Below are 56,182 nucleotides of genomic sequence, written 5' to 3'. Positions count from 1 at the left end.
ACTCCTCCTAAGGTTGCCCTGACTCCACCCCCAACAGTTTTTAGTTTTCTCGGCGGCAGTGATAAGAAGCTCCGGGCAGAGTTGAGCCAATTACTCAATATTTTCCATAATCACGGAGAAGATTGGAGTGCTGAGTTACCACAGGTGGCCTGGCAGGATCCCCAAGTGGTTGGATTGGTGGGCTATTTACAAAACATTGACCAGAAAATTCAGGCTTTTTACCAGACCGTCACCGATTTAGAGGCCCAACGCCGCACCGAAGCTCAACAGCAAAAACAAGAACGCCTCCGAGTTCAAGAAGCTGTGATTAACCTCCTATTGGATATTGAGGGGGCCCAGCGGGGAGATTTAACTGTCCGGGCCAAGGTGGATGAAGGGGAAATGGGGTCTATTGCTGACGCGTTTAATGCCACCGTGCGGAGCTTGCGAGACATTGTGACCCAGGTGCAAGCGGCGGCAAACCAAGTCCAAGAGGCGGCTCGTTCCAGTGAAACATCCGTCCAACGGTTATCCAGGGAAGCCCGAACCCAGGCCGAGGTAATTGCCAACACCCTCGAGTCCGTTGCGAATATTGCCCAGTCCATTCAGACCGTTGCCGCCTCGGCCCAAGAAGCCGCCCAAATTGCCCGCCAGGCCCGGGAATCGGCCCAAGTTGGGGATCAGACCATGGATGCCACCGTGGACAGTATGGAAAATATCCGCACCAGTGTGGCCGAAACCTCAAAACGGATGAAACGCCTTGCGGAATCCTCCCAGGAGGTCTCGAAAATCGTTAACATCATCTCCGGGATTTCGGAAAAAACCAACCTTTTAGCTTTTAATGCCTCCATTGAAGCAGCGCGGGCGGGTGAAAATGGGCAGGGGTTCCGGGTCGTGGCAGATGAAGTCCGCCGACTGGCAGAACGGGTTACAGACTCGACCCACGAGATTGAACAGTTAGTCACTGGCATTCAACAGGAAACCGCAGACGTTTTAAGCCAAATGGAAGCCAGCACAACCCAGGTGGTGAAAGGGACACAACTGGTGGCCCAAACTAAAGATACCCTCCAAGGCCTGGCCAGTATCAGCCAAAAGATTGATGCGCTACTAGAAAGTATCTCTAAGTCCACCGTTTCCCAGACAGAAGCCTCTTTAGTGGTCAATGAAACCATCCAAGAAGTTGCGACCATTGCCCAAACCACCTCCTCAGAATCAGAAGGGGTGGCCAGTTCGATGCAGACATTAGTATCCGTGGCTGAAACACTACAAAGTACGGTCTCACGTTTCCAAGTTGACTAGCGGAAAATTGTCTTAGGTGGATGCCCTATGCCTCTGAATGCTGCTGACCTTGATGCCATTACCCGTGAAGCCCGCCTTTGCTTTCTCCAAGAGGATGCGCCGGAATATTTGGGGATGCTGGAACAGGGAGTCCAGGCCCTGACTCGTCAAGCTCAACCATCCCTCAGCGCCTATTCAGAATTGATGCGGGCAGCCCATACCCTCAAAGGGGGTGCAGGTATTGCCCAACTACCTGATTTACAACAGGTTGCCCATCGCCTAGAAGACTTGCTCGAAGCTTTACATCAGGGCCGGGCCCGCGATTACAGTACAGCCCATGAGTTGTTGGCCTTGGGGGTTGAAGAGATTCACGGGCTAGTGGTGGCCGCAACCGAGGCGCAATCCCCCCAACAAGACCCCAACCGCAATGCCCTGCTCCAGGCCCTAGATCAATACCTAAATGATCTCCCCAGGGAGTCCCCACCTCCAACAATCAGCCCCAGCCGGATTTCCCCAATTGTCCAAGCTGTCTTAACAACGGATTTGGAGGATAGCCTCAAGCAATTAGAAGCGGCCCAGGCCAAGCCAGAATTTGTTCTCAATGGGGCCCTCGATAGCTTTTTAGTAGAGACCAAACTCTTGGGGCAAACCCTGAACCTGGCCTGGCTGACAGAGGTTGTGGCACAAATTACCGCCCTTCGCAGTGAGGCCCCTCTCACAGAGTTAGTCCCGGCCATCATCAGTGAAATCCGGCTCCAACGGGCAGACTTTCTGGCCGGAAAACTTACGTCAACCCCTCAGAACCCAACTCCGACAACGCCAGAATCTTCTCCATCTTTAGAGCCAACTTCTCCGTCCCCCCAATCCCCCCAACCTCCTCAACTAGAACCAGCCCCAAAATCTGAAGTAGCATCCCTGAATTTGCGGATCCCACTCACTCGGATGGATCGGATGGGGAATACGGTCAGCGAGTTACTGATTAGTCAAGAACGCCTAAATCTCTACCAGGCCCAGTTTCAGCAAATTAGCCGCGAACTCAAACGCCGAATTAGCCAATTTGGGCCGATTCGAGAACAGGTGCAAACCCTCTATGACCGCCTGGCCACAACACCAAGCCTCAAAGCAAATGGGCATCATTTACCCCTAGGGGTCTCCCCTGATCCCGCTCCGGAATTTGACAGTCTCGAATTTGATCGCTACACAGAACTTCATTCCACTCTGCAAGACTTTCAGGAAATCATGGCCCGGATTCAGGAGACAGGGGCCGACATTGACCTTCTGAATCGGGAACTGCAAACAGCTTTGGATGATGGGCGGCAGTTTCTAGGCAGTTTACGGGCCGATCTAACCGATGCCCGGCTTGTCCCTTTTCGAGTCGTTGCAGAGCGATTTATCCCGGCCCTGAATAGCCTTAGTCAACGCTATCAAAAACCCCTCAGCGTGGAAATTCATGGGGAAAATACCTTACTAGATCAGGCCATTCTGGAGCAACTGAAAACCCCACTCACCCACCTTGTCCGGAATGCCTTTGATCATGGGGTTGAGCCTGCCGCAGTCCGTCAACGCAATGGTAAACATCCCACCGCAAAAATCATTCTCTCGGCTAAAGTGTCGGGGAATCAGGTTTTGATTAGTGTGATGGATGATGGGCAGGGGGTGAATCTGGAAAAAGTGACCCAAAAAGCTGTCCAAAAAGGGCTGTGTCCGGCTGAGGCGGTTTCCCTATTGACGGAAGAGCAGATTTTAGAGTTTTTATTTGCTCCCGGATTTTCTACAGCGGCGAAAGTAGGGGATTTATCGGGGCGGGGTGTCGGCCTGGATGTGGTGCGGCTGCAAGTGGAGCGATTGCGAGGGACGATTCGGATCAGCACCAAACCCAAACAGGGCACAACGTTCACTTTGGCCTTACCCCTAACTCTGAATATTCTGCCCTTATTGCTGTGTCAAACCCATGATTTTACCCTGGCAATTCCCTCTGTGAACATCTTGGAGGTGATTAAGCTGTCCGAGTTTATGGAGCCAGGCATCCCGACAACCAGAATTATCTGGAAAGATCAGACGATTCCCTATGCCCCGCTACAACAATTTTTACCCTATGCTCGCCCCACCAAAGCTGCTCCCCTCACACCTGTAATTGGGGTGGTGGTGGAGGTAAATGAGCGACCCATGGCTGTAGGGGTGGATGCTTTGCTAGAAGAGCGGGAGTTTGTCTTAAAACCCTTTGACATCACCATTAAAGTCCCTCCCTATGTGATGGGCTGTACAGTTTTGGGAACAGGTGCGGTTGTGCCCGTCCTTTCTCCGCCTCAGTTTGAACTTTTACTCCAAAGCCGTCCAGAATTACCAGCCACTCCCCCACTCACCCCTCCGGTGGCCCGGATTACGCCAGTAACCCTGATGATTGTAGATGACTCGGTGGCGGTGCGGCGGCTCTTAGAGCGGGTCTTAACCCAGGCCGGTTATGGGGTAATTTCCTGCCGAGATGGACAAGAGGCCTGGGAGCAATTAAATCGAATTGATGATCCGGTGCAGTTAATTATTTCAGATGTGGAAATGCCGCGCATGGATGGGTTTGCTCTGTTACAGGAAGTCCGCCATCATCCCCAATGGGAAGCTCTCCCGGTGGCAATGCTAACATCTCGCAGTGGTGATCAACACCGTTACAAGGCCCAGCAACTGGGAGCAAATGCCTATTTTGTCAAGCCGTTTCAACCTGTTGATTTAGTAAACCAAGTGGCCACGCTCATTCGAAAATCAGCCTATACTCCTGTTTGATCCACTCTGCCAAAGGTTTAACAGTCAAAGGTGTAACGTTAACCCCGTTTTTGCAATGCCATCGTCGCCGTGGGAATTGCCGCAACCGCAACCGCATTGATCCATCTTGGACCGGGGTTAAATGCCACAATTACAGCTGCAATGGCCGAGGAAATCCACAAGGTTTTTTGGATACTGCGGCGAGATGTACGGACTAATTGAGCCTGGTTTAAGGTAGCTTGATTCAGGTTTTGTTGTAATTCTTTGCCCCAGGCCTGGAGTTGATGGTTTTGAGCATCTAATTGTTGAATCTGTGAGTTTAAGGTGGCGATTTGCGTTTCTAGTTGGCGTTGAAGGGCTTGATATTGCTGAATGAGTTGTTGACGATCTTGGTTTAAGGCTGCGACTTGATTTTGACGTTGAATCTCGGCCTGGGTTAATTGCCGTTGTAATTGTTGCACTTGTTGCCGAAAGGGTTGTAGATTTTGAATTTGTTGTTGGAGATCAGCTAACTCCTGTTCTAACTCAACAAGATGCTGCTGTTGTTCTTGGAATTGGGCAAGTTCAGCGAAGAGATTCCTCTTTTCTGCCTGTAAAGACTTAATTTCATTCCCAGATACAGTTAATTCATTTTCTTTTTGAGCCAGATCAGCAAATAACTGATTGATTTCATCATTTTTTTGGTCAATCAACTGCTGATTTTCGTTCAGAATTGCCTCTAAGGTTTGCTGATCTTCAACATTATTTTGAATCGTATCAAGAGAAATTGAGTGGGTCAGAAAGTGAATTTCTTGATTGCGAATGTAAAGTTGTTGCCTTAAATTTTCAATTTCATTTACTAATGTTTGAAGCTCTGGAGCTTCAGCGACCTCGACATTAAATGTTAACCATTTCCTCAAGGTTGATCGAATCTCTGGCTCGACAATAAATTCTTGAATGAGTTTCTTTTGTTTAGGAGTAAATATTTTTTGTAATTCACCTCTGACTTGGCGGGCAGATAAATTATCATTGCAATCATCAATTGTAATGTAACCCGAATAATTGGGATGCTCAAAATATTCATCATGCTTATAGATTTTGTGATCCCCAGGAGTACGATCTAACCACCAGCCTTGAGACTCTGCAATAGATTTTAGTTCTCGTGCTGGACGATTTTTACTTTCTGATTTGATGGCATCAATGATTTCTTGATTGCTATTGATTAATTGCTTCAGCTTTTGATGCACAGACTCAGGAAACATTGACCACTCCAGAATTTTAGATTAGCTGGGTTGAAATTATTGTAATTGGCTTGTGGGTTAACCAATCTTGCCAGTATGATTCTCCCCACTCTTGAATACCTTCAGGAGAAACTTCAGGATCAATCCAGTCAATGGGCGCAAACCCGGCCTGGAGAAAAGTTTGCTCGTAAGTCCTTGGGCTGAGGTAAAAATCAATCACCTTAAACTCAGTCCCATCGGGCAAAATGAAACCAACTTCTAGGGGAGTTCCCTCTGTTAAAGGGAGTTGGGCGGTTTTAGTAAAGCCATAGGGAGCACAGATATTAAACGTTTCCGGGGCCTGGCCGAGGTTGTTGGTGATGTTGATGGTTCGACCTTGGGGGTGAAGATTTCTGGCAATGGCCTGGAGCATTTTCAGGAGGGTAGGTCGATCGGGCGCATGATTGACCAAATAGGAGGAAACCACTAAATCAAACTCACCAATCTTCCCTAGTTCAGTCACATCGGCCACTAAATATTCAACTCCGAAGGGATTTTGGATTTCAGCCGCCCTAGCTAAGGCAATCATTTCCGGAGAAATATCTACACCAACAACCTGAGCCGCCCCCTGTTGTTTGAAATAACGACTATAAACCCCTTCCCCACAGGCCAGGTCGAGGATTTTTAGCCCAGTGACATTCCCAATTAGGTTGAGATATGTATAGGCTTCACTGTGCCAACGAAAGGGTAAATTCCGCGAGGCCTGGAATAAATTGGCAATGGTGTCGTATTCAGCCATGATTTTTATGAGTTAGGGGTGACGAAAGAGGGTTTCAATGGCAAGATTTTGAGCCAAGAGACTATGGCCATAACTAAACACATAGGCAATATCTTCCGGGAGATTGGGCTTAATACTGTCTAAAACGTAGGGACTACCATAAATGACGATCCCAGCAAAATTGTCTGAGGCGATGAGTTGCTGAAGTTTGGCCTGGGCTTGCTGACTTAATCCGGCCAGGCCCCGAAATGGATTACCACGACTAAAAACTTGCACCAGTGTTGGTTGCTGCGCCCTTTGATTAAACTGTTCTAATCGAATATGACGATCAATTAATTCCAGTTCCCTAAAGCCAAACTCTACAGGTAATTTCACCGCCGGAGCATTCCGACTTAAATAATCTTGGTGGAGCCAGTCATCAACAATCAGACAATTAATTCCGTTGCCAATTTCTAAAGCTGAACAGGCCTGGTCGCTAACAATTTGCGATGCCCTTAGGATATCTTCACTGAGTTGCCAGTCTTCTACCTGAGAGAGTGAATCTAGTCCAAAATCTGACGGCTTAGAAAAAATTCTTGCTTTAGCGGCAAAGATTCGGGTGACTGATGCCTCGATCCGTTGACGGCTAATTTCTCCCGCTTCTACGGCCTCCACAACTGCTTGAATAGCTCCGGGTGGGTCAACGGGCATCAACAAAATATCAGCACCTGCTTTGACGGCCATGACTGGGGCCTGATTTGCACCATAACGATTGGCAATGGCTCCCATCACGAGGGCATCTGTGACAATTAACCCCTGAAATCCTAAGTTGAGACGTAATTCCTCAGTTAAGGCTTGATAAGACAAGGTGGCCGGCAAGATGGCATCTAAGGCGGGAATTAATAAATGCGCGCTCATGATTGTATCTACCCCGGCGGCAATTGCGGCGCGAAAAGGTGGCCATTCCAGGGTTTCTAGACGGTTACGGTCATGGGGTAGAACAGGCAAATCTAAATGGGAATCTGTGGCTGTATCACCGTGGCCGGGGAAATGCTTCGCTGTTGTCAAAACTGGATAGGTTCTGGCCCCCTGAATGAATGCGCTGGCTAACTGACTGACAATTGCGGGAGTTTCTCCAAAGGCCCGGACATTGATCACTGGATTGGCCGGATTATTGTTAACATCCACCACCGGAGCCAAGACCCAATTTAAGCCAATGTTCAGTGCTTCCCGCGCCGTACAGGCCCCCATTTGAGTGGCGTAGTTTTGGGCGAGTTCGGGTTGAGTTTTGGCAATTTCAGCTAAGGCCAATGGAGGTGGAAATTCTACGCCCCCTGAAAATCGTTGCCCAACCCCCTCTTCAATATCCGCCGCTAGTAGTAAAGGAACCGGGGCCTGGGATTGCAATCCTTGACAGCGATGGACCAGTTCCGCCGCACTGCCACCGAGGAAAATCACACCCCCAACTCCCAACTCCTTAACCCAGTGGTTGAGAATATCTACAGGTGGCTCCCAGGCCGGATACTGAATTTGTTGATCAAAAATATGACCACTGGCCCGCACCACGACCATCTGGGCTACTAATTGAGGCAAGGAAAGCTGTTCAAGCTCTAGCGATGGCATTTTAACCTCAACCACAGAGTAATTCCCAATTTATCATGCCCCTCCAGCGAAATAACGTCCACCGCACCCGTCTCCCCACTGCCCGGATCATCAGGTATTTCCAGTCTGTAATCCTACCGGCCAAACCTGTCCAACTGCTGATTCAAACCGGGCGACTTTGGAGTCAAAATCAGGGTAATCAGATGGCCGCAGCCCTGGCCTACTATGCTCTGTTATCACTCTTTCCGCTGCTGCTTGTGGCACTCAGTGGCCTGGGATATTTCCTGGGGCCGAGTAGCGCAGGCTTTCAAACCATCAAAGCCAGTATTGAACAATTCCTCCCCGAAACCGTTCATGATCTGGTTCAGGAGACAATGTACGCCCTTCATCAAAGTAGTACCGGAGCCGGCCTGGTGGGGTTTATTCTCCTCCTATTTTCAGCCAGTACAGTTTTTACTAGCTTAAGAGTTGCGATTAATCAGATTTGGCAGTCCTCATATTCCCGCCCCCAACGGCCATCCTTACAAGGGGCAGTGCTTTCAATACTGCTCAATAGACTGTTAGCTTTCTTATTAGTAATTGGTACAGCATTACTACTCTTTCTTTCACTAATCATTAATATCCTGGTCGAATTGATTTTAACGTTGATTGCGGCATTTCAAGATAGCTTCTCTCTGCTCCAACTTGATCATCTCAAACTAGCCCAGGCCTTGCAGGGTGTTTCATCCCTCTTTCTCCTCGGCCTCGCAACCAGTATTCTGTTTAAGATCTTGCCATCAACTCGAGTGCAGTGGCGTGATATTTGGCTGGGGGCACTCCTAACAACAGGACTCCTCAAAGGATTACAACAGCTAGTTAGCAATAGCATCATTACAATTGGCAGTCACTTTCTCTCCTATGGGATCATCGGCAATGTGATCATCTTACTGCTGTGGATCTATTTAACCTGTGCAATTTTTCTGCTGGGGTGCCAACTGTCCTATGTTTACGCGCATCTCCTCGGCAGTTACCGCCCTAGGGGCCTGGATTAAGAACAACCCCCATCGGCCTTACCGTCCTCGTACCGCTACCCGTGTCGCTTGGCCTGGCATTGTGACCCCTCTTGATCCGCGCCCAAAGATATGAATCGTTACAGCCCGTGAGTTTTCAATACAGGCATAAAAGCCATTTGTCCCAGTTTGAGTTCCCGAAGGACAAGTAAAACCTCCTGTAGGTGTTTGAACAGCATCCATCAATTCATTTGTCCCAGAACCACCCACCGAAGGTAATGTAGCAGGAGGATTAGGAGGGAACCAACTTTCATCGCTGTTTTTAGAAACTCTCATTATCATACCTGGCCTTAACCAAACAGCCTGACTAGCAGAACAAGTGCTTATATCGCGATAGTAATAAATTGTATGACGTACTTTAATTCCTCCTTCAGTTGGTGCATTGATATGATTATCACGAGTACGAATATGAAGAACTGGGGTATTAACATTACAAGTTGTATTTGGGACTGTATAGCCAGTAGGTACAGAGACAGAATAAGCTTCTCGAATATCCTTGGATATATAACTTAAAGCACGATCAATTTCGACTCTGCGCTCACCATCAGCTTGACTATTTTTATCAAACCCAAGAAGGCTCACTAATGCATATCCTAAACCAGCAACAATTATGCCAGCCATTAAAGCACCAATGAGTAGCTCAGTTAAAGTAAAACCCTTGTTAATAAGTTTAGATGAATTCATTATTGGATTTGAGTTGATGTGCAAGTACTACCAGAATATGTTCCGTTTCTCATAATGCCAATTCCTGATGAAACTACTAAGCATCTTTGTTGTGCACCACTATTGGGTATACTTAGAATAAATGTTGTTGAATTACCAAAGTCTGTTTGTCCATCATTTTTAAAAGCAAAATCAGGGCCTCCAGTAAACTGAACTTCAATGTTTGGACTCAAGAAAGAACCCAAGTCATTCTTAATTACCCGTGCCCCTGTAACCAAACATTTATTACTTGGATCTGTATCCGTTAACGTCGTCACACCACCCGAAGTGCTGACTGTAAAGCTACAGTTTTTACCATTGCGAATTGCCTCTCGTTGAGCTTCCTTAAATGTGCCTTCAACTTTTACTAGTGCATCTTTAATTCGTTGATTGTTTAGCCAGCGCAAAAAACTAGGGACGAATACGGCAGCAAGAATCCCGATAATGACCACTACTACTAACATTTCTGGTAAGGTAAATCCCTTGGAATTAGGGACATTTAATCGCCGCATCGGGAATCACCTCCGTATCAAGGGTTGCAATAGGTGTTGTTTCGCCTTCTGGAACGACTTTATAGGAAATTTGCAGGACATTAAAAGGAGCAGTAGATGAAATAGCTGGTGTTGTTCCCCCCCCGGCACTACCTCTAGTTAAGGTATAGTTTTTCCCGCCGATTGCTTTAGTTGTGGTTGCAACAGCAGGCAGATTTGTCCGAAGTGCAAAGGCAAACCCGTTAGCTTGAGTTGAGGCATTACACATATTGACGGCAGTGACATTGGCATTAGCAGATTGAACAGTGGTCATCCCCGAAGAGAGGGTTAGAGTAGTTCCCGAAATTCCGCTCACTGTGTAGTTATTGGGGTCAGAGCCGACACGAACAATATCCCCAGTGGCAAACCCCGTAGTCCAACCCACTGTTAATGTTGTTGCTCCCACCGTAGTCGCCGAGCTTAAAATTGTTGATTTATATGCCGCTGCTAAACTTTTGACTTGTTCTAAATCTTCTTGAATCCAATTTTTGGCCGTACTGGATCCCCGTCCTTGAGAGGCCAACACCAACGCATAAACCATGAGTTGTAATGAGGTTGTCACAAACAATAAAGCTATCAACATCCCGACAATCACCTCTACCAATGAGAAACCTTGATGATTGGGTTTTATAGGTAAAGAACTGCGGAATTGAAATGCTGGGAGAGTCAACAATTGCTTCATGGTACGTTCACCCGTTCCCACTTACTAAAAGTATCCATGCTCAGAGGCAGAACACTACCAGGGGGACTAATGGGCGGTAATGTTGGTTGCAATATTGTCCAGGCCACGCTTGCCGGTTCAACCGTAGTCGTTCCTTGAGATAAATCAATTGTTTTTGCCCAAATCATCCCCTTAAACCGAGTTGTGTAAAGATTTTGACCAAGGGTAACAGTTGCATTAGGAGCAATAATAACTGCCTCTGTTGTGGTTTGTAAGTTTGTTCCACCACCAACTGTATGACGACTAGCAAAAGAAATTTCATTAGTCGAAGATGTTCCAATAATCTTAAAGTTTTCTGGAACACAACCAGTTACGATTGTAGAACCATTGGACATTCCATCAGGGGGAGAGTCTGTATCGGTACAATCATGTCCAATCTTAATTCGAGTTGTTGAACCACCTCCTAAAGATAGTAAAGAACGCAAGTTTCCTGTTAAATAAAGTGTTACTTTTTGACCTGGAGTGACAATTAATCGTGATGATCCAGGATCAGTATAGTAATTGATAGAAGCTTGGTAAATATACTCGCCATTCGTACCATTCACTGTATCACCTGCCCTTGGTAATCGCGTAACTACCGCTGGTGAACCAGTTAAATTGCCTAAATCATATGCTCCAGGTGGTGTTGCCAATGGCGTAGGTAAGGTTTGGGTAGGATTTGAAACTACAGTTCCCGCTGCAATTCGATTACCTACACCAACTGAAGAACTAAGAGTTCCGCATTTCGCCTCAATAATTCGGTGGCCAGATGTTGATAAAACTTGCGTCCCTGAACCTGGGAAAGTATAGTTTTCAGCCCAGAGTTCTGGTGGACTACTGGCAGGAACCACACTCCTTGATACCGGAATACTAACCCGCAATTGGGTTTGGGATTTTACCTCACTGCCAACAGTCGTATCTCCCCGCAAGGCCAACGTCCCAGTTCCCGGCACAGAAGTCGGGGCAGTGTAACTCACTAATTGAAATTGCCCACCATCCACACCCACTATACTGTTCAAACTATTAGCTTCAGCATAGGCACTGTTAGAAGAATTACAACCCAATGCGTCCAACGGAAGACCTGTGGCCCCAGCCCAAGGAAAATTTTGCCGTAACAGCCCCCGATGGCGACTGAAAAAATCCTGCATCCGCGCCAGGCCAACTTCGGCAACCGCGATACTCCGTTCTGAGGCTTTTTGGGCTGAGGCCGTTGTGTTTTGAGTTTGCGAACGGAAGGTCATTGTCACCGCAACTAAGAGCATTAACAGACCCATGCCCATCACTAAAGGCAACACAAAGCCCCGTTGTCGGAACCGGAACCGCCGCAACCGCGACTTTGAGTATCTTCCCCGCCACATATAATCAACTCACCTAACTTCGGAACTTGAATCTAAGGAATCAGTCTTGAAATTCAACCCCAAACAATCACCTAGGTCATCTTGGCCGTATTAACCCATGCAATGATCAAAAGAGTTTGATAACTAGGAGCGTTTCTAATGAATCGAGCTACCTTAAATTGAGTCGCCAATCTATCAACACACAACTCAGTCGCAAGCATATCAAATCTCCCCTGGCCTGGCTGTTACCTCGACTACTTGCCTGACCATCAAGGATTAATATTTTTTAGGGTAACGATTAAAAATCACAATCCTGAAAATTACTTTTTAGGAGTGTCTCAGTCCCCCCATAAGCCAATCATGATACTAAAGAGGATCACCCATGACCCGCCAGCCCCATCTGATTGCCTCAACCTAGCGATGACCAATTCCCGGCCTCTCCGCTTACAATTTGAACGCCAGGTTAAACGCGTCCAGGCCGATGTTTTACGGATGGGGGCCCTCGTTGAAACATCCTGCTCCCTGGCCTTTCAAGCCATTTTTGAGCAGAACTTAACCGCCGCCACCGCCATTATTGCCCAAGAAATTGAGACAGACCGCCTTTACCATCACATCGAAGCCAACTGCATTGGGATTATTACCCTCCAGGCCCCGGTCGCTAACGATATGCGCTTACTGAGTGCCATGCTGCAACTGGTGCGAGACCTAGAGCGGATTGGCGACTATGCCCAAGAAATTGGTCAATTGGCAACAAAGCTCTTTACCCACCCCCCCGCCCCTTGTTTATCCCGCCTCCGCGGTATGTTTGAGCGCGTTCAGATGATGCTGTCCTTAAGCCTATTAGCAATTACAAACTTGGATGCAACGGTCGGCAATGACTTACGGGAACTCGATCAAGTCGTGAATAGTGACTATGAATCCTTATATCAAACCCTCGCGCAAGGACTAGAAATCCCCGCAACCGTAGAACCCAACTTAGTCCTGGTGTTGATCATTCGTAATTTGGAAAGAATGGCCGATCATGCCGCCAACATTGGTCAACGGATAGCCTTTATTACTCAGGGAGAACGCAACAGCCCTTAAGCTGATTCAGGGGTCGGAATAGAGGAAGGATGCAGTAGGAGTTCAGCCGTAGAGCGTTTCTCGACCATTTCTGGGGTAATTTGGCAACGGGTTAAATCTTTTCGGGATGGCAACTCGTACATCACATCCAACATAATTTCTTCCACAATCGCCCGTAAGGCTCTGGCTCCGGTTTTGCGCCGATGGGCTTCTTGGGCAATGGCCTGGATAGCGGCTGGATGAAACTCCAGTTGGACATTATCCATGTGTAAGAGTTTCTGATATTGCTTGAGAATGGCATTGCGGGGTTCAGTCAAAATCCGCACCAGGGCTGACTCATCCAGAGACTCCAGCACAGCCACAACAGGAATGCGACCAATAAATTCTGGAATCATCCCAAACTTCACTAAGTCCCCAGGTTCGAGATTTTTGAGAATATCGGCCGTCCGCTTTTCCTTGGCCTGGCTCTCTCCATCCCGGACAAACCCCATCGCTTTTTTACCCACCCGTTGCTCTACCACCTTTTCCAGGCCGACAAAAGCCCCACCACAGATAAAGAGGATATTGGTGGTATCAATTTGAATACAGTCTTGATAGGGATGCTTGCGGCCCCCTTGGGGGGGAACATTAGCTGTTGTGCCTTCCAACATTTTCAACAGAGCTTGCTGAACCCCTTCGCCAGAAACATCTCGGGTAATGGAGGGGTTTTCGCTTTTGCGGGCGATTTTATCAATCTCATCAATATAGATAATCCCCCGTTGGGCTTCTTCTACATCTAAATTAGCCGTTTGCAAAAGCCGCAGGAGAATATTCTCAACATCCTCCCCCACATAACCCGCTTCCGTTAGGGTAGTCGCATCGGCCACCGCAAAGGGGACATCCAGCATCTTGGCCAAGGTTTGGGCCAGGAGGGTTTTCCCGGAGCCGGTGGGGCCAATTAAAAGAATATTCGATTTTTGTAACTCGACATGATCCTCAGTTCCCTTGGAGGGATGTTCTAAGAGGCTGAGGCGCTTGTAATGGTTATAAACAGCCACTGACAGGACTTTTTTAGCTTCATCCTGCCCCACCACATGATCATCAAGATAGTGTTTAATTTCCCGCGGCTTGGGAATTTGGTTAAAAGCAGGCAGGGTCGAGCGGGGCTTGCGGGGGCGTTCTGGTTGGGGATCCCGGCGGGGAGCTACCCCCAGGGACGAGAGTTCCTCATCCAAAATTTCATTACAGAGTTCGACACACTCATCGCAAATATAAACTCCAGGCCCGGCAATTAGCTTCCTGACCTGCTCTTGAGACTTGCCACAGAAGGAGCATTTGAGATGGGCATCGTATTTGGGCATGAGGAACCTCAATGAGCAACCTAGAGGCAATTTAAGGCCTAGGCGGGAACTGCTTCAACATGGCTGGGTAAGGTTTGGCGAGTAACCACCTGATCAATCAAACCATAGGCCTGGGCTTCTTCCGCTGACATGAAGAAATCCCGTTCCGTATCCGCTTCAATCCGCTCAATCGGTTGGCTGGTATGGCTGGCTAAGAGTTCGTTGAGCTTTTTCTTGTGATACAAGATTTCTCGGGCCTGGATTTCAATATCCACCGCCTGTCCCTGTGCGCCCCCTAAGGGCTGGTGAATCATGATCCGGGAGTGGGGCAAGGCCATCCGTTTACCCGGAGTTCCGCCAGAGAGCAAGAAGGCCCCCATACTGGCAGCCAGGCCAAAGCAAAGGGTACAGACATCCGGGCGGACGTGTTTCATCGTGTCATAGATCGCCATCCCCGCCGTCACAGACCCCCCAGGGGAGTTGATGTAGAGGTAAATATCCCGCTCTGGATCTTCGGCATCCAAAAACAGGAGTTGAGCCACGATTGAATCGGCAACCGTATCATCAATGCCCCGCCCTTGACCACCGCTGCCACCGAGGAAAATAATCCGTTCCCGTAACAGACGTGAGTAAATATCAAAGGCCCGCTCCCCCCGTCCAGACTGTTCCACCACCATCGGCACAATATTGGCTTGGGGAGCAATCACCTGGGGATAGGGGGCCTGGGCATCAAAGGGTGCTGCCATTGAAGTGGGGCTGAGATAGTTGGAGCGAGAATGCAGCATAGAATTCACTAAAACCTTAAAACTGCGCTGATTTCTAACCCTGAATCAGGGAGTCTTAGGCAGAACCTCCACCCTGGCCCGAGTTAGCTACTCCCATTATGCCTAACTATCCGCGGCTGGTGACGGATTTGGCTTTTTGCGTTTACGACTGCCTTCTTTGGGGGCTGGGCTAGATTCTGAGTCGGCCTCATTCCCCGACTGGGACTCAACTGGAGTGGCTGAGACTTCAACCGTAGCTGTGGCCGCAGAGGTTTCTTCTGGGGTAGCTTCGCTGGCTGGCTGGGGTGCAGCAATTTTGAGTTCCGATTTTTCCAAGAGCCAATTAACGGTTAACTCCTCGAGAATTTCGCTTTCAACAACCTCCTTGAGACGGTTTTGGTCAAGCCGACGATCCTGCATCGAGGCATTCAGTTCTGCAATTCGCTGTTGAATCGCCTCTGGATCGGGGCTAATTTTTTCCTGTTTGGCTACATAACCTAAAGCGAGGGTGCGCTTCAGTTGGGCGATGGCTTCTGGGCGGGCCTGTTGCCGAAGACTGTCCAGTATTTCCTCAGGAATGTTGTTGCCCACATCCAGGCCTTGGCTCTTGAGGCGGGAGAGAGTCCGACTGAGAATATAATTCACCTCCTGCTGAACCATTACTTCTGGGAGTTCCACCGTTAAATTTTCAACTAGCTGATTTAGAAGGGCCGCTTCTTGATTTGTCCGGGTCGTTTTTTCAACATTTTCGGCTTGACGACTATTTAAAAATGCTTCCAACTCGGCCAGGGTCTTAAACTCACTAATCTCCTGGGCAAAGTCATCATCCAAAGGCGGGAGTTCTTTTTCCTTCAACTCATGGAGTGTGACCGAAAAGACTGCGGCTTGATTCACCAAGTCTTGATCAAAATAGTCGGCCGGGAAGGTGAGGTTAATTTCTTTGGTTTGGCCAACTTCCATCCCCACAATGCCCTCAATCAGTTCTGGGAGAAACTGCCCTTGGCTTAATTCCAGTTGAAAGTCCTCGGCCTGGGCATTTTCAATCGGCTCCTGGGTATCGGCAAAAACCGCACGAAAGTCAACGACCGCCACATCCCCGGCCTGGGCTGGACGATCTTCAACGGGGAGTAGGGTGGCCCGCTCATTTTGGTGATGGGCTAGAGTTTTGCTGACATAATCGGGGTCGGGCTGGGCCGGTTCATACTCGACAACCAGGCCGGTATAGCTAGACAAGGTCACATCTGGGTTGACATCGACACTGGCGGAAATAACGAGGGGTTGGCCGGGTTCAAAGGTGGCAATCAGGTCTTCAAACTGAGAGCGTAGTTGCAAATTACCCAAAGCCGGAATCTCTTCTTGGCGAATTGCAGCTTTAATGCTGGTATCGACTAATTCTTCAAGAGCAGCAATTTTGAGATTAGCAATCCCGACCCGTTGGAGCAAAATGTGGCGAGGGACTTTACCTTTCCGAAACCCTGGCACAGCGGTGGAACGCAAAACTTTGGCAACCACCTTGTCATAGACTTCCTGGCAGGTGGCTCCGGGGATTTCAATTTCCAGGCCAACTTGGCTGGCGGGTAACTTTTCTTGAGTAACTTTCAGGGGAGTCTGTGTCGAAGTCAAAATAATGCCTCTTGCCAATGTCTAAACTAAAACGCCAAAGGGTTAGGGCCTGGGACGGTGCCTAGAAAGATGCCAAAATTCAGGCCGAGATCTGATCCTAGCGGATTTAGTCAGGGTTAAGGTCTTGGTTGCCGAGAATCTTCACAGGAAATTCGTGGAGAGGGGACTCTTTTCCCGGCCAACTGTTAAAAATTATCAATTCCCAGGCCGGTCAGCGAGAAACCCCCAGTCAGGGTAGAGCCTCTGGGCTAGGATCAAGAAATACAGGGATCAAACTGGTTGAGACTAAGCAGATGAACAACAGCGATCTAGGTGGGGTCTTACCTTGGTCAAAAGCGGCGGAAATGAAACTCCAAAATATTCCCTACTTTGTCCGCACCCAGGCCCGGCAACGGATTGAAGAACTCGCCCGCCAGCAGGCCCTAGATGAAGTCACCCCAGAATTAGTCGAACAGGCCCGCTCGGAATTTGGGCAATAGAGCGAAATATCTAGAACCAGGTCTGGTGATTGAATTATATAGATCAGCATAATCAGGGAATTAAATCCGCATGGCCCGCTATTTACCCCACAGCCTCGTGTTACAAGTCAGCCAGATGTTTGCCCAAGGCCAGTCTTTCTTTGCCCAGGCCAAGGTAGAGGATTGGTTAAAACTGCGCCAAGAAAACCCACAGGATTATGAGATTCAATTTCAACAAAGTCCGGCTCCCCCTGGCTCAGGTCTGGTGGTTCAAGTCAACGTCATTCTCAAACGCCGTGATGGGAGTCCTGTAGATCCGTGGCTGTTGGAGCAATTGGCGGCTGAATCCAAAAATATAGCGTGATGTTATCCTAATTTCTTGTGAGTACATAGAAATATCAGAAGGCTAGGACATTCTATTTAGTTATATTTTAAGAGTATGTACACGACAGAGCAAGCCCGCAAATGCCTCCAACTTTGCTGTGATCTCACTAGTCGCTATTGCTCTATTGATCTGGTAGCTTTCGCTAAAAGAACTGGGAATGTAATTATCTTAGCCAAAGAAGAAATCAGTATTGAAATTAGACCCAATGGAACATGGATGTTTGTATAAGCATGAGACCCGATTTTACCAAGCTAACAAAATCAGAACTACGGGTTTACGTCTTCTCCCATCGTCATGATGAAGAAGCGTTACAAGCCTATTTAGACAAGTTGAATGCTGAAAATCTAAACAGACGAATTTATCAACCTCAAGAGGATGTTTCCGAGGCAATTAGAGAGTACTTAAGCAAGAGGGTGATCAAATAAGTGACCTTAAGAACTCGTTCAATATTCTCAGTTAAAGCCTGACTGAAACTCTACATTAGTAGGCTTCTTGTAATTCGTAAAAGTCAGGCGTAATATAGTCTTTCCGCAGTGGATAGCCAACCCAATCTTCGGGCATCAGCAACCGTTTTAAGTGGGGATGGCCTTCATAGATAATGCCGTACATATCATAGGTTTCCCGTTCTTGCCAATCGGCGGTTTTCCAAATCCAATAGACAGAGGGCATCCGGGCATCATCGCGGGGCAAAAAGACTTTTAGGCGTAGTTCTTCCGGTTGGACAGCATCATCGGTTAATTTGACTAAATGATAGAAACTGACGAGTTCTTGACCAGGCCCTAAATCATAACCACCTTGGCATTGGAGATAGTTAAATCCGGCCGCCACAAGGGCCTGGGAAACAGCAATTAAATTTTCCCGCTCAACTTTGATCATTTGTACCCCAGAGCTGTCCAGGCCCAAGTATTCATGAGACAAGCCCGCTTGGGTTAGTAATCGCGAGGTTGGACTTGTTTCAATAATGGCTGTTTCAGGGGTAGATTCTGCGGTTGGTTCGGTCATTTCACAATTACCCAGGTAAAAGTTACAGGTTCAAGTTAAGGAATGGGGTAGTCTTAGGCAACCTAGAGCTAAGTTTAAGACCACTCTAAAGCACCCTTACGCCAGGCATAGACCAGGCCGATGACAAGGATGGCAATAAAAATCAAGGCCTCAATAAACGCTAAGACGCCAAGTTGATTAAAGGCCACCGCCCAAGGGTAAAGAAATACGGTCTCCACATCAAAAATGACAAAGACCAGGGCGAACATATAGTAGCGAATATTGAACTGAATCCAGGCCCCGCCAATGGGTTCCATCCCTGACTCATAGGTGGTAATCCGGGCCAGGGTTTGGGATTTGGGCCGGAGCAGCTTAGAAGCCACCAGGGCAATAACCGGGACGAGGCCACAGATCAGTAAGAAGCCGAGAAAATATTCATAACCACTGAGGACAAACACAAGCCGACCTTGGGGTAACGTCACTTGCTGATTATAGGGGGATTTCAGTGGCTCGGCCTATGATTCATTCGCCCTGTTTGATTAGGATTTTCTAAGGATCGTCATTAGCTATGATCATGGCAGTTGGATCCCCCTTGAGGTAAACATGGCCCTGGCCTGGCAAGCAGTCAATTCTTACGAAGATATTCTTTATCACAAAGCCAATGGCATTGCCAAAATCACCATTAACCGTCCCCATAAGCGCAATGCCTTTCGTCCCCAGACTGTTTCGGAATTAATCGCAGCGTTTACGGATGCTCGGGAGGACACCGCAATTGGTGTTGTGCTTCTCACAGGTGCAGGGCCCCATACGGATGGGAAATATGCCTTTTGTGCTGGGGGTGATCAAAGTATTCGGGGCCTGGCGGGCTATGTGGATGGGGCCGGGATACCCCGTCTCAATGTTTTAGATCTGCAACGGCTGATTCGGACAATGCCCAAGGTGGTGATTGCCTTAGTGGCTGGTTATGCCATTGGCGGGGGTCATGTTTTGCATTTAGTTTGTGATTTAACGATTGCGGCGGATAATGCGATTTTTGGCCAGACGGGGCCGCAGGTGGGCAGTTTTGACGGCGGGTTTGGAGCCAGTTATTTAGCCAGAGTTGTCGGTCAGAAAAAAGCACGGGAAATTTGGTTTCTCTGTCGTCAATATCATGCCCAGGAGGCTTTAGAGATGGGCCTGGTGAATGTGGTGGTGCCGGTGGAGCAATTAGAAGCTGAGGGGGTGCGCTGGGCCGAAGAAATTCTCACTAAAAGTCCCCTGGCGATTCGCTGTTTGAAATCTGCCTTTAATGCCGACTGTGATGGCCAGGCCGGGTTACAGGAACTTGCCGGAAATGCCACATTACTTTACTACCTGACTGAAGAAGCCCAAGAAGGAAAAAACGCCTTCCTTGAAAAACGCCCCCCCAATTTCCAAGACTATCCCTGGCTGCCTTAAACGACTAACTCTCCTTGCCAAATCAACAGGGCCTGGCCCCCCAAAACCACTCGCTCTCCCTCACCGCGAACCTTGACCCAACCGCCCCGCCCCGAGGCCTGGAATCCCGTGAGTTGTTTCTTGTCTAGTTTTTCTGACCAGTAGGGATATAAGCTGCAATGGGCCGAACCCGTGACCGGATCCTCAGCAATGCCAGCGGCCGGAGCAAAAAAGCGGGAAATAAAGTCTGCCTCTGGGACATCGGCTTTAGCGGTGACAATTACGCCCCGGCCTGGAACCTGGGCCAAGGTTGGAAAATTGGGTTGCAAGCCCCGTAAGGTCTCAGCGTCTAATTCAATAAAGTAGTCTGCGGGGGTCTTTCCCAAAAACTTGAGCTTAGCACCGGTAATCCCCAGACCAGCAATCAGTAACTCTGGTAATTCCGTGGGGACAATCGGTTGAATAGGAAAGTCCAACTCTAAATAATTCCCAACTTGACGCGCAATTAAGGGGCCACTGCGGGTGTGAAACGTCATCGGCTGATCGGCGGGAACAAGGTTTTGATTCAAGAGAACATGGGCAGCAGCGAGGGTGGCATGGCCGCATAGATCTACTTCTAGGGTCGGAGTAAACCAGCGCAGTTGAAAATCTTGGCCTTGGGGTAGCAAAAAAGCTGTTTCCGACAAATTCATCTCGGCCGCGACCCCTTGCAACCAGGCCGGCTCTCGATCCTCATGTAACAAGCACACCGCGGCGGGGTTCCCTGAAAAAGGGCGATCCGTAAAGGCATTGACTTGGAACAGGGGAATTTTTGCAGACATGGTCAACAGCCTAAAACTAGAATTTCTCACCTCAAAGCAGGGATGCTAGACCACCAATAGTTTTCTACGTTGCCAGTTCAACCCCAAAAACCTCTCCAAACACTTGGGCGACCCGATCCCCAGAATCAATCGAGGCTAGGGGGTCTTTGCGGAGGCGATGGCGGAGGCAGAGAACAATGACCCGGCGAATATCATCCACGGTTACATCTTGATGGGCTTCTAAAGCAGCAATGGCCTTGGCGGCCCGATTGGTGACAATATCCCCCCGCAGGCCATCCACATCTAAGAGGGAACAGACCTGGGAAATCTGCACCCGCAATTCATGGTCGAGGCTGACATGGGGCAGGCGGGCCTGGGCGGCAATAATCTGGGCCTGGAGTTGTTCTTGCTCGGTGCGATGTTGACTTAAAAACCCTTCTGGGTCTTGATCAAACTGGGTGCGTTGTTCGACAATTTCGACCCGCAAACTGGGATCCTTAACGGTGCGAATTTCGGCGTGCATTCCAAACCGATCCAACAACTGGGGCCGAAGTTCTCCTTCCTCTGGATTCCCCGATCCCACCAAAACAAACCGGGCTGGATGGCGAATCGAAATGCCTTCCCGTTCCACCGTATTCCAACCAGAGGCGGCTGAATCCAGCAAAACATCGACCAGGTGATCATCCAGCAGGTTCACCTCATCCACATAGAGAATCCCCCGATTGGCTTTGGCCAGCAGGCCCGGTTCAAAGGCCTTAATCCCTTCCCCCAAAGCCTTCTCAATGTCAATCGTGCCGCACACCCGGTCTTCAGTCGCGCCCAGGGGTAAGTCCACCATCGTCACCTTTTGGCTAATAATTGGTAACTCTTGACCGGCGGCAATGGCTAACTTGACCTCATCGCTCATCAAGTCTGCATCGGTGGGGCTGCTATTAAAGGGATCATTGGCGACCACTTCAATGGCCGGGAGGAGATCAGCGAGGGCGCGAATGGTTGTGGATTTGCCCGTGCCCCGATCGCCCATAATCATCACCCCGCCAATTTTGGGATCAATGACATTCAGGAGCAGGGAGAGTTTCATTTCCTCTTGGCCTACGATTGCTGTGAAGGGAAATACAGGACGGCGGGTTAAGGCAGTGGCAGTCACAGGCTTAGGTGTCAATACAGCTTTTCTATTCTGCCATAGTCTCTCACCCGGCCCCGCAACAGTTTTTAATGGGGGCAGTGGGGTTGTATTCCCCTTTGAGGAAGGTGCCATGACAAGTAGCCAAGTAATCTGGATAGCCGGCCTGGGTTTAATCAGTTATCTCTTGGGTTCAATTCCCACAGGATATTTACTCGGAAAATGGCTCAAAGGGATTGATATTCGCGACTGTGGATCGGGTTCAACTGGGGCCACGAATGTTTTACGGAATTTGGGTTGGCCGGCGGGGTTAACGGTGCTGATTGTGGATATTGGCAAGGGGGCCGTCGCGATTAGTCTTGGTCGCTGGGGCCTGGCTGGGTGGAGCAATGACTTGGGTGGGTTAGCCCAGGCCGGGGTGTTGATCCTTTTGGGGTTACTGGCAGTGATTGGCCATAGTCAGCCGATTTGGTTGCGCTTTAAGGGCGGAAAATCCGTTGCCACCAGTTTAGGGGTATTACTCGCTCTGAATTGGCCAACAGGGTTAGCAACTTTGGGGGTATTTTTAGTTGTCTTGGGCCTGAGTCGGATTGTCTCCCTTGGTTCAATTATTGCCGCAATGTCATTGCCGATTTGGTTTTGGGTCTTTGGGCAGCCAGTTCCCTACATTGGCCTGGGGGTCTGCATGGGCTTGTTTGTCATTTGGCGGCATCAGAGTAATATTCAACGCCTCTGGCAAGGAACGGAGCCAAAACTAGGACAACCCGTTTCATCCACCCAAACAGATTTAGAGCAAACCGCCCGTTAAATTAGAGATCATTAACTGGCCTGGGTGAACAAGATTAGGGGACAAACTGACTCCATCGGGCATAAATTTCGCCTTGGCGTAGATAGTTAAGCAGGACTTGTCCAGGCCCCAGTGCGGTTGAAAGAACGGGCTAGGATAGGAATGGAGCCTCTATTCACCTCAACGATTTATTCTCGGAAAGTAGCCATGGCCGATATCAACTCCGATGCCACTATTGGCCAGATATTAATGAACCGATATCGCCTCACAGAACTCATTGGCAAGGGGTCAATGGGGCGGGTATATTTGGCCGCCGATACCTTGTTGGGGGGGGTTCCGGTTGCCGTTAAGTTCCTTTCCCAATCCTTAATGAATGAGCGGATGAAGGTTAGGTTTGCCCAAGAGGCGCGGGCGGGGGCATTGCTCGGTCAAAAAACCATTCATGTTGTCCGGGTGATTGACTACGGGGTTAATGCCGATGAAGTCCCTTTCTATGTCATGGAATACCTGAAAGGGGAAAACCTCAGTGACATGATCATGATCGAACCCCTGCCAATCCCCAGATTCATCCGGCTGATGCGACATATTTGTTTGGGCTTACAGGTGGCCCATGAGGGGGTGATGCTGGAGGGAAAAAACTGTCCAATTATTCATCGGGATATTAAACCCAGTAATGCTTTAGTTGTGCCTGATGCCAGCATGGGGGAGTTAGCCAAGGTTTTAGATTTTGGCATTGCCAAGTTCCTGAGTGATAATCTCGGTAGCAGTCAAACCCAATCCTTTATGGGGACATTGGCCTATTGTTCGCCAGAGCAAATTGAAGGGCGGGAACTGGATGGTCGCTCGGACATTTACAGTTTGGGCATTACCATGTATGAAATGCTGACTGGTAGAATGCCCCTCCAGGCCGAGAGTCACTCCATTGGTAGTTGGTTTAAGGCCCATCACTTTCAACAACCCATTCCCCTAGCTATCGCCGCCCCGGACTTAGTGATCCCGAAAGAACTGAATGAACTGATTATGGCCTGTATGGCTAAGTCTCGGGAAGAACGCCCGCAGCGGGTGGCAGAGATGATCGCTGTTTTGGAGTTTCTCGAGGAACGCTATGGCTTCAATCGCACCTCGAACCCCGAAACTCTCTCTGTTCCCGCTCCCCTCCCCACTGCTCCATCCATGCCCCAAGCGGCCCTCCAGTCAGTGGAAGAAACTGCCTGGCAGGCCCAATGGCCTACTGATAAACCCCGCGCCGAAATTGTTTTTGCCAGTACCATCCATGCCCAACGGGAATCGGCCGCAACGGTATGGGTCATGCTACCCCGAAATGAAATTGACCGCCGGATGTTAAATACCCGCTACAATCAGTTTTTGTTTACCATGTCCCCCCATCCGATGATGCTCTGGATTACGGCCCTCTATGACCCGGAACAAGGGGCCCGCTGGTTACCCTGCTACTTAGACCTGAAGATTCCCCGCAATCAAGAAGTGGCTCTCCTCTTGGCATCCAACGGCTATTATCCGCTGCTATTTTTTGCCCTCGAAGATCCAGAGCACTGCACCAACGTCATTACCCTAACCATTGCCACCTTTCAACGTCAACTCTTGCGCGACTGGGTTCAAACCAGTAAATCCCTCTCCTCTGCTGCGCCCCCCAGTGTCAGCCGCAACCTCCTGAAAACGGAATTAGAAAAGTGCAAGCCACAAATCCTGGAGAAGCTCCAACAGACCCGCCGAAATGTCTTTGGCTAAGTCGTCAAAATAGGTTTATCTCCAGGCCTGTCCGGCCAAAATCATCGAAAATTCCTGGGTCTGTAGAGCTTGCTCGTTTGAAAAACCCTGTCCTACTATACACGCAAGCTATAGGGCGGTGGAGTATGTCAACAGTAATCCCAGCCGGCCAGCTAAAGGGTATTCAAATAACTGAGCAGATCTGCCATTTCTTGAGGTGTGGCCTGAAATTTGGGCATGGGCGGGGTGCGACCACTGGTAATTTGATGAATAATCCCGGCCTGGGAACGGCGACTGGCCACATTTATTAAACTTGGCCCCACCTGCCCAACCCCCGCCACCCCATGACAACTGGCACAATTAAGCAGGAATATTTGTTCTCCCTGGTAAATATTTCCCGACAAAACCATGACCGAGCGGACATAGGGTTCAGCCATCGGTAATTGCCACAGCGTCAGACTAATTCCCAGTGCCAAGAATAAGGTCAGCCCGCCCCAAAAAAGCCATGGCTGCCAAATTGGTTTAACCAGTAGAGAAAAATTACTCAAAGGGAGATTGCCTAATATTTTTTAAACAACGAGCAGAATTAACTTATTACTTCATAACATATCTTCAAAATCCTGTTACCCCTTTACCGACCGATAAATATCTGGACTCACCACCCCGAGATTCCCAGGCCACCTTTGAACGGGCCAATAATCTCCTTTGTAATCCAGCCGCCATAGAACTGGCCAGGTTGGGGAGTAACTAATTCGCCGTCCACATAGCAGCCATCCATCGGCCCTGCATAAAAGGCTAAATAATTTTGAATGGCAGCAAAATCAGGAGTAGGTAGGCCATAGAACCAACCGGCCTGGGGGGCGGACTTTTCACCCACAACAACGTCATAGTAACTCCCCCAGCCTTTCCACTCACAATAGGTCTGCTTAGCCACAGGCCGGAGATACGCCCCTTGAACATCTTGAGGTGGAAAATAATAAACAGGCGGGTGACTGGTTTCTAAGACCCGATAGCCGGCCTGGGTTTCGGCAATTGTTTCCCCATTAAAAATCACTCGCAAATGTTTATCAACCGCCTCCAAGCGCGGTGGGCGAGGGTAATCCCAAACCGACTCTTGACTAGGCCCTGGGGGGATACGCGGCGACCTTGGCAATTCAGCCATCACACTGTCACTCCATTGATTGAGTGGGGAAATTCAGTTTGGCTCAGGCCAGCAACGGTAATTGCAGCGCCCTCAAGAGTCGCTCAGTTTGGAAATGTTTCGCCATCAGTTGATAGACACAATCGACTTTTACCGCTTCATGGAGTCGTACTTGCCCAAAGGCCCGATCCACAATTTCAACGGCGGTCAAGGTATCCAAATCAACTGAGAGGATGGGAATTTCCAGTTCTTCAGCCCGGGCCATTAAGGCAGGTGTGGGGGGCAAGTGACCCGTCAAAATCAAACAGTGGGTCGAGGTTTCCAAGGCCGCCCATTGAATATCTGTCCGGTCGCCTCCCGTAATCACTGCCATGTTGTTGCCCTTGCGAAAATATTTAAGTGCCGCGCTGACATTCATGGCCCCAATGCTTAATTCTTCTACTAGTAAATCTAGGCGATCTCCCCGACACAAAACCTCAGCCCCAAGTTGTCGCACCAATTCTTGCACACTGACACTGCGGAGGAGTTGATTGCGCGGCAGTAACCCTAAAACTGGCATTCCCTGGGCTTCGAGAAATTCCTTGGCAAGGGTGGCAGATTCCCAATAATTCGGGGCAATGTCGTTGATCAAGATACCCAGCAAATACTCGCCCAATTCCGACTGGGCTAGGAGCAGGGATTCAACAACTTGGGGGGAAAGATAGCGGGCAATCAGGAGAATTTTAGCTGGAAGAGCCATGGCCATCTCGCGCAGAGATAAGCCAAAAAGCCGGCCTTCTTCGAGGGTGCTGGGGCCTTCTAAAAGGACTAATTCATCGAGGTTACCCAGTTCTTGATAGGCAGAGAGCTTATCGGCATAGTGATGAATATCCAGGCCCTGTAAGCGTTGAATCATTAAATCAGGGGTCAAGGTCAAAATTGTCGGGCGAATTTTCTTCTCATTTAGGCCCAGGGTCGCTTGAATAAAAGCCACATCAGCGTCTAGCCCCGTCTCCCCTAACCCTGTCCCGATGGGTTTACCAAAGGCAATCGCAAGTTTCCGTTTTTGGAGTTGGTGGGCCAGGCCCAGGACTGTTGCTGATTTACCGCTATAGGGAGTGATGGAACCAATAATCAAATGATGAGGCACAGCGACAAGACTCCTAGCGAAACTATAGCGATCTCTCCAATGACAGGGGGGAGAGAGGGAAAATCAGGAATATGAACAAAAGCTCCAGCCCGAAAGTTCTCCTACTCTAATCGTAATAGCTTCCGATAAAACGTTTTAGAAAAATCTGCCACCCGGGCCCGCCGATAACTGACGAGGACATCAATTAAATGATCCACCAACTCAAAGGTTGTCATCGTAATTTCGTAGGTTAATTCTGGGTTGCCATCAAACACCACATTACACCGCGCTAAATCGGCCGGCAGGTTTGAAATATTCCAACTCGCGACAAACTCGATATTGTCTCCCCCCTCAATTCCCCGTTGTCCTTCCAAGGTTCCCCGCTGATAGAGAGCAATCCCTAAGGGTAAAAAGGTCCGCTTTCCACTGGGAATGTAGGGTGTAAAAATGTTGACATCTTTGGGCGGGGCAGGTTTGAGTAGATCCAGATTCACAGCCATGAATCATTCCTCAGGCGGGCGAACAACATAATGGGTAATATCTCAAACAGGTCAAGCGAATCTTGGGAACTTATTTTTGCAGATAAAGAACTATCCTCAGTTATTTTAGCTGTATTCTTTCCCTAGATTTGGCTTAAACTATTGAGCAAGCATCGTCCTACAAAGGTCATTCCTTGAGTATTTTCTATCTTGATGCTGGGCTAAGGCCTATATTTATTGACTTGCCCAATTTGCCATTTACCCCGTCAGGACTATCATTATGGCCCCATTGGTTGCCAATTACTATCTCACCTACCGCTGTAATGCTCGCTGTCATTTTTGTGATATTTGGGCCTTAGAACCGGGTCAGGAGGCGGATTTTGCAGCCATTTGGAAAAACCTCCAGGATCTGCGGCGACTGGGGGTAAAGTATGTGGACTTTACGGGCGGTGAACCCCTGTTGCGGGCCGATGCCCCGGAAATTTATCGCACGGCCAAGGGTCTGGGCTTTGTTACCAGCATGACCACCAATACGATCCTCTATCCCAAGCGGGCAAAGGAGATTCATGGCCTGGTGGATTTTCTCAACTTTTCCTTGGATGGAGCCGATGCTGAAACCCATGATCACTCGCGGGGCGTGAAAATCTTTGAAACCCTAGTGGAGTCGGTCAAAATTGCTAAAGACCTCGGTGAATATCCCGTCCTCAACCATACTGTCACGGCCCAAAACTATGACCGAATTGGCGGAGTGGCAGAACTGGGGCAACGTTTAGGGGTGCGGGTCTGGTTAAATCCGGCCTTTACCGCCCATGAGCATTACAACAGCAAGAAAAACCCGACACCCGCCATTGCTGAGAGCATTGAACAGAATGCCAGGAAGTATAGTAACGTTGGTTACAATAAAGCAGCCCTAGCCTTAATTCGTGCTGGCGGAAACGACACCCAAAATCCCCGGTGTAAGGCCGTTGATGCGGTGATTGCAATTTCCCCTAATGACGAGTTATTGCTCCCCTGCTACCACTTTGCCCAAAAAGGTGTCCCCATCGAAGGGAAACTCTATGACCTCTATAAGCAGTCGGAAGTGGTGGAAGAGTATCGGCAATCTCAGGGGCGGTTGTCGGTGTGTGAAGGCTGTACGGTGTGGTGTTACCTCATCCCCAGTTTCTTCAAAGGTGTTGATAAGTACTGGTTCTTAAATCAAGTGTCCTATGCCGGAGAATTCCTGGCCCGAAAACGATTCCTCCAACGAGCTTGATCCGCTTGATGCCCTGTTGACCGATTGGGTGGATGAGACCGACCAGGCCGCGCTCACGCCCCAACCAATTTTAGATGGGCGGCGGATTAAGGCGGCGATGGTTTTGTCTGCAGTCTGGGCGGTGGTGATTGGGTTGCATCTCATGGCCCATGGGATTTGGTTGATCTGGGCTTTAACCACTGTGATGACGGTGCATGGAGTTCGGTTAGTGACAACGCGCCCAAAATCTGGGCTTGAATTACCGCTTGAGACGAAACCAGAATTAGCTGAGACGATTCAACTCCCGTCTGTTTCCTTAGTTGTTGCTGCCAAAAATGAAGCAGCGGTGATTGCCCGTTTGGTGAAGTCGCTCTGTGGGGTGGATTATCCAGCAGACTTACTGGATGTTTGGATTGTGGATGACAACAGTAGTGATGAGACCGGGGCAATTCTTCAGCAACTCAAAGCAGACTATCAGCAGCTCAATGTTTTACGGCGAGGGCTGGGAGCCACTGGCGGCAAATCGGGGGCATTGAATCAAGTTTTACCCCTGACCCAGGGTGAAATTATTGGTGTGTTTGATGCCGATGCGGTGATTGACCCAGGCCTGGTTAAAACCGTAATCACCCGTTTTCAAGCTCCGAGAGTTGGGGCTGTCCAAGTCCGTAAAGCCATTAGCAACAGTGATATTAATTTCTGGACTCAGGGGCAAACCGCCGAGATGGCCTTAGATGCCTATTTTCAACAACAACGAATTGCGGTCGGGGGCCTGGGGGAACTACGGGGGAATGGGCAGTTTGTCCGGCGGGCGGCCTTGGCGGATTGTGGCGGTTGGAATGAATCGACAATTACCGATGATTTGGACTTAAGTTTACAGCTCCACCTCCAGGCCTGGGATATTGATCTGCTCATGGATCCCGCTGTATCCGAAGAAGGAGTGACGACTGCAAAAGCACTTTGGCATCAACGGAATCGCTGGGCGGAAGGGGGCTATCAAAGCTATCTCGATTATTGGTCAGAGTTAGTTCGCAATCGCCTCGGCACCCGCAAAAGCCTAGATATGTTGTTCTGGCTGATGATCAAATATGGGATTCCCACGGCCACAATTCCCGACCTTTTAATGGCAGCCTTACGGGCCAAATCCCCCCTGTTAATCCCCTTGACCAGCCTGAGTTTGACGCTTTCTGTGATTGGGATGTTACGGGCGATTCCCCGCACCCAGGCCCTACCGATGCATTTGGTTAGCTTGGTATTTTCAGCGATTCGGGCCACGGTTTATATGCTCCATTGGTTGCCGGTGGTGGCCGGGGTGACGTTGCGGATGTCGGTGCGGGCTAAGCGGTTGAAGTGGGTGAAAACAGCCCACGAGGGTTCGGCGGCTTCCGGGGCTTAAGGCCTGATAATGTCACAAATCAAATATCAAGTAATTATTTACTGGAGTCAGGAAGATAATAATTTTATTGCTGAGGTTCCAGAATTACCCGGTTGGGCGGCGGCGGAAGGTTGGAACCCAGGCCAGTTTGATGCCACTAGGTTTTACAACACCGATCCGGCTGGCTTTTTTATGGGCGAGTTAGAGGGTGAACCCATTGCCTGTATTCCTGGGGTGTCCTATGGGGCAAGCGTCGAAATCCCCTAGATGATCTCTATGTTTGAAACCGGCCGGATGTACACCCCCCAGGCCCAGACGCTCAATCTCAAATGCTCTCTTCGACAATCTGTTGCCCTTTCTGCCAAGCCCAGATGCCCGCTACTGCCACGACAATCCCTAAACCCACTAATACTGCTTGCAAGCCCACTAAATCCGCAAGAATGCCAGCCAAAGCCAAGGGGACACTCAGAGCAATGTTGACAATATTGTTTTGAAAACCAAAGACTTTGCCGCGCATTTCGGGGGGAGTTTTAATTTGGATCAGGGTTTGCATCGGGACACCAATAAACGAGGCTCCAATGCCCAAAAACACACTTAAACCCAGACCCAGCCAGAGGCGATCCACAAAGGCAAAGACCAGCAGGACAAACGCCATACTTAAAAAGCCATAGAGGGGTAAGGGCCGATCTGACCAACGCTCTCCCCACTGCCCTAAAATGCCGGCCCCCAAGATCAACCCGGCCCCAGAGCCAGCCAAAAGAAAGCCAAACTGATTCGGTTTCAGGCCAATTTCCTGGGCCAGACCAACGGCTAAGACAGTTAAGGCCGCAAAGACGCAATATAAAACCGTGAGTTGGAGCATGGCCTGGCCGAGCAGCTTATTCTTCCGTAAGTAGCCAAAGCCATCTTTGAGATCCCCAATAAACTGCCATTTTTGCTCATGGGTGGTGACAGATTCCTCGACGCGAATCCAACTCAAGACCAAGCCGGCCGAGATATACAGTCCCCCAACAAAAAACTCCCGCCCAAGCTTGCCCCAACTTTGGGCCCAACTCAAGACCGGCTCCCCAATGGCAAACCCAATGACTAAAGACCCCATCATGGTGGTAATAAACAGGGCATTGGCGGAGAGGAGATTTTTTTCATCCACCAGCAAGGGAATCGCCGCTTGTTCCGCCGGGGCAAAAAACTGGGTCAAGATGGACTCTAAAAAAGCCACTAGCAACAGCAGCGCAAACTCATTGGGTAAAAAGGGAATTGTTAGCACCAATAGCCCCCGCAAAATATTCGTGACACTGAGAATGGTACGTTTCGGATAGCGATCGACAAAAATTCCGGCCGCCGACCCAAAAAAAACCGCAGGCAAGGTATTCGCCACCATCACCGCCGAAGCCATAGAGGTCGCTAAGTAGGCCGGGGCCTGATAGTTGACCACAAGGGTAATTAAAAGCACCAAGAAAATCTTGTCTCCCAATTGGGAAATGATCTGCCCGCTCCAGAGTTTGAGGAAGTTGCGGTTGTGGAGCAGGGAAAGAAATCCCCCCGAAGTGGGTTGTGGGCCTGGGCTGAGCATTTAGGCAGAACAGTGAAGGAAAGGAAAATTTGAAGTCAGGAACAAAAATTAACCTGCCTTAATTCTAAGGAACTTGGCCAGGCCCCGATCAATTCCGGCCCACATTGGCGCGGGTCAAAAAAATCTCACGAAAATATTCTTCATACTCAGAAACCCGCTACAGTAAAAAATAGCTCTAGGCCGTAACGCTCTCCCTTTTTCACCCCTAACCCCTATGCTCTTGCCGGAAATTTCCCTCGATGTGGTTCAAGACTTTGCTCGTGAGTATGGCTATTGGACAATCCTGGGGGGGATCATGTTGGAAAATATGGGGATTCCGCTCCCAGGAGAAACAATTGTCCTTGTGGGGGGATTTTTATCCGGTAGTGGCGAAATGCGCTTTGCCATTGTCTTGGGCTGTGCGATTCTCGGGGCCACCTTGGGGGATAACTTTGGCTACTGGTTGGGGCGACTGGGAGGCTGGCCGTTGTTGCTCAAGATTGGGGAATTTTTCAAACTGGATGTGACCCAACTGGAGGATTTGCGGAATCGGTTTAGTTGTAATGCACCCCGGGCGGTTTTCCTGGGGCGGTTTGTCGCCTTGTTACGGATTTTTGCTGGACCGTTGGCGGGAATTTCCCAGATGCCCTATGGTCAATTTTTGCTCTGTAATGTGGCGGGGGCGGCTTTGTGGGCAGGAGTGATGGTCTCCTTGGCCTATTTTGCTGGGCGATTAGTCTCCTTAGAAACCTTAGTTAGTTGGGTGGCCCAATTTAGTTTGTTGGCCTTGGCAGGCCTGGGGGCTTGGGTTGCTTTCTCGGCCTGGCGGCATCGCAGGGGGGTACAGCAAACAGTGGTTCCGTCCTCCGATAGCTCTAGCATTTAGTCTCGTTGCGGGTGAGTGTTAGAATCATTGAGAATTGTTAAAGCTGGCTTGATGGTTTTGCAAAAATTGGCTTGAGCCGTCACATCAGTTTCTGTCCAGTCATTTTTTCACTTTAGATTCTGACAAGAGGTCTTGAACACGTATGGCATTTCAGCAACCACCTCTACCCTTTGATTTTGGTGCCTTAGAACCCTATGGGATGTCGGGCCGGACATTTGAATTCCACTATGGCAAGCACCATAAAGCCTATGTGGATAATCTCAACAAACTCACCCAAGATACGGAATTAGCCGATAAGTCTTTAGAAGATGTGATTCGGATTAGTTTCAGTGATCCCAGTAAAGCCGGAATTTTCAACAATGCGGCTCAAGTCTGGAATCATACCTTTTTCTGGAATTCCCTCAAGCCTGCGGGTGGGGGTGTGCCAACGGGAGAGTTAGCGGCTCGGCTTGAGAGTGCCTTTGGCAGCTTTGATGAGTTTAAGAAACAATTTTCCACCGCCGCGGCAACCCAATTCGGCAGTGGCTGGGCCTGGTTGGTTTCCGAAGGTGGCACCCTCAAAGTGACCAAAACCCCTAATGCCGAAAATCCCCTCGTGCATGGGCAAGTGCCTTTGCTGACCTTGGATGTTTGGGAGCACGCCTACTACTTGGATTTCCAAAATGCCCGGCCTGGCTTTATTGAAAACTTCTTGAGTAAGTTGGTGAACTGGGACTTTGTGGCGCAAAATTTAGCGACAGTCTAAGCTCCTCTATTTCTCAATTGAACGAATCTGATTTTGCCCTCACGCGCCTGGCCTGGGGGTTTTTTACTAGGGCTTGGCATCTTTATTGGTATCTTTAACAGACAATCCCTTCCAGGCCCCGTAAAGCAACGTCTAAATCTTCGTTAATGATTTGATAGTCAAACTCATGGGCAGCCTCTAGTTCAATTTTGGCCCGTTCGAGGCGGCGGCTGATGGCAGGTTCTGAATCTTGGCCCCGCAGACGAATCCGGCGTTCGAGTTCAGCTAGAGATGGGGGGGCAATAAAGATTTGGCAGGCCTGGGGATAGGTGGTGCGGACTTGTCTAGCTCCGGCCAGTTCAATTTCTAAGATTACTAACCGGCTAGCGGCAACCTGAGTCACGACTGGATCTCGGGGGGTGCCATAAAAATTGCCAGCAAACTCGGCCCATTCCAAAAGTTCATTGGCTTGAATCATGGCCTGGAATTTCTCAGTTGAGACAAAATAGTAATCTTGGCCATCAATTTCCCCAGGCCGGGGGGCGCGAGTGGTAGCCGAGACAGAAAAATAGGTGTCTGGATATTTGGCTAAAAACTTGCGTAAAAGTGTCCCTTTACCAACCCCACTCGGGCCGGTGATCACCACTAATTTGCCAGATGTTGTGCTCATAAGACTCCTAAAATTGGCCCCAACTGCGATCAAGAACTGGACACCCTACCTTTCTATCAAAATGTGACTAATTTTCGACAGCGGGTTACGGATGCGTCCTCCGCACCAAAGATGCCCCAATAGCGGTAGTCTTGCTCATATAGCGTTACTCATTTAGGGTTACTCATTTAGGATCAGAGGGAGACCAGTCGAAAAATACTTTGTGGGTAGTTTTTTTGACAGTTCTATTCTCTCAGAACAGCCTATATAAACCTATGCCTCAGGTTGGGAGTTAAATCTATGGCGATTACGGTTGTCATTGGGATTGGGTTGTTATTTTTGCTCTCTTTAGCGGTTCTGGCTTTTTTTCTTAGCCTCAATCGCATCAATGCTGAACGTAACTCGGCCCTTGACTATGACGCTGATCCCGTCTCTCTGACAATGGGTGAGAAAATGATGATTAGGGATTTGGTGCAGCAGGGCCAGAAAATTGCAGCCATCAAACGGTATCGGCTGTTAACGGGCTGTGATTTGAAAACGGCCAAGGAGCAGGTGGAGCGGTTAGTGGGGCAGTTTTAATGAGTTGGTGTTAATATTGCTGCCCGGATTTGCGATGTTGAATTGCCGTTAAGCCATTATCCTCCAGTAAATGCCCGGCCTGGACAACGGCATAGACCAGCCAATGATCCCCACATTCTAAGCGAGATTCTACCTGACATTCCAAATAGGCTAAGGCATCCGTAATGACTGGACAGCCGTTACTAGCTGCTGTTAATCTCAACTCGGTCAAGGGTGTTGCACCGGGTTTGAGGGGTTGTTGAAAACTCCGGCGGATATTTAAGCCTTCCTTGAGAATATTCAAGACAAAAACATCTCCAATCTGGCAGGTGTTTTCCGCCCAATCCCGCCTCAGGGCCACGGTCAATCCGGGGGGATTAAAGGAGGCCTGGGAAACCCATGAGACTAAGACTGACTCGGCCTGGGTTAGATCCTCTAAATCACTACTGGGAGTCGTTAAGACACAAAGAGAACCAACTACACGCCCGACGGCCTGCTCTGTCCGATCCGCTTGCACATCCAATAACACAGGTTGGCGAACCGTGCGACTTTTGCGGGCTTTCTTCAGGGCCTGGGCAAATTCGGTTCCGGCGGCTTCACAGGCCAATAAATCTTGCTCAGTCGGCGTAAATTTCACCCGCAAAGTTTCAAATCCCAAGGCATACCCTGCGTCTTGGAGCTTACTTTCAATTTCATCCACCGCCTCGCCACTCCAGCCATAGGAACCAAAAACCCCGGCCAGTTTTGTTTTGGCCGCATGGGAGAGCACCAGACCCAGGGCTGTTTGGACTTGGGTGGGCATATGGCCGCCGAGAGTAGGAGAGCCAATCAAAAAGCCATCGGCTTCACTGACAATGGTTTGGATTTCGTTGGGTGGTGTGGCTTCACAGTTGATAGATTCGACTTTAATCCCAGCATCGGATAAGCCTTTCGCCAAGGCCTGGGCCATAATCGCCGTATTGCCATAGGCCGAAGCATAGAGGAGTGCAACGGTTGTATCTTGTTCCTTTTGCTCCTGGGACCATTGCCGATAATCATGATTTAAGCGACTGAGGCTGAACCGAACAAGGGGGCCGTGGGCCGGGGCATACATTTTCGGGGTGAGGGTGGCAATTTTATCGAGGGCTGTTTCGACTTGACGGGATTGGGCCGCATGGAGACAGTCAAAGTAATAGCGCCGGTCTTGATCCAGCTTTTTCCAGGCCTCGTCATAGACTGCATCCCCACAGACATGAGTCCCAAAAAATTTATCCGTATATAAAATTCGCGTCACCGGATCATAGGTTAACAATCCATCGGGCCAGCGGGGCGTGGGGGCAAAAATAAATTGGAGTTGATGATCCTGTCCCAAGTCTAAAACCGCATCATTGCGGGGAACCCAAACATTCACATCTGTCCCTAAGGCGGCTTTGAGAGTGATGGCTCCGGGTTTAGAACAGACAAAGATGGCCTGGGGCGCAAGGTGTTGCAGGGTTTTTAGGGTAGTCAGGCGGTTAGAGTTGAGATGCCCCAGAACAATATAGTTCAGTTTTTGGAGATAAATATGCTGTACTAGCTCGGCTAAATAAAGCTCCGTAAACGATTCTCCCGGCGGATCGATTAAGGCACTTTGCTCGGTCTGGATCAGATAGGAATTAGAGGTAGTTCCCTGTTGCCGTCCATATTCAATTTCAAACTTGAGCCGCTCCCAGGTGCGTGACCGTAAGACAATTGTATTCGTGCCAATTTCGGTAACTTGTACATCACGGGGCCGGGTTTGAGTCAGAGTCATAGAGATGTCCTGCAATGAGAAGAAATTTATGCATTTAGAATTGCTTCAGCCGTAACTTTTAATTCTGGAAATGTGGCAGAAACTAACTGCTCTTGATTACGAAAAACTTGTAAATTATAAACCTCACCTTTAAGGGTATGAATGGTAATTCTGGAATCATCACTGATAGCATCTACAACCCAATATTCAGGAATTCCCGTGGCCTGGTATTCATCACGTTTGGTTATGTAATCATCTTCAACCGAACTGGGACTGACGACTTCAACCGCAAGTAAGGGTGGGGTTTCAAAAACTCCTGATTTTTCATCAATTTCTCTTGCCTGTTCAATGGTTGTCAAGCAAAGATCAGGGCATCGGCAAGATCTCAATCCGGTTCTGACTCCGATATTAGTTAATGTCATCCTAGGCAATTTAAGACGATAGATTTCCTGCTCAAATGCAAGAGTTAAAGCTCGTACGATAAATTGATGCTTTGGTTTGGGGGGAGCCATTGGTAATAATTGCCCATTGACTAATTCATACCGTAGATTAGTGCCATCATCATAGGCTAGGTATTCCTCAAATGTCAGTTTTTGAGCGGCGGTTATCTGCATTTTATGACATCCTCTAGCTAGGCATTAAGAATTTGAGCAGCAGCAATTTTCAATTCAGGCAATGTCGGAGAAGTCAATAATTCAGCATCACGAAAAACCTGTAGTTCATAAACTTGATTATGCAAGGTGTGAATGGTAATTCTGGGATCATCGCTAATAGCATCTACAACCCAATATTCAGGAATTCCCGTGGCCTGGTACTCGTCTCGTTTGGTTATGTAATCATCTTGAATCAAACTGGGACTCACCACTTCAATAGCAAGTAAGACTGGGGATTCAGATACGGCTGAACGAGATTTCAATGCCTTTAACTGTTGCGTGGGAATTACAGCAAGATCAGGAATTCTGGAGGTACTAACGCCGGTTCGTTGGCCTGGTTCTACAAAAATCATCCAAGGTAAGTGCAAGCGTCTGATTTCTTGTAACAAAGTTTCAAAGATGAAATGAGTAATAAAATAATGCTGCCAGGTTGCTGGAGTCATTGAAACTAACTGACCCTCAACCAATTCATACCGTGTATCAGTACCATCATCATAGGTTAAGTACTCTTCAAACGTGAGCTTCTGAGTTGTTGTAATCATACTAGCCTCTTGATTTGTTGTAGGTTTCGCAATCAACATCCTTGGGCTGATGCAGCAAAAATTTGATTGGGTGTAACCTTTAACTCAGGAAAAACTTGGGATTGAATAGGCTGATTTTGCTCAAAAATAGTTAGTTGATAGTTATTATCTTGTCCTTTGTAAATGCTGACTTTATTTAACTCTAATGGGTTAACAATCCAATATTCTTGAACGTTAATAGATTGATAGTCCTGAAGCTTGGCCTGGTAATTCTCGTGGATCAAGCTTGGACTGATAGTTTCAACCACTAAAGGAACAGCAGACTGGATGACTGATGAGTTCATCTTAAGGTTTTCAACTGCACTTAAGGGCGCAACAACAACATCCGGTAACCGCACTGTGTTGGTTCCGATCCGTAGCCCAACTGTTTCTCGATACGTTACCCAAGAATAGCTATGGGTCATAATTTGTTGATCAAAGAGCCGCTCCAGGAACTTCGCAATCCAGGTGTGGAGAAACGTTGCAGGAGTCATGGGAACTAAGTTACCCTGAACAAGCTCATAGCAGGTATTGGATTTGGCTGCATTGTCTAAATACTCGGCAAATGTGACGATTGACTGGGTAGTAAGCATCTCAGACCTCGCAGCAATGAAGAGGGTAACTCAGGTATAAACCAGTTTTTTGCTTATGCTTAGTAATGATTCCCCACTTTGCGATGATGGACGGCAGTTAAGGCATCCGGTTTTGAGACTCGGCCAGTTTCAATCGTGCTATAGACCAACCAATGATCATGACAGTCCAAGCGATTGACAACAGTACATTCCACATAGGCGAGCGCATCGGCCAAAATCGGGCTGCCATTGTTTGCCGGATAGGTTTTGATTGTGGCAAAGCGGTCGGCCCCAGGGGGAAAGCGTTTGAGGAAGTGGCGCATCAGGGGTTGATAGTTGCCTTCTTCCAATACATTCAGGACAAAGGTATCGCCCACGTGCATAAAGGATTCAATCGCCCGATCTTTAGCCACCGCAATCGTCACGCCCAAGGGTTCAACACTGGCCTGGGCCACCCAAGAAGCCAACATGGCACTGTTAATATCCCCTTTTTGAGCCGTAATAATATACAGTCCACCACTCAACCGCCCTAAGGCTTTATCCAAATCCGTATCTAAGGATTTCATTTGCTTAACAGTGCGATCTCGGAGTAACCATTGCCCCATATCGGTTCCGGCTTCCTCGGCCTGTTGCAGGAGGGCTTCATGGGGAGCTTCAGCCACGCGAATCACCGGAAAAGAGGGCGTTAACCCCAAGTCGCGAAATTGATTAAAGAGGGGATAGGCAGCTTCACTCCCGACAACTCCGGTTTCAAAGACCCCAATGGCCTGCTTGTTATGGGCGGTGGCGAGGATAGTGCTGAGGCTGGTTTGGGCGGTACTGTCGGGCATACCGATAATGATTCCGGCGGCAATATCGACAATTTCCCGGACTTCTTGCTGATCTGTGGTGGTCAGGTCAACAGGTTCAACCACTACCCCAGTTTTACTCGCGCCTCGGTTAATCGCCTCTGCTAAAACATCACTGTAGCCATAGCCGGGTTGATAGAACAGCGCAATTGTTGCCGCTGCTTTGGCCTGGGCCTGGCTCCAGATCCGGTAGTTTTCTACCCAATCTGTTAAATGCTCTTTCAACAGGGGGCCGTGGCCGGTGGCAATTAGCTTAACTTCCGGTAAATCTCCCATGCGTTTGAGGGCAGACAACACGGAGCGAGCATTGGGGCCCATGAGGCAGTCGTAGTAAAACTTGAAGTCGGGGGCAATCACTTCCGGGTCGCTGTCGTAGGTGTCATCATTGCAGTAGTGCATCCCGAAAACATCACAGGTAAACAGGGTTTGCGTACCGTGGTCATAGGAGAGGATCGTGTCGGGCCAGTGAAGATTGGGGGCCATGACAAATTCGATGCTGTGACCATGACCCAAATCAATTTGATCGCCGTTTTTGATAATTTGCTGTTGAAACGGCTGATGGACAAACCCACTCAGGAATTGCAGCGCGACTTTTGAACCCACAACAACGACCTGCGGGGCTTTGGCTAGCACATCTTTCACCAGGCCACTGTGATCCGGTTCCGTATGGCTGATGATCAAATAATCCAATTCGGTCGGATCAATCAGTTCCCAAAGCTTTTCTAGGTAAATATCCCGAAACTTGGCATGGGAGGTATCTACTAGGGCCAGTTTTTCACCCCGAATGATAAAGGAATTATAGGTAGTGCCATTTTCCAGGCCAAACTCAATGTCAAACCGTTCTCGATCCCAATCCAAACATCTTAAGGCAGTCGTATCAGGGGCAATGGCCTGGGTTTCCAGGGTCAACCGGGCGGGGCGAGTGGCAGATGCAACGACCATAGATAACCTCCTGCGCTGAAATGAAAGATCTTCTGTCTTGTTCAGCCATCTTTCTTTACATGGTGACACAAGGCCTGGGGGATAGGGTATCGCAATTGGTTATTGAAGACTTAAGAGAACTAGATTATTTGCCATGGCCTGACCCATTTAGGGTTGGGTGGATGGCAGTCAAAACTGTTTCCCTGGCAAGATTGGTAAGACTTTCATAGGGCATTCGGGCAATCAATCGGCATTGAGTTCTGTACCAGTCTTTGCCTATTTTCAAGATCGCTTCTTCCCTTAAACTTTGGAAAATGCTCAAAACGTAGTTTACCTGAGATTCATCCTCAATTTAGGTAATCCCCTGACTATATGGCGAAGAATATTGTGGCTTGTTAATCTCTCTTGAAAATCTCAATGCAGATTTAATGGCTAATCTGATACCAACCTCTTTGAAACTACTGATAGAACCATTGACAAAAGATCGGCAAACTAACTCTGGAACTTGCGGAATCCGAGGGTTACATTATGGCCACCAAAGCCAAAAGAATTTGATAAAGCAATATCCACCTGACTTTCCCGACTCGTGTGGGGGACATAATCTAAATCACAGGCCGGGTCTGGAGTTTCCAGGTTAATAGTTGGCGGAATAATGTCGTGATGTACTGCCATAATTGCGGCAATCGCTTCAATCCCTCCCGATCCACCGAGTAAATGCCCAGTCATGGACTTGGTTGAACTGATGGCAATGTTGTAGGCATTATCACCCAGGGCGCGCTTAATGGCTGCGGTTTCGGTGCTGTCGTTGGCGGGGGTGCTGGTGCCGTGGGCGTTCACATAACTGACTTGATCCGGGGTAATTCCGGCATCTTTCAGGCAAAATTCAATCGCTCGGGCCGCGCCTTCACCACCGGGAGAGGGGGCCGTCATGTGGTAAGCATCACAGGTGAGACCATAGCCAACAATCTCCGCATAAATTCTTGCCCCTCGGGCCTGGGCCGCAGTGAGTTCTTCTAAAATGACAATCCCGGCACCTTCACCTAAGACAAACCCATCTCGATTGATATCAAAGGGGCGACTGGCATGGGCCGGGTCATCATTGCGGGTTGATAAGGCCCGGGCCGAGGCAAATCCAGCTACGGAAAGAGGAGTAATGGCCGCTTCAGCTCCGCCACAAATCATGGCCTGGGCATAACCATGTTGAATTAAACGAAAAGCATCTCCAATGGCATTGGAACCTGCGGCACAGGCCGTTACAGAACAGGAATTAGGCCCCTTGGCACCGGTATGAATGGCCGTTAACCCCGCCGCCATATTGGCAATCATCATCGGAATCATGAAGGGGCTACAGCGATCAGGGCCGCGAGTGAGATAGACCTCTTGCTGATCTTCCATCACCTTTAGTCCACCGACACCCGTACCAATAATGATCCCAACTTGGGGCGCGTTTTGGTCATCAATAATCAACCCAGCATCGGCCAGGGCTTGCTTACTGGCGGCCACCCCAAACTGGGCAAACCGATCCATCCGCTTGGCATCTTTGCGATCCATGAAGGCTTCTGGATCAAACCCCTTCACCTCCCCGGCAATTCGACAGGCATGACGTGATGGCTCAAATAGGGTAATCGGGCCAATCCCGTTTCTGCCAGCAATTAATCCTTGCCAGTAGTCTGTAAGGGTATTGCCAATGGGCGTAATTGCCCCCAGGCCAGTCACCACTACCCGTTTCACGTCACCCTGTGTCATAGTCCGAAAGCCTTAGGCTGCTACTTTACCGCTAATGAAGTCAACTGCATCTTGGACGGTCTTAATTTTCTCGGCAGATTCGTCTGGGATTTCTACACTAAACTCTTCTTCCAAAGCCATGACTAACTCAACCACATCCAGGGAGTCGGCACTGAGATCATTGGCAAAATCAGCTTCGGGAGTCACCTTCTCGGTATCGACACTCAGTTGATCCGCAACGATCTTCTTCACTTGCTCGAAAATTTCTGCCTCTGTCATACCTTACTACCATTACCGACTGTGGAACTGAACCAGGCTTATCAAAAGCCATTCCTCAAATCTAGGGCTTTTCGTGCACAGAAGCAACGCAACTCCCTTTATGATGATGGTGATTGAGTTTGTGCCAGTAGGTTAACGAGCCATTGTGGGACTTGATGGAGTGGCAATCGGTTGGGGTTAATCCTGGCGATCCGGTATCTTCCCAAGTTATCCCAGGCCCCGGAACGAGAATCCCTGCGTATCTTGGCCTGAGTCGCCAACCCCACAACCGGAATTGATGAGTGGTTCAATTTACCCTGGCCGGGTTCGATCCCCTGACAATCAATGACCTACCCTTTCTTTGACGAGACGACGCATGGAGCTTTCAATTGCCAGTTTGTTGGCCAACTTCAGTGATGATAAATTAGTCGCCCCTAAAGCCCTTGAAAAAAAACTCGGTTGCGAAGATGAGTACTCTCTCCAACGGTTGCAAATTGCCTTGGATGCCCTGGAAAAGATTGGCATCTTGGTCAAGGAGCGGGGTAAATATCGGCGGGTTGTCGAAACTGGGGTGATTGAAGGTCGCTTACGCTGCTCCAGTAAAGGCTTTTGCTTTGCGATTCAAGAGGATGGGGCGGGGGAAGATATTTTTGTCCGCGAACATCAACTCAGTACGGCTTGGAACGGGGATCGGGTGTTAGTCAAAGTAACGCGAGAGGGACGGCGGAAAAAATCACCGGAGGGGGAAGTTAAACTCATTCTGGAGCGGAATAATCCTTCGGTCATGGCCCGGATTCGACAAACGGAAGCTGGCCTGCGGGGGGTTCCCTTAGATGATCGGTTGCTCTTTGAAATCGAACTTATCCCCAGCGAGATGGCCCCGGACTTGAATGATCTCGTGGATCAACTGGTTCATGTGGAAATTATTCGCTATCCCTTGGGGGGCTATTTACCCTTGGGGCAAGTTGTCCGACTCCTCGGACCCGATGCTCAATCTGCCAATGTGGTGGATCTAGTCTGCTGTAAACATGATTTAACTCGCCCCTTTCCCCCGGCCCTCCAGGCCCCTTCTGAACTCCTCCTCGCCAGGCCTGATCCAGAACTAACCCGCCAAGATTTACGAGACTTAGAAACCATCGTTATCGCTGCCCCTCGCCAAGAACTGGAAGTAGCCTTTTCCTTGGTTCCTATCGGTAGCCAAACTTGGCAGCTAGGGGTGCATTTTGCCGATATTGCCAGTCAAGTTCCCTTAAATTCCCCCTTAGATCGGGAGGCGCAACGGCGGGGCCTGGCAGTCAGTGCAGTCGGGTTAACCATTCCCCTTTATCCGCCCCAGCTTGAGGTCTTACGGCTAACTCCAGGCGTAGATCGGCTGGCATTTTCTGTAATTTTGACCCTTGATGTCAGTGGCGATGTCCAGGCCTATGAGGTTCAACCCACCCTGATCCAGGTTAAACACCAGATTACTCCTGAGGAAGCCCAGACCCTGAGCGAGAAAAAAGCCAACAAAGGACTCAGCCCCATTCTGGCAAATTTGACCCAGCTAACCCAAGCTCTGCGGACTAAGCGGCGGGCACGGGGCAGTGTGGATTTAACCCTGAGCCGACAACTTCCCCACTTATATCCTGATGAAGGCGTTCTTGGGGCGATGATAACGGAGCCTGGCCTGGCCCGATCGGAAATCATGGTCTTGGTCAACCAACTCCTGGGAACTCATCTGCAAGGGTTGGGGTTGCCGGCCATTTATCGGGTACAACTCTCCCCTGAACTCTATGCCATCCAAGATTTTCTCAAGTTGACCCGTAACCTGGGCTTGCCCCTGGAACTAACAATTCCCGATGGGGTCAATGCTAGTGATTATCAACGGTTTGGCACTCAGCTTTTAAGTGCAGACCTGGCCCCGGTCTTGGTGGAATCTCTTCTAGATACCTTAAAATCCCCCACCAATCAGCTTGTCCCTGGCCCCCACTTTAGCTTGGGTCTGCTGAACGGCTATGCCCAATTTAGTGCGCCCTTGCAACGGTATGGGGATGGGTTTAATCAGCGGGTTTGGTATGCCCTCTTTAGCCAAGGTCGCGATCGTCGTTCTGCCCGCACCAAAGAGACCGTCAACTTACGCCATAGTTCCTGTTTGGGGCAGGTGAACTGGAACGTACTACCCGCCGAAACTCAACGGGATTTAGAAACCCATGCCAGTGAGATCATGGCCCAACTCCAAGAGCGGGAGAAAACCACCTTCCAGGCCCTCAAAGATTTACAAGGCTTAGAACGGGTGCGACAAGTCCAGGCCTGTATTGGCGAAGTCCGGCCGGGCATTATTACCGGAGTTCAATCCTATGGCTTCTTTGTGGAGTTAATTGAGTTCTCTGTGGAGGGCCTTGTCCATGTCAGTTCCCTAAAGGATGACTGGTATGAGTATCGCTCCCAGGCCCAAACCTTAACTGGACGGCGGAATCGCCTGCGCTATCGTTTAGGAGATCGAGTCGAAGTCCAGATTAAGAGTGTGGATTCCTATCGCCAGCAGGTGGACTTAGTGGTGATTAGTGGTGGGGATCAGGCCACGGAAGCCGAGTTACAAACCCCCAGTGAACCTCCAGAACCTCTGGAAGAAAACTTAGAACCCGATGAGTTTGGGGAGGACGATTTCTAGGTTATGAGTGGGGAGCGTGATTTATACTTTCTCCGCAACCTTTGGTACTACGCTCTACCGGGGCAGCAGCTTCAACCCGGCCAACTCTTGGGTAAAACCCTCTTAGAAGAACCCATCTTGTTTGGCCGTACCGAAGCGGGGCAGGTTTTTGCGATGCGAGATCTCTGTCCCCACCGAGGTGTGCCTTTACGCTATGGGCGGTTAGTTGGGACGGAGGTGGAATGTCCCTATCACGGCTGGCGATTTAATCCGCAGGGGGAATGTACCCTGATTCCTGGCCTGGTGGCAGAACAGCAGTTTAATACCCAAAAAATTTGTGTTCAATCCTACCCAGTCCGGGAAGTGCAGGGGAATATTTGGATTTTTATGCCGGCCAAACCCGGAGACCAGCCCCCCCTAGAGTTAGACATTCCCACAGTTCCTGGTTTTGGCTTGGATTTTGCCGCCCAGGCCTGGCAGCAGTTTCAATTTCCTTGCCATGTGGATTATGCCATTAGTGGCTTGGTTGACCCGCAACACGTTCCCTTTGTCCATCGGGCCTGGTGGTGGCGTACCGATGCTCCCCTCTTTGAAAAAGCCAAGGCCTTTGATCCCGCTCCCTTGGGTTTTACCATGCGCCGCCATCGTCTTTTGAAAACCACCTTTTTCTATCGGCTCTTGGGGGGGACACCGGAAGTTGAAATTAGTTTTCAATTACCTGGAGTTCGCATCGAAGCCACCTTTACAGGCCCCAATACCCTCTGTAACTTAACAACCATGACCCCAATTACGGCCACCCAAACCGAAGTTACTACCCTCTTTTACTGGACAACTCCCTGGATTACTTGGCTCAAGCCGTTTTTGCTGCCCTTTGTGAATACCTTTGTCCATCAAGACCTAGCTATGGTGGCGAAGCAACAGGAGGGCCTCCGGTATGACCCCAATTTAATGCTCGTTGGGGATGGAGACGCACAAGTCCGTTGGTATTACCAAGTCAAAAAAGAATTTTCTCAGGCCCAGGCCGAGGGCCGAGAATTTACCAACCCAGTCAAGTCCCAAATTCTCCGCTGGCGGAGTTAGGCTTCACCACAGGACATTTGCCAGACCCTAGCGGGGGGGGCGCTCTTGGGTATTAAGAATCCCTTTGAAAAACTGAATATTGATTTGTTCGGGATAAGGGACAAAACCCGTTGGCCCAAACCAGCGGTTATAGAGTTGGGTCGGTGCGGGTTGCTGACTGACCAGGCCCTCCATGAAGCTCAACAAGGTGACATCAACCAGATTCCGCCACCCCGACTGATTAGGGGGAACCATACAGGCATAGGCTTCGGATTGAATTGGAACGGGGGGAATGATCCGAAAATTCTCCGCTGTATGATTGACCTTCAGGTTTCCCTCCAATAACACCCCATCACTGGCAAAGGCGGCAATTTTCCCTGAAGCCACGGCAGCCACTCCCGCGGCCCGATCTGGGACATAGACCACATCCACGGTGGGGCGAAGATTGAGAATGGCCCCTTCATTGGTGGTGCCTTTAATAACCCCAACTTTTTGGCCTGCCAGTGCCGCAGGCCCTTGGGCCGGGTTGCCAGCTTTGACGAGCAGTTGTGTTCCAGCCAAAAAGAACGGCACAGAAAAATCAACAAACTTAGCCCGATTCCAGGTGCGGGAAGTGGCCCCACATTCAATATCAATTTTGCGCGCCTGAACCAGGGAAATGCGATTGCTGGGGGTAACGGGAACCAGTTCCAGGCGAATGGGTTTTTGCAGATCTCGCTCGGCCCGCTCTCGAATCAGCCCTAATAAGTCCACTGCATAGCCCACCAATTGACCATTCTGCTTGAAGCCAAAGGGAACCGCGTCATCTCGTGTCCCAGCCGTGATTACCCCGGTGCGTTGAATCTTTTCCAAGACTGTTTCGGCTTTGACTTCCCCAGCTAGGACTACTGTCCAGGCCGCGAGCAAGGCCGTTAGGGTAATGTTTCGCCAAGGCTGTAGTAACAAAAAAGCAGACATCGGTATTGGTTCCGCCATAAATCAAACCCATGACGATATTAACTGGAGAATTGGGACTAAATCACCTAGTCCACAAGAAAATAGGCTTGGATCATCAGACAACCCGGTTGCAGCGATCCATCTCAGGCAGGTCAGACCCAACTTGACTGATGGCTAAGGTAATGGCCCGCTGGCTTGCTGTCCGATAAATTTGCTTGGGGATTATTAACTGGGCTGACTTAGCTCCCCCAAGAGCCGCTGCTTCGGCCACACTCCGGGCCTGGACATGGATGAAGGCTTGCTGAGAAGGGTTAGGAGTCCAAAGAGAGTTAAGTTCCTCAGAGCTAAAGAACTGTAACTCTAACTGCCAGGCCTGGGCCAAGTCCTGTAAAGCTTGGGAGTTTCGTTTGCGATCTAAACTTGCTATCCCAATCAAGGCCTGGGCAGATAGGGCATGGGCCTGGAGGACGTTGAGGAGCGCAGTCTCCAGATCAGTACCAGTCACACCCCCCTGAAACCCAATCCCGGCCCAGAGATTTTTCACGACAGATCACGTCAAACAGGAACCTGCATGGCTCGGACCAATTCCGCCGCCACTTCTGGCCGGGAAAACTCGGGAGGGGGCAATTCTCCGCGCCGCAACATTTCCCGCACCTTAGTTCCTGATAAATGGATCCGCTCCTCGGGTTTGCTGGGGCTAGTTTTGGTAGTGGCCATGGATTGGGTGCGGGTACAGTAAAAGGCGTGCTCAAACATCATCGGCATAATCCCCAACTCATCCCGATCAAATTCGGCAAAAATGTATTGGGCATCATAGGTTCCGTAGTAGTCCCCCACCCCGGCATGATCCCGGCCAACAATAAAGTGGGTACACCCATAGTTTTTCCGTACCAGGGCATGGAAAATCGCTTCCCGAGGCCCGGCATAGCGCATCGCCGCAGGATTGATCGCTAAAATAACCCGATCCTGGGGAAAGTAATGCTCCATCATAATTTCATAACAGCGCATCCGCACATCGGCCGGAATATCATCTTCCTTGGTTGCGCCCACCAGCGGATGTAAAAATAACCCATCTACGGTTTCTAAGGCACATTTTTGAATGTATTCATGGGCCCGGTGGATGGGGTTGCGGGTTTGAAAGCCAACAATGGTTTGCCAGCCCCGTTGCCGAAATGCCGCCCGACTATCCTGAGGGTCAATGCAATAACTGGGAAACAAGGGATGGGGATGGCGTTGGAGCAGCCAGATCGGCCCCGCTAAGTTGACACGGCCCTGTTGATAGACTACTTTCACACCCGGATGTTTTTCATCCTCAGTGCGATACACAAGGCGGGCTTCTTTCTGGGGATCATAGGTATATTTCTCAGACAGTTGCATGACTCCCGTAAATTCACCGGCCGGATCATCTAAGCGAATCCACTGGCCAAGCTTGAGAGGGGCTGCGACATCTGGGGTGACGGAGAGAGTGACCGGAATTGACCAGGGTAGCCCGTTGGCTAAATGCATGGTTTCCACAACGGCATCATAGTCGGCCTGGGCCATGAATCCGGTTAAGGGACTAAACCCACCAATGGCAATTAACTCCAAATCAGAGACGGCCCGGGCATCCAGGGACAAGCGTGGTAAGTGATCAGCTTTACTGAGCCATTCCTGCTTCTCTGCGGGGGGAACAATCCGGTTAATCAGTTCACCACCATGGGGCAAAATGGCATCTTGAAGGGGGGGAAACTCTAAGGCAAGCGTCAAAACCGGCTCCTGAAAACACTACAAAACTGAAGAAATTCTTAAGATGAGTGCATATTACCGTAATTTGGGATGCGATCCAGGCCCCTGGGATTGCAAGCATTTGGCTGACTGGATTCCGAAAATTTTGATCGGGTCTATTGTTGCGGTTGGGGAATCACGATAAAGCCAGTATTTAAGTAATCCTGACTCTGAGTGGGTTGGGGCCGAAATTCTTGACCACCGAGAACCCAATTTTTTTCCAGGCCCCAGGCCCACCAATAGGCTCCCATATAGGCACAGATGAGGGCATCCAGTTGATCTTCAATGGCTTTGAGTTGCTTGAGTGACACTTGCACGGGAATCTCGGGTAGTTCAGCAATTTCCAGAGGTGGGTGCAACTGAGGAAATTTTTCGAGGATGAGGTCTCGCAATTGGTTTAACCCGGCCTGGCGTTCTGCAATCCGGCCCTTTTTGTACTTGATAATTTGATTGAGGTTAAATAACTGCACTGTACCTGCATGGGGAAAGACTTCAATCTGGTAGCGCCCGGATGCCCTAGCCTGGATGATTGGGGCATGATTGAACCCCCGCTCTCGGAGTAATTCAGAAAACCCGACCGTTCGGGCTGCGAAGGATAATCCTTGATTGGCCGGATAACAGCCTGCATCGTACCGCCCTAAACGTTGATGGGCCTGGCGATCACAGGTACGCATTCCCGTGGCATTGGGAATCAAGGTCGGGGCATCAACTGCAACCAGGCCTGGGGCATGATCTGGCAACCAACTCTCAATCCAGGCCAAGATGGCTTCTAAATCAATCTCACAGCGGAGATCCATCAGTCGCAACTGAGAGGAATCCCAGGCCAAGCAACATAATCCTGACGCACCCGATACCCAACCGAGATCAACTCCTAAAAAGTACATCCATAGCCTACAGAGGTGGGGAATAGACTAGGGTGTAGAACTGGCAGGGGCAGGTTTTTGGGCCTGTTTTTGTTGGGCAACGATTTCCTGGTTCAAAATTGACAGGGCTTTGGCATATTGGGGATCCTTCGGTGTAGCAATGTCCTCTCGGGTGAGACTTTCCCGTTGGGCCTCGGTAATCTTCACCTCCACATCCGGCTCAATCCCTTTTTTATTGATATCTCGGCCACTGGGGGTGTAATATTTGGCAATGGTGACGGCCATCCCAGACCCCTCACCCACTGGCTGAACCGACTGTACCAAGCCCTTACCAAAAGATTTTGTTCCCACCAAGACCGCCCGTTTGTTGTCCTGCAACGCACCAGCCAAAATTTCACTGGCACTGGCGGAACCTCCATCAATCAGCACCACCAAAGGTTTATCCGTTAAAAAGCCCCGCCCCGCCCGCAATCGATCAGCCTCTCCCTGGCGATTTACCGTCGAAACAATCGTACCTTGGGGTAGAAACATCCGGGCAATTTCCGCACTGGAGAACAAGAGTCCACCTGGATTCGAGCGCAGGTCAAGAATAAAGCCCGTCACCCCCTGTTTTTCCTGTTCCCGAATCGCATTCCGCATTTCCCCAGCCGCATTTGAACTGAACTGAACAAGGCGAATATAGCCAATGGGGCCATTGGGAGTTTGGCGGATACTAGCTTTGACGGGGTGAATTTCAATCCGGGCCCGCGTCAAGACCCGATCAAAGGTTTCGTTACCCCGTTTGATGGTGAGGGTCACTTTGGTGTTTACTTGCCCCCGGATCATGCCCACCGCTTCGTTCAAATCCATGCCTTTAGTGGGTTTATTATCAATCTTGAGAATAATATCCTTGGCGAGGATTCCGGCTTCGGCGGCGGGACTGCCTTCCACAGGGGAAACCACCGTAATATCCTTAGTTTTCTCATCTTGGGTAATGGTGATCCCGACCCCAGTTAATTCCCCTGAGGTTTCAATCTGCATCGAGCGAAACTGCTCTGGATCCATAAAGCGGGTGTAGGGATCATTGAGTTTCTCCAGCATTTCCCGGGCGGCGGTGTAGGCCTGATCGGGAGTTGTATAAGTCTTGGAGAGAAATTCCCGGCGAACGGCCCGCCAATCCTGGCCATTGAAGGTGGCATCTACATATTCCCGATCAATCACCTGCCAGACTTCATCCACCAGTTCTTTGGGACTTTGGCGAAAGCCGGCCCAGCTTTTAGACGGGTGCAACTCTGCCCCAGCCAAGGCCACAGCTACGGTTAACAAGGCGGTGGCTCCAACGACAAGTCCTTGCTTTTTCAGACCCATGATATTTTCCTAGCACTGGTTGGGATCCAATCTAGCATAGGAATTTTGGGGCTGTCGGGGCGAGGATGCAGTCTATGGATCAACCCAGCGATCATCGGATTTAATTAGATCAATTAAGGCGGAAACCCCTTGATCTTCGGGAACTTTTGTCACCTCATCCCGGCCGCGATAGAGGGAAATAAAGCCCGGTTGTTTGCCGACATAGCCATAATCCGCATCAGCCATTTCCCCCGGCCCGTTGACAATACAGCCCATCACGGCAATATTCAGCCCCGTTAAGTGACTGGTGGCCGCTCGGACTTTTTGGAGCACTTCTTCCAAATTAAACAGGGTGCGACCACAGGAGGGACAGGCGACATATTCCACCATTGTCCGGCGTAACCCCAAGGCCTGGAGAATTCCATAGCAAACGGGGATTTCTTTTTCAGGAGCTTCTGTTAAGGAGACGCGAATCGTATCGCCAATCCCCTCTGCTAAAAGAGTCCCAATTCCGGCTGTAGATTTAATCCGGCCGTATTCGCCATCGCCAGCTTCGGTGACACCTAAATGCAAGGGATAATCCATGCCCAATGCATCCATCCGTTTGACCATCAGGCGGTTGGCGGCAATCATCACCGGCACTCGGGAGGCCTTGAGGGAAATCTCCAAATTGTAGAAATTCATGTCCTCACAAAGGCGGATAAATTCCAGAGCCGACTCGACCATGCCTTCGGGAGTATCCCCATAGGTAAACAGCATCCGTTCCGCTAAGGAGCCATGGTTTACGCCAATGCGCATGGACTTGTTTTGATCCCGTAAGGAAATCACCAATGGCTCGAGGGTTTCCCGGATTTTTTCACCAATTTCGTCAAACTCGGCCTGGGTATATTCGGTACGGTCGGCTTTCGGTTTTTCAAACACATACAGGCCTGGGTTAATTCGGACGTTATCCACATATTTCGAGACTTCGAGGGCAATTTTCATCCCATTGTGGTGAACATCGGCGACTAGGGGCACGGGTTGATAGGTTCTTTCCAGGGTTTCCCGAATCTCGGCCATGGCTTTGGCGTGGGCCATACTGGGAACCGTGACCCGGACAATTTCACAACCAATTTCATGGAGTCGGCGAATTCCGGCCACTGCTCCGGCAACATCCAAGGTATCTTCGTTGATCATGGACTGAACCGCCACGGGATAGCCGCCACCAATGGTAATTGAGCCAACGGGCACTGGGCGAGTTTTGCGCCGAACAATACCAACTTCAGCGGTTTCCGGAGTAGGTGTGGGGACAGGGGGAGAGAGAGTTTGCATAGATTCTCAGGCCAGCCAGATATGCGACACATAAGTACATCCTAAGGGGGATGTTCCTCAGCGCAAATTATTTTTCCCTACTTTGAAATTTCCAGAGCATCAATTTAAGCAAAGAATTTTTCTCAACCTAGTCAACTGGGACAAATTCAAGCTCTTTGATGGGCTTATTTCTCAGGTGATGCCAGCTTTTGAGGGGTGATTCTGCTATGGTCTGGGGGGGCTGCGTCCTCCAGGCGGAGTTGCAGATTTCTGAGCTCGGTTTGGTTATTGGTCGGGCTATGGGGTGAGGGGAGTTCTAAATTGGGCCAATTTTCCAGGCCAGCACAGGGGCAACTCGCGGGCGGTAAACCATTTTGGGGGAGGGCAATGGGCATAGAACAGCGGGCGCAAGGGGTAATGTCCCACTGCTGTTGCTGAAGTTGGGCGATGGTTTCCTGAGTGCCTTCTAAGTAGCAATCCCCGGCCTGGCCAGAGTTAACATAGGCCCAACAGGCTTCAAATTCCTGACTATAACCTCCAGGCACCAGAATCAGACTGGGACAGAGTTGGACTTGTCCAGATTTGATATACAGTTTTTTTCCCAATTGGAACCAGTGGGCGAGGTAGGTTTTGATCGGGTCTGGGGTTGTCAGTTGAGCCTCATCCAGTTGCATCTCTCGCTCTCCTGATCCATAGTTTCTTTTTCTAGGGTAGTGCGCCCATCACCCGGCCAGGGTATTCAACGGATTTATTTAACAGTTAATGTCTGGCAACTGGTGGGACACCTGCGGGGCCGAGTTGCGCTTTACCCCTTAAGATCCCTCCATAGTCCATCACGCTCAAGCTCCTCCCTTATTCCTTGTCCTCATCCCCCTTGTCATCTCTACCCCTATGAGCCATTCCCATCATCACCCCCACGGACATTCCCACACCCCGAAGCAGTTCACCCAGGCCTTTCGGATTGGCTTGACCTTAAACATCAGTCTGGTGGTCTTAGAAGTTGTGGCTGGCCTGTGGTCTAATTCCTTGGCCCTGTTGAGTGATGCGGGCCATAACCTGAGTGATGTTTTGGGCTTGGTCTTGGCCTGGGGAGCCAGTTATTTGACTCGGCGGCAAACCTCAGCGCAGAAAACCTACGGTTGGCGGAAGGCTTCGATTTTGGCTGCCTTGTTTAATGCCATTTTTTTGATGGTGGTGACGGGGGGCCTGGCCTGGGAGGCTCTCAAACGGTTAATGAACCCTGGCCCAGTGGAAGAGATGACGGTGATCTGGGTGGCCAGTTTAGCCTTGGTGATCAATGGGGGCACGGCCTGGTTGTTTGCGGCAGGGCGAAAGGGAGATTTGAATATTCGGGGGGCATTTCTGCACATGATGTCCGATGCTTTAGTCTCCTTGGGGGTGATTGTCGCCGCAGTTTTGATTCTCCTGACGGGTTGGTTTTGGTTAGACCCGCTGGTGACATTACTGATTGGCATCTTAATTATCTATACCACCTGGGACTTATTGCGGGATGCTTTGACCCTCAGTTTGGATGGTGTGCCGAAGTCCATTGATACCCAGGCCGTGCGGGACTATCTCAATCACAGGCCTGGAGTCGGACAAATTCATGATCTCCATATTTGGGCGATGAGCACGACTGAAACGGCTTTGACGGCCCACCTCGTCATGGAGTCGGGCTATCCAGGGGATGACTTTTTACATCAGACGACAGCGGAACTCCAGGCTCATTTTGGCATTAACCATGCCACGTTACAAATTGAGGTGGGTGATTCGCCCCAGGCCTGTGTTTTGATCCACGATCCCCACGGCTATTGATGGCCAACGCTTAGGGAAACTCTTGCATTTGTTCATAGGTTTTGTAGCCTTTTTCCGGGCTAATCCATTCCACTAAGGTAACTTTGACCCGCCCGCCTTGGTTGACCATGAGTTGGGCCCGCCCTTCTTCCCCAGTGAGCAGATTTTGGGGTTGGAGCGCGGCTTTCCCAGCAAAGAGAAGTTTTTGACTATTGGGGGCGTAAATTTCGTAATTGATAAAGACTTTATTAACGGTGCCACTGGTATTATTAACTGCATTTACCTTCAAGGTATAGAACCAGGCCCCGGCAATTTGTTCACTTTGAATTTGGGCCGCGGTAACTCGGACAATTTTAGCGTTTGGTTCTTTTTCCGCTACTAACTGGATTGTCGGCCCAGGCCCTTGCACAGATGGAGACGGGAAAGCTTGAGGCTCCGGGGGCAACCCACTCAGTAACAGGAAGGCAGTCAAATAGGGCAACATTTAGGTTTAGTCCTCAACATGAAGAACAGGAGCCGCCAAGGGAGTGATCCCCATTATGGTAAAGTTGATAGCGACAAAATAATCATAAGGTTGCCTTAATTTTATGCCTGATTCGCCGCTCCCTGTTGCGCATGTGATTGGTCTGGGCAAGTCGGGAATAGCAGCGGCCCAACTCCTCCAGGGGCAAGGATGGCACGTTGTCCTGAGTGATCGGGGACAATCCGCAACCTTGGAAGCCCAGGCCGAGCAACTTCAGGCCCAAGGGATTCAAGTTTTGCTCAATTACAGTTTTACCTGGCCTCTTGCGCCTGAATCCAAGCTTACACCCCCTGAATTAGTGGTGATTAGTCCGGGAGTTCCTTGGCATAACCCAGGCCTGGTGGCGGCTCGTCAAGCAGGCATTCCAGTGATTGGGGAAGTGGAATTGGCCTGGCAAACCTTGGGGGATATTCCTTGGGTCGGGATTACAGGCACCAATGGCAAAACCACCACCACAGCCTTAACGGCGGCCATTTTCCAAGCCGCAGGTCTCCAAGCCCCGGCCTGTGGCAATATCGGCTATTCCATTTGTGATGTGGCCCGGTCGCAAAAATTTCAACACCAGGCCCTGGATTGGGTGATTGCCGAAATTAGTAGTTATCAACTGGAATCGCAGCCAACCGTTGTCCCTAAAATTGCGATCTGGACAACCTTAACCCCGGATCATCTAGAACGACACGGCAGTTTAGAAAATTATTGTGCCGCGAAGTGTTTGTTGCTCGACCAAGCTCAAGCTCAAGTTCTCAATGGAGATGATCCCTATATCCGCACCCACTTAGTTGAGCGATACCCCCAGGCCTGGTGGACAAGTACAACGGGTGCAACGGATTTACCCAATGACAGAGAACGGGGGGTTTATTTCCAAGCCGGTTGGGTCATGACGGGCAGTGAAAAACTATTCCCGGCTGCGGCCCTGAAAATGCCTGGGGTTCACAATCAACAGAATTTATTATTAGCGGTTGCAGCGGCCCATTTGGCGGGGATTAATCCAGAGGCCATGTTAACTGGAATTAGTCATTTTCCTGGGGTTGCCCATCGGTTAGAGCATATTTGTACTTGGCAGGGAATTGAGTTTATTAATGACAGTAAAGCCACCAACTATGATGCGGCGGAAATTGGCTTAAGGGCGGTGATGGGGCCGGTAATTTTAATTGCTGGAGGACAAAGTAAAAAGGGGGAGGCCCAGGCCTGGTTAAAGTTAATTCAACAAAAAGTCGTCCAGGTGTTTTTGATTGGGGATGCGGCGGCGGAATTTAGCGAACTATTGACAGGTGTGGGCTACAGGGCCTGGGCAGACGTACAAACCTTGGATCAAGCCGTGATCAAAGCCAAGGAACTCGCTCCCCAAGTCAACGCAAAAACGATTCTCTTTTCCCCGGCCTGTGCCAGCTTTGACCAATATCGGAACTTTGAAGAACGGGGCGACCATTTCCGTCAGCTTTGCCCAATATCTTCCAAATTTGAGTAAGCGCAATTATCAAAGAAACTTATTAAGTTCTTGAACTAATAAATGCACTGTGGTCGAAGGATTATCGTCAGCAGGCCTGGGAGGTTGATATTGATTCAGCAGATTTTCGGCATCCTTGATAGCGGTTGTTTGTCGATCAAATAATTCCTCATAAATTGTGTCGCTGTTTTTCTCGTATTTATGCTCCAGAAGTTTATCTAATTTCTTGCAATAATCACTTCGAGGGATTCCAGTATTTAGGAAACAAAAATGTAAGACATACCAAAGTTCAAAGGCTTCATTGGAATAAGCAACCTTAATACCTGAACGTTCAGCATTGGTAATGGCATTGTTAAAATCTTCTGGTGTCCAATCATCTCGGTCAAAAACACACCAAACTTGATCGTAGTCTTCATTTTCCATAATTTCTCTAGCTCGAACTACTATTTGACTAGGCTGTCTGGCGATACCTTTAATCTTGAGTTCGGCAACATCTTTGGGAACTCGAAAAGCCCTGAAATAGTTAGGTTCAGTTTTTGCCCCTTCACATACGATTAAAAATCGCTGCTTAATAGTTCTAATATTAATTTTTCTTGGCGAATATCCACGGGAGTTTCCTCTATGTCTAGGCATGAGTATCAATTAGGCTTTCAAGGTTGCCAATGTACGGAATTGCACCATACTTTCCTTTGATATAGTCACTTTCAAACGAGGCATCATTCCGAACTTTGTATTCTGCTAGGGAGTATAAGTCTGTTGAACCATAGCGGTTTTTCTCGGTGAACCAAATCTGATCTCGCCGAAATAGCTTGTTGCTAAGGAGGTTTGTATCATGGGTCATAAAAATTAGTTGAGTATTACGAGGATTTGTTTCATTTGAGTTAAATAACTCGACAATGGCACGACTAATCAGAGGATGTATCCGCGCATCAAACTCATCAATAATTAAAACCTTGCCATTTTTCAAAGCATTAACCAGCAGGCCTGCCAAAGCAAAAATTTTTTGAGTTCCTTCAGATTCTTCTTGCTCAATATTAAAATGAACGAATGAGGTTACCTGGCCAGTTTCATTAAATTTTCGATGAATTGTTTTTACTATATTTTTATCGTGATTTATAGCAAAGCCCCAAACCCCTAAGTCTAATTTTCTAATTAATTGAATAATCTCTTCCTTATTGTACATACAGCATATTCCTCGCTAAGTTGGTACACTTTTTCTGAAGCTGTGTCA

At 49.4% G+C, this 56,182-nt stretch carries 57 protein-coding genes and 1 pseudogene (1 of these 58 cut by a window edge); 21 read left to right on the top strand and 37 right to left on the bottom strand.

The features are described 5' to 3' along the window. Positions 1–1,278, top strand: the 3' portion of a protein-coding gene (locus tag RIF25_RS06325; RefSeq protein ID WP_322877702.1) for a methyl-accepting chemotaxis protein. Its footprint begins 297 nt before the window's first position; the window shows 1,278 of its 1,575 coding nt (coding positions 298–1,575); its start codon lies beyond the left edge, outside the window; its stop codon occupies positions 1,276–1,278. Positions 1,279–1,305: 27 nt separating this feature from the next. Further along, the gene (locus RIF25_RS06320) at positions 1,306–4,032 is read left to right on the top strand and encodes a hybrid sensor histidine kinase/response regulator (protein WP_322877701.1); all 2,727 of its coding nucleotides are present in this window, start codon (positions 1,306–1,308) and stop codon (positions 4,030–4,032) included. A 38-nt stretch (positions 4,033–4,070) separates the two neighbouring features. On the opposite strand, the gene RIF25_RS06315 is transcribed toward RIF25_RS06320, so the two are convergent. The 3 genes from RIF25_RS06315 to RIF25_RS06305 are packed head-to-tail and all read right to left on the bottom strand — an operon-like array spanning position 4,071 to position 7,590. Next, positions 4,071–5,252, bottom strand: a complete 1,182-nt coding sequence (locus RIF25_RS06315; protein ID WP_322877700.1) for a hypothetical protein — start codon at positions 5,250–5,252, stop codon at positions 4,071–4,073. Positions 5,253–5,268: 16 nt separating this feature from the next. After that, complete coding sequence (locus RIF25_RS06310; RefSeq protein WP_322877699.1) at positions 5,269–6,009, bottom strand: class I SAM-dependent methyltransferase; 741 nt, start codon at positions 6,007–6,009, stop codon at positions 5,269–5,271. A 12-nt stretch (positions 6,010–6,021) separates the two neighbouring features. Beyond that, on the bottom strand, positions 6,022–7,590 hold the full coding sequence (locus RIF25_RS06305) for a glycoside hydrolase family 3 N-terminal domain-containing protein (protein ID WP_407682348.1): 1,569 nt from the start codon (positions 7,588–7,590) through the stop codon (positions 6,022–6,024). Between the two features lie 35 nt (positions 7,591–7,625). On the opposite strand from RIF25_RS06305, the gene RIF25_RS06300 reads away from it, so the two are divergent. Continuing rightward, positions 7,626–8,600: a YihY/virulence factor BrkB family protein gene (locus RIF25_RS06300; protein WP_322877697.1), complete on the top strand. Its 975-nt coding sequence runs from the start codon at positions 7,626–7,628 to the stop codon at positions 8,598–8,600. 18 nt (positions 8,601–8,618) lie between these two features. Here RIF25_RS06300 and RIF25_RS06295 read toward each other — a convergent pair whose 3' ends face one another. From RIF25_RS06295 to RIF25_RS06280, 4 genes are read right to left on the bottom strand one after another with little or no spacing between them, the layout of a single operon-like run. Beyond that, positions 8,619–9,326, bottom strand: a complete 708-nt coding sequence (locus tag RIF25_RS06295) for a PulJ/GspJ family protein (protein WP_322877696.1) — start codon at positions 9,324–9,326, stop codon at positions 8,619–8,621. After that, positions 9,302–9,832 (bottom strand): type II secretion system protein, encoded by a 531-nt coding sequence (locus tag RIF25_RS06290; protein WP_322877695.1) that lies wholly within the window; start codon positions 9,830–9,832, stop codon positions 9,302–9,304. The genes RIF25_RS06295 and RIF25_RS06290 overlap by 25 nt, the downstream gene beginning before the upstream one ends. After that, positions 9,810–10,532 carry a type IV pilus modification PilV family protein gene (locus RIF25_RS06285; RefSeq protein ID WP_322877694.1) on the bottom strand — a complete coding sequence of 241 codons (723 nt, stop codon included), beginning with the start codon at positions 10,530–10,532 and terminating at the stop codon, positions 9,810–9,812. The genes RIF25_RS06290 and RIF25_RS06285 overlap by 23 nt, the downstream gene beginning before the upstream one ends. Then, positions 10,529–11,908, bottom strand: coding sequence for a hypothetical protein (locus RIF25_RS06280; protein ID WP_322877693.1), 1,380 nt, complete (start codon positions 11,906–11,908; stop codon positions 10,529–10,531). The genes RIF25_RS06285 and RIF25_RS06280 overlap by 4 nt, the downstream gene beginning before the upstream one ends. A 399-nt stretch (positions 11,909–12,307) precedes the next feature. Here RIF25_RS06280 and phoU point away from each other — a divergent pair, with 399 nt between their 5' ends. After that, positions 12,308–12,970, top strand: coding sequence for a phosphate signaling complex protein PhoU (gene phoU / locus RIF25_RS06275; protein ID WP_322877692.1), 663 nt, complete (start codon positions 12,308–12,310; stop codon positions 12,968–12,970). On the opposite strand, the gene clpX is transcribed toward phoU, so the two are convergent. From clpX to tig, 3 genes are all read right to left on the bottom strand, one after another. After that, a complete protein-coding gene (gene clpX, locus RIF25_RS06270) occupies positions 12,967–14,289 on the bottom strand; it encodes an ATP-dependent protease ATP-binding subunit ClpX (protein WP_322877691.1) in 1,323 nt (440 codons plus the stop codon). The two genes, phoU and clpX, sit on opposite strands and share 4 nt — an antisense overlap. 38 nt (positions 14,290–14,327) lie before the next feature. Beyond that, positions 14,328–15,053 (bottom strand): ATP-dependent Clp endopeptidase proteolytic subunit ClpP, encoded by a 726-nt coding sequence (clpP, locus tag RIF25_RS06265; protein ID WP_015126236.1) that lies wholly within the window; start codon positions 15,051–15,053, stop codon positions 14,328–14,330. A gap of 102 nt (positions 15,054–15,155) precedes the next feature. Then, a complete protein-coding gene (gene tig, locus RIF25_RS06260; protein ID WP_322877690.1) occupies positions 15,156–16,655 on the bottom strand; it encodes a trigger factor in 1,500 nt (499 codons plus the stop codon). A 293-nt stretch (positions 16,656–16,948) separates the two neighbouring features. On the opposite strand from tig, the gene RIF25_RS06255 reads away from it, so the two are divergent. From RIF25_RS06255 to RIF25_RS17185, 4 genes are all read left to right on the top strand, one after another. After that, positions 16,949–17,134 (top strand): PCP reductase family protein, encoded by a 186-nt coding sequence (locus RIF25_RS06255; RefSeq protein ID WP_322877689.1) that lies wholly within the window; start codon positions 16,949–16,951, stop codon positions 17,132–17,134. A 70-nt stretch (positions 17,135–17,204) separates the two neighbouring features. Beyond that, positions 17,205–17,477 carry a hypothetical protein gene (locus RIF25_RS06250; RefSeq protein WP_322877688.1) on the top strand — a complete coding sequence of 91 codons (273 nt, stop codon included), beginning with the start codon at positions 17,205–17,207 and terminating at the stop codon, positions 17,475–17,477. A 75-nt stretch (positions 17,478–17,552) separates the two neighbouring features. Next, complete coding sequence (locus RIF25_RS17190; protein WP_407682344.1) at positions 17,553–17,726, top strand: DUF6888 family protein; 174 nt, start codon at positions 17,553–17,555, stop codon at positions 17,724–17,726. Continuing rightward, complete coding sequence (locus RIF25_RS17185; protein ID WP_407682343.1) at positions 17,711–17,923, top strand: DUF6887 family protein; 213 nt, start codon at positions 17,711–17,713, stop codon at positions 17,921–17,923. The genes RIF25_RS17190 and RIF25_RS17185 overlap by 16 nt, the downstream gene beginning before the upstream one ends. Before the next feature lie 55 nt (positions 17,924–17,978). Here the strand turns inward: RIF25_RS17185 and RIF25_RS06245 are convergent, their stop codons facing one another. Both RIF25_RS06245 and ndhC read right to left on the bottom strand, forming a co-directional pair. Next, complete coding sequence (locus tag RIF25_RS06245) at positions 17,979–18,500, bottom strand: NAD(P)H-quinone oxidoreductase subunit J (protein ID WP_322877687.1); 522 nt, start codon at positions 18,498–18,500, stop codon at positions 17,979–17,981. A 74-nt stretch (positions 18,501–18,574) separates the two neighbouring features. Further along, a complete protein-coding gene (ndhC, locus tag RIF25_RS06240) occupies positions 18,575–18,937 on the bottom strand; it encodes a photosynthetic/respiratory NAD(P)H-quinone oxidoreductase subunit C (RefSeq protein ID WP_015123531.1) in 363 nt (120 codons plus the stop codon). Between the two features lie 145 nt (positions 18,938–19,082). On the opposite strand from ndhC, the gene menB reads away from it, so the two are divergent. Next, positions 19,083–19,916, top strand: a complete 834-nt coding sequence (gene menB / locus RIF25_RS06235) for a 1,4-dihydroxy-2-naphthoyl-CoA synthase (RefSeq protein WP_322877686.1) — start codon at positions 19,083–19,085, stop codon at positions 19,914–19,916. Here the strand turns inward: menB and RIF25_RS06230 are convergent. Together RIF25_RS06230 and bchI are read right to left on the bottom strand one after the other, a co-directional pair. Next, positions 19,913–20,716: a PhzF family phenazine biosynthesis protein gene (locus tag RIF25_RS06230; RefSeq protein ID WP_322877685.1), complete on the bottom strand. Its 804-nt coding sequence runs from the start codon at positions 20,714–20,716 to the stop codon at positions 19,913–19,915. The genes menB and RIF25_RS06230 overlap by 4 nt on opposite strands. A 64-nt stretch (positions 20,717–20,780) precedes the next feature. Next, on the bottom strand, positions 20,781–21,842 hold the full coding sequence (gene bchI, locus RIF25_RS06225; protein WP_322877684.1) for a magnesium chelatase ATPase subunit I: 1,062 nt from the start codon (positions 21,840–21,842) through the stop codon (positions 20,781–20,783). A gap of 109 nt (positions 21,843–21,951) precedes the next feature. Between bchI and plsY the strand changes: the two genes are divergently transcribed. Then, positions 21,952–22,626, top strand: a complete 675-nt coding sequence (plsY, locus tag RIF25_RS06220; protein ID WP_322877683.1) for a glycerol-3-phosphate 1-O-acyltransferase PlsY — start codon at positions 21,952–21,954, stop codon at positions 22,624–22,626. 186 nt (positions 22,627–22,812) lie between these two features. Beyond that, positions 22,813–24,351: a serine/threonine-protein kinase gene (locus RIF25_RS06215; RefSeq protein ID WP_322877682.1), complete on the top strand. Its 1,539-nt coding sequence runs from the start codon at positions 22,813–22,815 to the stop codon at positions 24,349–24,351. Positions 24,352–24,503: 152 nt separating this feature from the next. Here the strand turns inward: RIF25_RS06215 and RIF25_RS06210 are convergent, their stop codons facing one another. From RIF25_RS06210 to ebsA, 4 genes are all read right to left on the bottom strand, one after another. Next, positions 24,504–24,878: a cytochrome c gene (locus tag RIF25_RS06210; RefSeq protein ID WP_322877681.1), complete on the bottom strand. Its 375-nt coding sequence runs from the start codon at positions 24,876–24,878 to the stop codon at positions 24,504–24,506. A 107-nt stretch (positions 24,879–24,985) separates the two neighbouring features. Beyond that, positions 24,986–25,492, bottom strand: coding sequence for a DUF427 domain-containing protein (locus RIF25_RS06205; RefSeq protein ID WP_322877680.1), 507 nt, complete (start codon positions 25,490–25,492; stop codon positions 24,986–24,988). A gap of 43 nt (positions 25,493–25,535) precedes the next feature. Next, positions 25,536–26,600, bottom strand: a complete 1,065-nt coding sequence (locus RIF25_RS06200) for a phosphotransacetylase family protein (RefSeq protein WP_322877679.1) — start codon at positions 26,598–26,600, stop codon at positions 25,536–25,538. A 101-nt stretch (positions 26,601–26,701) separates the two neighbouring features. Then, positions 26,702–27,079 (bottom strand): type IV pilus biogenesis protein EbsA, encoded by a 378-nt coding sequence (ebsA, locus tag RIF25_RS06195; RefSeq protein WP_322877678.1) that lies wholly within the window; start codon positions 27,077–27,079, stop codon positions 26,702–26,704. 259 nt (positions 27,080–27,338) lie between these two features. On the opposite strand from ebsA, the gene RIF25_RS06190 reads away from it, so the two are divergent. Genes RIF25_RS06190 through RIF25_RS06180 form a run of 3 tightly spaced genes read left to right on the top strand, consistent with a single transcriptional unit; the run spans position 27,339 to position 29,931 of the window. Beyond that, positions 27,339–28,313 (top strand): radical SAM protein, encoded by a 975-nt coding sequence (locus RIF25_RS06190; protein ID WP_322877677.1) that lies wholly within the window; start codon positions 27,339–27,341, stop codon positions 28,311–28,313. After that, a complete protein-coding gene (locus RIF25_RS06185) occupies positions 28,267–29,685 on the top strand; it encodes a glycosyltransferase (RefSeq protein WP_322877676.1) in 1,419 nt (472 codons plus the stop codon). Before RIF25_RS06190 ends, RIF25_RS06185 begins: the two co-directional genes overlap by 47 nt. 9 nt (positions 29,686–29,694) lie before the next feature. Further along, positions 29,695–29,931 (top strand): type II toxin-antitoxin system HicB family antitoxin, encoded by a 237-nt coding sequence (locus RIF25_RS06180; protein ID WP_322877675.1) that lies wholly within the window; start codon positions 29,695–29,697, stop codon positions 29,929–29,931. 58 nt (positions 29,932–29,989) lie between these two features. On the opposite strand, the gene RIF25_RS06175 is transcribed toward RIF25_RS06180, so the two are convergent. After that, the gene (locus tag RIF25_RS06175) at positions 29,990–31,237 is read right to left on the bottom strand and encodes an MFS transporter (protein WP_322877674.1); all 1,248 of its coding nucleotides are present in this window, start codon (positions 31,235–31,237) and stop codon (positions 29,990–29,992) included. A 214-nt stretch (positions 31,238–31,451) separates the two neighbouring features. Here RIF25_RS06175 and RIF25_RS06170 point away from each other — a divergent pair, with 214 nt between their 5' ends. Together RIF25_RS06170 and sodB are read left to right on the top strand one after the other, a co-directional pair. Continuing rightward, complete coding sequence (locus RIF25_RS06170; protein ID WP_322877673.1) at positions 31,452–32,102, top strand: DedA family protein; 651 nt, start codon at positions 31,452–31,454, stop codon at positions 32,100–32,102. Between the two features lie 142 nt (positions 32,103–32,244). Beyond that, complete coding sequence (sodB, locus tag RIF25_RS06165) at positions 32,245–32,847, top strand: superoxide dismutase [Fe] (protein WP_322877672.1); 603 nt, start codon at positions 32,245–32,247, stop codon at positions 32,845–32,847. 94 nt (positions 32,848–32,941) lie between these two features. Here the strand turns inward: sodB and gmk are convergent, their stop codons facing one another. Further along, the gene (gmk, locus tag RIF25_RS06160) at positions 32,942–33,496 is read right to left on the bottom strand and encodes a guanylate kinase (protein ID WP_322877671.1); all 555 of its coding nucleotides are present in this window, start codon (positions 33,494–33,496) and stop codon (positions 32,942–32,944) included. 279 nt (positions 33,497–33,775) lie between these two features. Here gmk and RIF25_RS06155 point away from each other — a divergent pair, with 279 nt between their 5' ends. Next, complete coding sequence (locus RIF25_RS06155; RefSeq protein WP_322877670.1) at positions 33,776–34,054, top strand: hypothetical protein; 279 nt, start codon at positions 33,776–33,778, stop codon at positions 34,052–34,054. A gap of 10 nt (positions 34,055–34,064) precedes the next feature. On the opposite strand, the gene RIF25_RS06150 is transcribed toward RIF25_RS06155, so the two are convergent. From RIF25_RS06150 to acpP, 7 genes are all read right to left on the bottom strand, one after another. After that, positions 34,065–35,804: a diflavin flavoprotein gene (locus tag RIF25_RS06150; protein ID WP_322877669.1), complete on the bottom strand. Its 1,740-nt coding sequence runs from the start codon at positions 35,802–35,804 to the stop codon at positions 34,065–34,067. Between the two features lie 26 nt (positions 35,805–35,830). Further along, positions 35,831–36,397, bottom strand: coding sequence for a Uma2 family endonuclease (locus tag RIF25_RS06145; RefSeq protein WP_322877668.1), 567 nt, complete (start codon positions 36,395–36,397; stop codon positions 35,831–35,833). Between the two features lie 17 nt (positions 36,398–36,414). Then, positions 36,415–37,017 carry a Uma2 family endonuclease gene (locus tag RIF25_RS06140; RefSeq protein WP_322877667.1) on the bottom strand — a complete coding sequence of 201 codons (603 nt, stop codon included), beginning with the start codon at positions 37,015–37,017 and terminating at the stop codon, positions 36,415–36,417. Further along, positions 37,011–37,589 carry a Uma2 family endonuclease gene (locus tag RIF25_RS06135; protein WP_322877666.1) on the bottom strand — a complete coding sequence of 193 codons (579 nt, stop codon included), beginning with the start codon at positions 37,587–37,589 and terminating at the stop codon, positions 37,011–37,013. The genes RIF25_RS06140 and RIF25_RS06135 overlap by 7 nt, the downstream gene beginning before the upstream one ends. A gap of 59 nt (positions 37,590–37,648) precedes the next feature. Further along, the gene (locus RIF25_RS06130) at positions 37,649–39,358 is read right to left on the bottom strand and encodes a diflavin flavoprotein (RefSeq protein WP_322877665.1); all 1,710 of its coding nucleotides are present in this window, start codon (positions 39,356–39,358) and stop codon (positions 37,649–37,651) included. Positions 39,359–39,829: 471 nt separating this feature from the next. Next, positions 39,830–41,083: a beta-ketoacyl-ACP synthase II gene (gene fabF, locus RIF25_RS06125; protein WP_322877664.1), complete on the bottom strand. Its 1,254-nt coding sequence runs from the start codon at positions 41,081–41,083 to the stop codon at positions 39,830–39,832. A 12-nt stretch (positions 41,084–41,095) separates the two neighbouring features. Then, positions 41,096–41,341, bottom strand: coding sequence for an acyl carrier protein (acpP, locus tag RIF25_RS06120; protein ID WP_015123555.1), 246 nt, complete (start codon positions 41,339–41,341; stop codon positions 41,096–41,098). Positions 41,342–41,696: 355 nt separating this feature from the next. Between acpP and RIF25_RS06115 the strand changes: the two genes are divergently transcribed. Then, positions 41,697–43,970: a ribonuclease R family protein gene (locus RIF25_RS06115; protein ID WP_322877663.1), complete on the top strand. Its 2,274-nt coding sequence runs from the start codon at positions 41,697–41,699 to the stop codon at positions 43,968–43,970. Positions 43,971–43,973: 3 nt separating this feature from the next. Then, positions 43,974–45,029: an aromatic ring-hydroxylating dioxygenase subunit alpha gene (locus RIF25_RS06110; RefSeq protein WP_322877662.1), complete on the top strand. Its 1,056-nt coding sequence runs from the start codon at positions 43,974–43,976 to the stop codon at positions 45,027–45,029. A gap of 27 nt (positions 45,030–45,056) precedes the next feature. Here the strand turns inward: RIF25_RS06110 and RIF25_RS06105 are convergent, their stop codons facing one another. The 7 genes from RIF25_RS06105 to RIF25_RS06075 all read right to left on the bottom strand — a co-directional run bounded on the left by RIF25_RS06105 (position 45,057) and on the right by RIF25_RS06075 (position 51,861). Then, entirely contained in the window at positions 45,057–45,965 is a 909-nt protein-coding gene (locus RIF25_RS06105; protein WP_322877661.1) for an amino acid ABC transporter substrate-binding protein, read from the bottom strand. Positions 45,966–46,059: 94 nt separating this feature from the next. After that, a complete protein-coding gene (locus RIF25_RS06100) occupies positions 46,060–46,488 on the bottom strand; it encodes a cobalamin biosynthesis protein (RefSeq protein ID WP_322877660.1) in 429 nt (142 codons plus the stop codon). A gap of 11 nt (positions 46,489–46,499) precedes the next feature. Next, positions 46,500–47,690 carry a sulfate adenylyltransferase gene (gene sat, locus RIF25_RS06095; RefSeq protein WP_322877659.1) on the bottom strand — a complete coding sequence of 397 codons (1,191 nt, stop codon included), beginning with the start codon at positions 47,688–47,690 and terminating at the stop codon, positions 46,500–46,502. 134 nt (positions 47,691–47,824) lie between these two features. Beyond that, entirely contained in the window at positions 47,825–48,592 is a 768-nt protein-coding gene (locus RIF25_RS06090; protein ID WP_322877658.1) for a DUF429 domain-containing protein, read from the bottom strand. A gap of 27 nt (positions 48,593–48,619) precedes the next feature. Continuing rightward, entirely contained in the window at positions 48,620–49,918 is a 1,299-nt protein-coding gene (gene ctpC / locus RIF25_RS06085; RefSeq protein WP_322877657.1) for a carboxyl-terminal processing protease CtpC, read from the bottom strand. Positions 49,919–49,990: 72 nt separating this feature from the next. Then, positions 49,991–51,208: a (E)-4-hydroxy-3-methylbut-2-enyl-diphosphate synthase gene (ispG, locus tag RIF25_RS06080; protein ID WP_322877656.1), complete on the bottom strand. Its 1,218-nt coding sequence runs from the start codon at positions 51,206–51,208 to the stop codon at positions 49,991–49,993. 164 nt (positions 51,209–51,372) lie between these two features. Further along, on the bottom strand, positions 51,373–51,861 hold the full coding sequence (locus RIF25_RS06075; RefSeq protein WP_322877655.1) for a hypothetical protein: 489 nt from the start codon (positions 51,859–51,861) through the stop codon (positions 51,373–51,375). 217 nt (positions 51,862–52,078) lie between these two features. On the opposite strand from RIF25_RS06075, the gene RIF25_RS06070 reads away from it, so the two are divergent. After that, a complete protein-coding gene (locus RIF25_RS06070) occupies positions 52,079–53,002 on the top strand; it encodes a cation diffusion facilitator family transporter (protein ID WP_322877654.1) in 924 nt (307 codons plus the stop codon). A gap of 10 nt (positions 53,003–53,012) precedes the next feature. On the opposite strand, the gene RIF25_RS06065 is transcribed toward RIF25_RS06070, so the two are convergent. Continuing rightward, positions 53,013–53,465, bottom strand: coding sequence for a hypothetical protein (locus RIF25_RS06065; protein ID WP_322877653.1), 453 nt, complete (start codon positions 53,463–53,465; stop codon positions 53,013–53,015). Positions 53,466–53,568: 103 nt separating this feature from the next. Here RIF25_RS06065 and murD point away from each other — a divergent pair, with 103 nt between their 5' ends. After that, the gene (murD, locus tag RIF25_RS06060) at positions 53,569–54,972 is read left to right on the top strand and encodes a UDP-N-acetylmuramoyl-L-alanine--D-glutamate ligase (RefSeq protein ID WP_322877652.1); all 1,404 of its coding nucleotides are present in this window, start codon (positions 53,569–53,571) and stop codon (positions 54,970–54,972) included. A 9-nt stretch (positions 54,973–54,981) separates the two neighbouring features. Here murD and RIF25_RS06055 read toward each other — a convergent pair whose 3' ends face one another. Further along, a complete protein-coding gene (locus tag RIF25_RS06055) occupies positions 54,982–55,584 on the bottom strand; it encodes an RloB family protein (protein WP_322877651.1) in 603 nt (200 codons plus the stop codon). Next, positions 55,577–56,041 (bottom strand): annotated as a pseudogene (locus tag RIF25_RS06050) (AAA family ATPase); the annotation flags it as partial. The gene RIF25_RS06055 and the pseudogene RIF25_RS06050, both read right to left, overlap by 8 nt. Positions 56,042–56,182 lie beyond the last annotated feature (141 nt).

This window comes from Pseudocalidococcus azoricus BACA0444 (assembly GCF_031729055.1).
GTDB lineage: Bacteria > Cyanobacteriota > Cyanobacteriia > Thermosynechococcales > Thermosynechococcaceae > Pseudocalidococcus > Pseudocalidococcus azoricus.
This window is presented reverse-complemented; position numbering and strand designations above follow the sequence as displayed.

Excerpts from the sequence above, each read along its gene's own strand:
- ispG (WP_322877656.1), bottom strand. The coding sequence starts at position 51,208 with ATGCAAACTCTCTCTCCCCCTGTCCCCACACCTACTCCGGAAACCGCT.
- RIF25_RS06110 (WP_322877662.1), top strand. The coding sequence starts at position 43,974 with ATGAGTGGGGAGCGTGATTTATACTTTCTCCGCAACCTTTGGTACTAC.
- RIF25_RS06075 (WP_322877655.1), bottom strand. The coding sequence starts at position 51,861 with ATGCAACTGGATGAGGCTCAACTGACAACCCCAGACCCGATCAAAACC.
- ebsA (WP_322877678.1), bottom strand. The coding sequence starts at position 27,079 with ATGGCTGTGAATCTGGATCTACTCAAACCTGCCCCGCCCAAAGATGTC.
- RIF25_RS06170 (WP_322877673.1), top strand. The coding sequence starts at position 31,452 with ATGCTCTTGCCGGAAATTTCCCTCGATGTGGTTCAAGACTTTGCTCGT.
- phoU (WP_322877692.1), top strand. The coding sequence starts at position 12,308 with ATGACCAATTCCCGGCCTCTCCGCTTACAATTTGAACGCCAGGTTAAA.
- RIF25_RS06175 (WP_322877674.1), bottom strand. The coding sequence starts at position 31,237 with ATGCTCAGCCCAGGCCCACAACCCACTTCGGGGGGATTTCTTTCCCTG.
- RIF25_RS06215 (WP_322877682.1), top strand. The coding sequence starts at position 22,813 with ATGGCCGATATCAACTCCGATGCCACTATTGGCCAGATATTAATGAAC.
- RIF25_RS06190 (WP_322877677.1), top strand. The coding sequence starts at position 27,339 with ATGGCCCCATTGGTTGCCAATTACTATCTCACCTACCGCTGTAATGCT.
- ctpC (WP_322877657.1), bottom strand. The coding sequence starts at position 49,918 with ATGGGTCTGAAAAAGCAAGGACTTGTCGTTGGAGCCACCGCCTTGTTA.
- gmk (WP_322877671.1), bottom strand. The coding sequence starts at position 33,496 with ATGAGCACAACATCTGGCAAATTAGTGGTGATCACCGGCCCGAGTGGG.
- RIF25_RS06150 (WP_322877669.1), bottom strand. The coding sequence starts at position 35,804 with ATGACTCTGACTCAAACCCGGCCCCGTGATGTACAAGTTACCGAAATT.
- RIF25_RS06315 (WP_322877700.1), bottom strand. The coding sequence starts at position 5,252 with ATGTTTCCTGAGTCTGTGCATCAAAAGCTGAAGCAATTAATCAATAGC.
- RIF25_RS06115 (WP_322877663.1), top strand. The coding sequence starts at position 41,697 with ATGGAGCTTTCAATTGCCAGTTTGTTGGCCAACTTCAGTGATGATAAA.
- RIF25_RS06320 (WP_322877701.1), top strand. The coding sequence starts at position 1,306 with ATGCCTCTGAATGCTGCTGACCTTGATGCCATTACCCGTGAAGCCCGC.
- RIF25_RS06305 (WP_407682348.1), bottom strand. The coding sequence starts at position 7,590 with ATGCCATCGCTAGAGCTTGAACAGCTTTCCTTGCCTCAATTAGTAGCC.
- clpP (WP_015126236.1), bottom strand. The coding sequence starts at position 15,053 with ATGCTGCATTCTCGCTCCAACTATCTCAGCCCCACTTCAATGGCAGCA.
- RIF25_RS06285 (WP_322877694.1), bottom strand. The coding sequence starts at position 10,532 with ATGAAGCAATTGTTGACTCTCCCAGCATTTCAATTCCGCAGTTCTTTA.
- murD (WP_322877652.1), top strand. The coding sequence starts at position 53,569 with ATGCCTGATTCGCCGCTCCCTGTTGCGCATGTGATTGGTCTGGGCAAG.
- RIF25_RS06310 (WP_322877699.1), bottom strand. The coding sequence starts at position 6,009 with ATGGCTGAATACGACACCATTGCCAATTTATTCCAGGCCTCGCGGAAT.
- RIF25_RS06255 (WP_322877689.1), top strand. The coding sequence starts at position 16,949 with ATGAACAACAGCGATCTAGGTGGGGTCTTACCTTGGTCAAAAGCGGCG.
- RIF25_RS06250 (WP_322877688.1), top strand. The coding sequence starts at position 17,205 with ATGGCCCGCTATTTACCCCACAGCCTCGTGTTACAAGTCAGCCAGATG.
- acpP (WP_015123555.1), bottom strand. The coding sequence starts at position 41,341 with ATGACAGAGGCAGAAATTTTCGAGCAAGTGAAGAAGATCGTTGCGGAT.
- RIF25_RS06105 (WP_322877661.1), bottom strand. The coding sequence starts at position 45,965 with ATGTCTGCTTTTTTGTTACTACAGCCTTGGCGAAACATTACCCTAACG.
- RIF25_RS06090 (WP_322877658.1), bottom strand. The coding sequence starts at position 48,592 with ATGTACTTTTTAGGAGTTGATCTCGGTTGGGTATCGGGTGCGTCAGGA.
- menB (WP_322877686.1), top strand. The coding sequence starts at position 19,083 with ATGGCCCTGGCCTGGCAAGCAGTCAATTCTTACGAAGATATTCTTTAT.
- sodB (WP_322877672.1), top strand. The coding sequence starts at position 32,245 with ATGGCATTTCAGCAACCACCTCTACCCTTTGATTTTGGTGCCTTAGAA.
- RIF25_RS17190 (WP_407682344.1), top strand. The coding sequence starts at position 17,553 with ATGTACACGACAGAGCAAGCCCGCAAATGCCTCCAACTTTGCTGTGAT.
- RIF25_RS06185 (WP_322877676.1), top strand. The coding sequence starts at position 28,267 with ATGCCGGAGAATTCCTGGCCCGAAAACGATTCCTCCAACGAGCTTGAT.
- RIF25_RS06135 (WP_322877666.1), bottom strand. The coding sequence starts at position 37,589 with ATGCTTACTACCCAGTCAATCGTCACATTTGCCGAGTATTTAGACAAT.
- RIF25_RS06145 (WP_322877668.1), bottom strand. The coding sequence starts at position 36,397 with ATGCAGATAACCGCCGCTCAAAAACTGACATTTGAGGAATACCTAGCC.
- RIF25_RS06230 (WP_322877685.1), bottom strand. The coding sequence starts at position 20,716 with ATGTCTGCAAAAATTCCCCTGTTCCAAGTCAATGCCTTTACGGATCGC.
- RIF25_RS06140 (WP_322877667.1), bottom strand. The coding sequence starts at position 37,017 with ATGTTGATTGCGAAACCTACAACAAATCAAGAGGCTAGTATGATTACA.
- RIF25_RS06065 (WP_322877653.1), bottom strand. The coding sequence starts at position 53,465 with ATGTTGCCCTATTTGACTGCCTTCCTGTTACTGAGTGGGTTGCCCCCG.
- plsY (WP_322877683.1), top strand. The coding sequence starts at position 21,952 with ATGACAAGTAGCCAAGTAATCTGGATAGCCGGCCTGGGTTTAATCAGT.
- RIF25_RS17185 (WP_407682343.1), top strand. The coding sequence starts at position 17,711 with ATGGATGTTTGTATAAGCATGAGACCCGATTTTACCAAGCTAACAAAA.
- RIF25_RS06180 (WP_322877675.1), top strand. The coding sequence starts at position 29,695 with ATGTCACAAATCAAATATCAAGTAATTATTTACTGGAGTCAGGAAGAT.
- RIF25_RS06130 (WP_322877665.1), bottom strand. The coding sequence starts at position 39,358 with ATGGTCGTTGCATCTGCCACTCGCCCCGCCCGGTTGACCCTGGAAACC.
- RIF25_RS06055 (WP_322877651.1), bottom strand. The coding sequence starts at position 55,584 with ATGCCTAGACATAGAGGAAACTCCCGTGGATATTCGCCAAGAAAAATT.
- RIF25_RS06290 (WP_322877695.1), bottom strand. The coding sequence starts at position 9,832 with ATGCGGCGATTAAATGTCCCTAATTCCAAGGGATTTACCTTACCAGAA.
- RIF25_RS06155 (WP_322877670.1), top strand. The coding sequence starts at position 33,776 with ATGGCGATTACGGTTGTCATTGGGATTGGGTTGTTATTTTTGCTCTCT.
- RIF25_RS06245 (WP_322877687.1), bottom strand. The coding sequence starts at position 18,500 with ATGACCGAACCAACCGCAGAATCTACCCCTGAAACAGCCATTATTGAA.
- RIF25_RS06205 (WP_322877680.1), bottom strand. The coding sequence starts at position 25,492 with ATGGCTGAATTGCCAAGGTCGCCGCGTATCCCCCCAGGGCCTAGTCAA.
- RIF25_RS06280 (WP_322877693.1), bottom strand. The coding sequence starts at position 11,908 with ATGTGGCGGGGAAGATACTCAAAGTCGCGGTTGCGGCGGTTCCGGTTC.
- RIF25_RS06070 (WP_322877654.1), top strand. The coding sequence starts at position 52,079 with ATGAGCCATTCCCATCATCACCCCCACGGACATTCCCACACCCCGAAG.
- fabF (WP_322877664.1), bottom strand. The coding sequence starts at position 41,083 with ATGACACAGGGTGACGTGAAACGGGTAGTGGTGACTGGCCTGGGGGCA.
- RIF25_RS06300 (WP_322877697.1), top strand. The coding sequence starts at position 7,626 with ATGCCCCTCCAGCGAAATAACGTCCACCGCACCCGTCTCCCCACTGCC.
- clpX (WP_322877691.1), bottom strand. The coding sequence starts at position 14,289 with ATGCCCAAATACGATGCCCATCTCAAATGCTCCTTCTGTGGCAAGTCT.